Source organism: Mucilaginibacter sp. SMC90 (assembly GCF_022811725.1).
GTDB lineage: Bacteria > Bacteroidota > Bacteroidia > Sphingobacteriales > Sphingobacteriaceae > Mucilaginibacter.
Map to the genome: position 1 here is coordinate 6743590 of NZ_CP094527.1, position 57671 is coordinate 6801260.

Consider the following 57671-nt stretch of genomic DNA (forward strand, 5'->3'; position numbering starts at 1 on the left):
TTCGCGCAAATAACTTTCGGCTTTTTCGCTGCTCCAGCCGGCCAGGCTGCCTACGTTATAATATGAGTTACCATTTTTATCATACGGGCCAGGACCGCTCATAGAAGCACCTGCAACGCCGGCCATATACCCCGGCTCTTTACGAATGATCAACGGCTTTGACGGATCAAGCGTTAACAGGTCTTTAGTTTTAACAAAGGCGTTAAGCTTAGGGATGATCTGCTCAATTGACGATTGAAAATCTTCCGGCTTAACATGCTTTGTTGATAGGGTATCTATCAGCCGGCTTATCATTTGCAAACTATCAGCGGGAGCGGCCTGTTTTCCAAAATATTTTGGCCAAAGCTGCTTGCTGATCTTACTCATTTCGCGGTGGATATATTTTTTACGTTCAACCGCAGCGTTATAAATTTTTTCGGCAGTATTGGTGGCTACTATTTCGTATTTAAATTTATCTTCATACAAATCCTTACCAAGCCTGAAACTTCTTGGATGATCGTTTTTAAGCGCCTTAAGCCAATCGGCATAGGCTTTAATGGCCACAACACTTTGGGCAGCCCTGTCGGTCATTAATTTTTGTTCGGCTTTGGGGATATTAGTTTTCTTGAGTGAATCGGCAAAGTCTTTTGCTATAACATCAAGACCACCAAGGTTTTGTTCAATAGCTAAACTGGTAAGTTCAACTACCGGGTTTTTGATCTGCTTTTGAGCATCTTTATAATACTGCGGAATAAACGACATACGCTGGTAAAAGTGGCGTAAGCGCTTAGGCAGCGGCTCATAATGCTCATTCAGGATATAAGCGAAGGTACCTATAACGTTATATGATGATGGGTCCCACTCATATTGTTTTAACTGGCGCACCTGCCATTGCAGGTATTCAAGCTGGTTTTGAAGAATTTTATAGTCTATTTTATTAGCCTCAGAAAGGGTATTTACCTCAAACCGGCTCAATGAATCAACCTGGTATTTGGCAAAAGTTACCAGTTTATCGCGGCTTTGCTCATTAGGGATCACCATCAGGCTATCATATTTGTGGTACCCCACAGATGTTGCCCAATCGGGGTTCAGTTTCCAGAAATTATCCAGAAACGTATTTTCATATTTAATAAAAGCCTCATCATCTTTACCCAATAACGGCCCCGTGCCGCTGCCCCCATCTTTTTTACAGCCAGTAAAGGCAACTATACATAAAACAACGATGAGTGCTAATTTTAAGAATATGTTTCTGATCACAACTGATGGATTTTTACAATGAACCATAAACTTAAAACATTTAAGCCAAATAAATCAAACCGGCGACGAATTTGTTACTTTAACAAACATTTGATTTACCTATGAATAACGAACACAAAGTTTTAATTAACGAGATCACACACCTGCTTCAAGGCGGTAATGCCCACGCCGATTTAAAAAAAGCGCTTGATGGCTTGCCGCCAAAGCTTCGCGGGGTTAAAGTTGATAAACTTCCCTACACCATATGGCAATTGGTTGAGCATATTCGTATTGCACAATGGGATATGCTTGAGTTTAGTAAAGACGGTAGCCATGAATCACCAAACTGGCCCGATGATTACTGGCCTAAAGAACTTGCTCCAAAAGATGACGAAGCCTGGAATGAGTGCATTAAACAGATTGATGATGATCTGAAAGCGTTGATTGAGCTGGTAAAAAGTGAGGATATTTATGAAAAAATTCCACATGGCGATGGCCAAACTATCCTTCGTGAAGCATTACAGGCGGCAGACCATAATGCTTATCATATAGCCGAGATCATCGTGATCAGGAGGTTATTGGGGGCGTGGTAGGATAAAACGGACACCTCCATCCGTCATTGCGAGGTACGAAGCAATCGCGAACTATACAGGGCGCACCTGCAAGTCGGGGATTGCTTCATACCTCGCAATGACGGGATTTTATAAGCATAAAAAGCAATTTACTTCGTTGTCTTCAGCACAAAATTAGTTATGGCTGTAACAAACTCCGGTTTAAGCGGCAAATCGGGTTCATTGTAAGTGGCTTTATTCTTTTCCTTATCTGCCGGGGCTTCTTTCAGCACATGGTTCATATTAGGAATAATATCAAGTATGGCATCTGATTTTGCTTTTTTAAGCTTTTCGGCATCACCAACGGTTACCTGCAAATCGGTTGTTCCCTGAATGATCAATATTGGTGCTTTTACCTTTCTGATCTCGCGCTGCGGGTTATACCTGAACCATGACATCAAGTATTTCTGAATACTTGGCCTGGCAATAAAGTAAAGCGCTGGGTCGATATTATCAGTTGTTTTACCCCGCTTCAAGCTATCCAGCATGCGGTTAAAGCCATCTGATATAAACGCGGGCTGCGATTTCATTTGTTCCGTCAGTATCTTATCTGCCGAATCACCTGCACCAGCTACTGATATAAAGCCTTTTATAGGTTCATCAAATGCAGCCATCATCCCTACTAATGAGCCTTCGCTGTGCCCAAGAATAATCACCTTCGAGAAACGCTCATCGGCAGTAAACGTGTTAAGCAAAGCAGCGGCATCTTCAACATAATCTTCAAACCTGATCTCGTTTTCTTTGATGGATGTAGTGCTTTGGCCAACCAAACGTTTATCATAACGTAAGGATGCGATACCTTTTTTGCCCAGCTCATTAGCTATCATCTTGTAAATATTGGCATGAAGGCCCAATTTAGGACTGTTGCCATCCCTATCCGTAGGACCCGAACCCGCAATGATCATAACCAACGGCACTTTTCCGCTTGCATCCTTAGGCATAGCCAACGTTCCTGATATTGAACCAAGCAAGGTTTTAACAGTTACAGGCGACTCTACCAAAGATGGATCGGTAGCTATGCTGGTACTTGCTGCCGGGCCTGCCGTAGTAGCAGGTGCTGTGTATGGAGTTAATGAAAGACCTGTAAATTTGTTATCGGCATTTAGCGACAGATTTAATAAAAAAACACTTTTTTGAAACGTAGCTTTATAATGTGCTATCGGGGTTTCATAACTTTCAAAATCAGCTTGTATTAACGAGCCCAACTGTGTTTTTAGCTGTACTGTGGTATTCTTGAAATCGGTTTTTGAAAGCGCTTTCATCATTTCCGGCCCAAACATGCTGTACACACTGTCCGGTTGGTTATTATTATATAACTGTTTAAATTTATTTAAAGCCGCGGCATAATTAGCCGGGGGCATTTGTGCAAACAATTTCCCTGCAAAACAGGTAATTAATATTAACAGGTAAAATCTTTTCATGTTATAATGGTCAATATACAGTGCGATGATGTGCTGGGCCGAAAATAAAGAAAAAATCAGGTTGTTTTGTTTATTTATACTATTACCTGCTTTTTGTAAACAATAATTAATTGCAGTGGTGCAAAACTTTTTATTAGTTACAACCATACTGATGTTGCAACATTGTTTTATATTATATCGTTAAAATATAAATACAATACATATAGTTTTATATATATTGTATTATATTGCGGTGCCTTTTTATATTTTTTTTTAAACTATAGCAAACTTCTACATTTACTAATTAATGAGGGTTTTAACAGCAGCCTTATTTTTTTCATTCCTGACAGGAATGTATTGTATTTCGTTTGCCCAAACAAAATCATCAATAATACAGGGTAAAGTTTTAACAGAAAATAATCAGCCGGCAGATGCGGCTACTGTTGTTCTGCTTTCGGCCCCCGACTCCGCTGTATTAAAATCAAACCTTGTAAATAAAAATGGTCAGTTTGAATTTATTGGGTTGCAGCCCAATAGCTATTTAGTGCTTATTAGTAAGGTAGGATACCTTAAAGTTTATGCAGGGCCCTATAAAGTAAGTGCCGGCCAAAAAATAATTACCAATGATATTGTTTTAAAACTATCAGATAACCAGCTGCAGGAAGTTAAAGTTGTAGCCCGGAAGCCCTATATAGAGGTTAAACCTGGTAAAATTGTATTAAGTATACAAAACAGCATCCTGGCCGAAGGCAATTCGGCATTTGATATCTTAAGACAATCGCCGGGGGTAAGGGTTAACAGTAACGAAACTTTAAGCATTAATGGCCGGCAAGCTGCGTTAATAACTATCGACGGCAAACCAACCAATCTTACCGGCGATGACCTTACCAGTTTGCTCCGCAGCATGCAAAGCAGCACAATTGACCAGGTTGAAATGATTAGCAGTCCATCGGCCAAATATGATGCATCAGGCGGCGGTATTATCAATATCATTCTAAAAAAAGGTAAAAACCTCGGAACCAACGGTACAATTACCGCCATGGCCGGTTATGGCAAATATTATAAAAGCACAGCAGGCATTGTTTTCAACAACCGCACCAGCAAGCTTAATGTTTTTGGTAATTACACCTATGATAATAATAAAGGCACACGCACCATCACAACTAACCGGAATATTATTTATAATGATATCCTGAGTAACTACGATGTTGATTATAACAACATCCAAAAAACGATCAATCACAATTTCAAGATCGGGGCCGATTATACGATCACTCCCAACCAAACAATAGGCTTTTTGGTAAGCGGCATTATCAGGGAAGATGATTTCGCAAAAAACAACGACCTGTACATCAGCAATCAAAACAAACTCGACTCAATAATCAGGGCCCGCTCAAACCTTGACAGGGGCAGTAGTTATTTAAGTTACAACATTAATTATAATGCGGTACTGGATAAAAAGGGAAGAAGCATTTCGGTAGATGGCAATTACTCTTCCTACAACCGTCATTCAAATGAGTTTATTACCAATAGCTTTTTTATTCCTTCGGGAGCAGCCTACCGCGACGACCTTGATTTAGAAAACCTTTCGCCATCAAACATTCATATCTGGACCTCAAAAGTCGACTTCGTAAATCCCCTGAGCAAAACTTCGCGATTAGAGGCTGGCATTAAGTATAATAACGCCAGCAGTAACAACAACCTCATTTTCGGGCCGAAAGTTAACAATTTATACCAGGCTGATGAAGATTTCAGCAACAGGTTCCTTTATACCGAAGCAGTAAGTGCAGGCTATATCAACTACGTTAATAAAATTGGCAAGTGGGACATTACTGCAGGTATCAGGGCCGAAAATACTCATGCAACCGGAAAATCATGGGGATTAAATGATGACATCCCGAGCGTAAACATAAATAACTATTTCAACCTTTTTCCGCAGGCACAAATAAGTTATGAAGCCGATAAAAAAAACATCATCGGCATTAGTTATAACCGGGGCATCCACAGGCCTCTTTATGAGGATATCAATCCATTTTTGTATTATACCGATCTGTACGATTACCGGGCAGGTAACCCGCAGCTAAGACCTGAATACACCAATACCATACAGGTGTCCAATACGTACGATCAAACTTTTTCTACAGAGTTATACTATACTGTAACCAATGATGCTTACGACTTTCCTATTTATTATCAAAATGATTCGAGTAAGGTTAATGTAACCTATCGCAAAAACTTTGGGCAGATCTTTGTTTACGGGGCTTCATTTTATGCACCTGTCCAATTCACCAAATGGTGGTCGGGCAGTTTTAACCTCGACGCTATTTACGTACGATACAAGGCTTATGCACAAAATGGCAACTTTAACAAAGGCAAACAGGATATCATTTTTGGCAGCACACAAAATTTCACCATAACAAGTACATTACTCGGCGAAATATCAGGCAGATATGAAACACCAACCATCTATGGTATCAATGAATTAAAGGCCAGCTATTCGGTAAATGCAGGCATGAGCAAACAAATATTAGATAAACGCGCTACCGTTAAATTAACACTCAACGATATATTTAATACAGACAGGGGGCGCAACCACGCCAGCTATCAAAACATCGATCTATCGGAGGTAAATAAGCGTGATACGCGCATTGTGAGGCTTAACTTTAGTTATCGATTTGGTAAAAGCACCATTAAATCGGCCAATAAACGCAATACGGGAAATGACGATGAACGCCGCAGGACAGGAAATTAATGATGTGCGAACCTAACTTTTAGCTCGGGGTATTTACCTTTTATCCGGGTAACAAAGAAATGCCCCAGCGAATCAGAGTTAATAAATTTTTTATAAGTAGACGACGGAAAACCAAAGTACTGCCACACACCGCCGTTTTCCCTAAATTCAAGTTCAAGGATTCGCGCGTCTGCATCGTAGCCAACGCTGCTTAAAGCCGCTGATTGTACTGTACGTCGTTGCATTTATTATATATACTATATTAAATGCAAAAAGGTTTTCAAAAATATTATCCTGCGTGCCCGCTTATCATACTCGCCAAAATAATAAGCAATACAAGTACCGTAATTGCTGTATACAGAAAATCCTTTTCCATAATAAAGCCAATAGCCGAAAACAGCACCCTGATAACCGGGGTGGCTATCAGTAAAATTACCCCGGCCTGTATAATTGCCCGGCCGCGTAAATTAAAAATGCCATGTATAATACCGCCAGGATTACTCACAAAATCGGGCACACCTACAAACTTACTGTAATCAACATGTGTTTGCCCATGCCGGTAGAGGTAAATAACGCCACCAATAAAAATAACACTCATTGATACCAGTACCCCTGCACGTAGTATCCAGCCTATAACGGCCTGCATATCGGTATCTTTAAATTTTTCAGTCATTCTCTTCAGTCATTAAGTCATTGAGTCATTTTTTATCGGATCGAACAGCCATTTCGTTAACGTCATACATCATACAAAATGACTTAATGACGCAATGACCTAATGACCAACTATAATGACTATATATTACCGGTAATTCCTTTATATATCATTTGCGAGGCCAAAAACGTAACCACTACGGCAAAAACCACACGCAGCCATCCCGAGGATGAGGTATGTACCAATATTTTTGATCCGCTTAAAGCACCTAACAATACACCAATAGCAACCGGCATACACAAACCGGGATCAATATACCCGCGTTGCAGATAAACCACTGCGCTGGCAGCTGCGGTAACCCCTATCATGAAATTACTTGTAGTGGTGGAAACCTTAAAAGGGATGCGCATAATGCCATCCATGGCCAAAACCTTTAGCGCCCCCGATCCTATGCCCAGTAAACCCGATATTACGCCGGCAAAAAGCATCATAAAAAAACCTCCGCCCACATTCCTTACCGAGTATGCAACGTCGCCGGCTGGGGTCGGAAAGCTGCCATTGAGCTTCAGTTTTTCGGCCAGCACACTTTTTTGCTGATGGATATGTTCAGCTTTTTTTCGTAACGACATTACCGCCGAAAGGATCAGTATAACACCGAATAACACCGCTATAAAATTTGTGGGAATGTAAACCGCTATCAGCGCGCCCACCATGGCACCGGCCGTGGTTGCTATCTCCAGAAACATGCCCAGCCTGATATTGGTTATCCCCTCTTTAACATAAGCGGCAGCCGAACCCGATGAAGTGGCAATAACAGAGATCAGCGATGCTCCAATGGCATACTGAATATCAACTCCAAGTAAAATTGTTAACAACGGAATAATGACAACTCCTCCGCCCAAACCCGTTAATGAACCCAATAAACCCGCCAAATACGACCCAACAAGTATAATAAGCGTAAGTATAGTAACCGACATACGGGGAATTAATATTGATGCGAAAGTACGTATTTTATCATTAGATCATTGAGGCATTAAGTCATTGCTTATGTTAATTGGCGATTACTATTTGTTATACTTATTTAGTAATCTGCTAATGATAATGAAATTAATGCCGCAATAAAAAAAACGCTAATTTCGCCCTTATGGGTTACTCAAGTTTACAAGCCTGCATTACCGATCTTGAAAAAAATGGCCATCTTGTTCGTATCAAAGAACAAGTTGATCCGCACCTGCAAATGGCGGCCATACATTTACGGGTATTTGAAAACGAAGGTCCTGCTATATTATTCGAAAATGTAAAAGGCAGTAAATTTCCGGCAGTATCAAACCTGTTTGGCACACTAAACAGGTCGAAATTTATTTTCAGAGACACGCTCGAAAAGATCAAGGTTTTGGTTGATATTAAAAACGACCCTATAAAGGCCATAAAAAATCCTTTTAAATATGCAGGTGTCGGCTTAACCGCCCTTTCGGCATTGCCTATGAAAAGCGGTGCCGCTGCTCCGGTTAAATTTGGCAAATGCAACATCAGCGATATTCCACAAATTGTAAACTGGCCTATGGATGGCGGCCCTTTTATCACCATGCCGCAGGTTTATACTGAAGACATTGATCAGCCGGGCATCATGAACGCCAACCTGGGCATGTACCGCATACAGCTGGCCGGTAATGATTATATACAAAACCAGGAAATAGGTTTACATTACCAGATCCACCGGGGTATTGGTGTGCACCAAACCAAAGCTAACGCCAAAGGGCAGCCGTTAAAAGTAAGCATCTTTGTAGGTGGTCCACCGGCGCATCCTGTGGCTGCAGTAATGCCCCTGCCCGAAGGTTTATCTGAAATGACCTTTGCAGGTGCATTGGGCAATCGCCGCTTTCGCTATTTTTATGACGCCGAAGGTTTCTGCATTTCGGCTGATGCTGATTTTGTGATCACCGGCACCGTTATGCCGCATGAAAATAAGCCCGAGGGCCCTTTTGGCGACCATTTGGGTTACTATAGCCTGGTGCATCCCTTTCCATTGATGAAGGTACATAATGTTTACCACCGCAAGGATGCCGTATGGTCATTTACCGTGGTTGGTCGCCCGCCGCAAGAGGATACCAGTTTTGGGGCGCTGATCCACGAAATTACCGGGTCGGCCATTCCTAAAGAAATTCCTGGCCTGCATGCCGTTAATGCGGTTGACGCTGCGGGTGTACACCCACTCCTTTTTGCTATTGGCAGCGAGCGCTACACCCCTTATCTTAAAGAACGTAAGCCACAAGAGATAGTTACCATCGCCAATCATATATTGGGTAAAGGCCAGTTAAGCCTTGCCAAATACCTGTTCATTGCAGCACGGGAGGATGATCCTAAACTTAATGTAAATGATATCGGCGGGTTCCTGAAACATATCCTGCAAAGGATTGACCTCACCCGCGACCTTCATTTTCACACCAACACCACCATTGATACACTCGATTATAGTGGCGAAGGCCTAAACTCGGGCAGTAAAGTAGCCATCACGGTTGCCGGTGAGATCAAACGCGAACTTTGGACAGAACTGCCGGACTGGTTTAACCTCCCCCGCCCTATCACAGGCTATAAAATGGCTATGCCCGGCGTATTAATGGTTGAAATACCCAAACATGTAAATCATAAGGATATCGATAACATCATCAGCATTATCGAATATCATTTGCAGGACGAAGACCTAAATGGTTTGCCGCTGGTAGTACTCTGCGACGATGCCGGTTTCGCCGCACAAACTATCAATAATTTTGTATGGGTAACTTTTACCCGCAGTAATCCTTCGCACGATATTTATGGCGTGGGCAGCTTTACCGAGCATAAACACTGGGGTTGTAAAGGTCCGCTGATCATTGACGCCCGGATAAAACCACATCACGCGCCAGTGCTTGAACGGGTACCGGAGGTTGAAAAAACGGTGGATAAGCTGGGGGAAAAGGGAGGATCGTTGTTTGGGGTGATTTGATAATATCTCCACCGTGTCATTGCGAGACACGAAGCAATCCCAAACTAAACAGAGCGGACCTGCTCATCGGGGATTGCTTCGTGCCTCGCAATGACGGATGAGTTAAAATGCAATTTTCCACCCAAAATCTAACTTTAAACTCAACCAAGGCACTTTTTCAAAAAATAAACCTCTAACAAACCGCTAATCTCCAATCACTAATCACTATATTAGCATCCTTTTAATTTTACTCATGAATATATTTTACGGAACAGGGGTAGCTATGGTAACCCCTTTTCATGCGGATGGTCAAATTGACTACGACGGGTTGAAAAACCTGATTGAACATTTGATTGATGGCGGGGTGGAATACCTGGTATCGTTAGGTACAACCGGCGAAAGCGCCACATTGAGCGAGGCTGAACGAAAGCAAGTTTGGGCCTTCACTGCCGAAGTGGTAAATAAGCGCGTTGGCCTGGTAGCCGGTATAGGCGGCAATAATACTCATGAAGTTGTTGAGCAAATAAAATCGTTTAATATTGATGGTTATGATGCTATACTTTCAGCGAGTCCGCATTATAACAAACCTACCCAGGAGGGCATTTATCAGCATTATAAGGCAATAGCGCAAAACAGCAAGTTACCAATAATTCTATATAACGTACCAAGCCGCACAGGCAGTACAGTTAGTGCAGAAACAACCGTGCGCCTGGCAAAAGAGTTTAAAAACATCATCGGCATTAAAGAAGCATCAGGTAATTTCGATCTGTTTAATCAATTGATGCGTGATAAACCTGAAGACTTTTTATTTATATCGGGCGATGATCCGGTTACTTTACCAATGATGGCTTTGGGCGGCGTTGGTGCAATATCGGTTATCGGTAATGCTCTGCCCCGCCAGTTATCTGATATGGTAAGGCTATTACTCAACGGCGATTACAAAGCAGCACACGCGGCACATTTTGATCTGATTGAGTTTACCCGTTTGATGTTTACTGAAGGCAGCCCTGCGGGTGTTAAAACCGCATTAAAGCAATTGGGCATCTGCGGCGATACAGTAAGATTACCACTGGTACAGGTAAGCGAAAAAACAGCCGATGCAATTGCTGGCGAGCTTAAAAAACTGGCTCCGGTAGCAGTAAAAGCGTAAAAAGATAAAAAGGCAGAAGAGTATTCATTGCTTCGTTTCAACCCATGTCAAACTCAAAACTTTTGTCATGGGTAGGAACGAAGCATCTTCTCCGCTCTGTATAGCCACTCTGCTTATCGAAGAAGATTCTTCGCTATCGCTCAGAATGACAAAATCTTTTCAAGATTAACATAAAATAAAAAACCCGGTCCATGGACCGGGTTTTTTATTGGAATAAGATGATAAAAAATCTTACTAAGCTTCTTTATTCTTAGCTTCCTGAACTTCAAGGCGAATTGCCTGTGCCAGGTTTTTTAGATCCTGCATGCCTTTACGTACACGTGTACCGGCAGCGCTGTTTCCTTTGTTGTAGAATTTGTCGGCATCAGCCTCTAAAGCAGCTACAAGCTCTTTTACTTCAGTAAATTTTTTCATTTAATTACTCCTTTTAAATTTTGAGGTTTATTGTTTTAATTAAAGCTAAGCTAAAATGTTTTTTGTTAATTAAAAACTTTTGAAGCCAAAAAATACGGCCTTAACAGTGGTTTTTTTCCACATTTTTAGGGATTTCCATTTATTAGGCCCTGCTTATTTTTTATTAAAAAGTTTAAATCAAACTTATATTTCAAAATAAGTTTGATTAATAATTAAAATACAAATTATAACAAAGTATAAATAATATCTATAGCTATTTATACAACTATAAGACAGTATTTAAAATACTTTAAAGTATTAATATATTTAGCAGGTTTAAAAAGTCTGCTGTAATATATCGGGATAATGTTCGTGTACTTTTAGTATCAATTCGCCAAATAAAGTGTTAGCCCAGGCAAACCATTTACGGGTAAAGTCCTTAGCATCGTCTTTATTGAATGATTCGTGCATGAAACCAGTGCCCGCGTGTGTGCTCTTCAGCCATTTGATACACTGTACAATCTCTGCTTTATCAGTTGAAGTGATGCCACGCATAATGATTGCCATTGGCCAGATATACCCAATACCAACGTGCGGACCGCCAATACCTTCGGCAGCGGTACCTTTAAAGTAGTAAGGGTTGCTATCACTTAAAACAAACTTACGGGTGCTCTGATACAACGGATCGTCAACTTTTACCGAATCAAGATATGGCAAGGCCAACAAGCTTGGTACGTTTGAATCGTCCATGAACAGTTGGTTGCCATAGCCATCAACTTCAAACGGAATCACCTGGCCAAATTGTGGATGACTGCCAACTGCATATTGCTTAAGTGCTGCCTGTACTTCTGTTGCCAAAGCCTTGCAGGCATCGGCAGTAGCATTATCATGACCAATAGTGCTGTACATCTCGGCCATCTGGTTTAAGCTTGCTACCGCGAAGTAATTCGACGGGATCAGGAAAGGGTAAATAGTAGCATCATCAGACGGACGGAAGATAGAGCAGATCAAACCAACTGGTTTAATTGGGTTGCCATACCCCCTGTTAGGTGCGGTATCGCTTTGTGTTTCGGTTTTACGCTGAAAAAAGTACGGGCCCTTACCATCCTTACGTTGCTGCTCCTTAAATGTAGCCAGGATGATCTTACCGGCTTTTTGCCAGTTTTCATCGAAGAAACTGCTATCGCCGCTGATTTTCCAATAGTTGTAGGCCAGCCTTACAGGATAGCAAAGTGAATCGATTTCCCATTTACGCTCATGTAGCTCGGGTTTCATGGTGGTGCGGTCGCTATCCCATTCGCTGCCGGTTGGGCCTTCGTTAAAGGCATTGGCATAAGGGTCAATGATAACGCATTTAGCCTGACGGCTCAGCACACCCTGGATCAGTTTTTTAAGCGCCGGATCATTTTTAATGAGCGGCAGGTACGGCCAAACCTGTGCCGATGAATCGCGCATCCACATAGCGTTAATATCGCCGGTAATTACGAACGTATCGGGCTTGCCATCTTTTTCAGAATAGTTTACCGTGGTATCTAAAGTGTTTGGATAGCAGTTTTCAAAAAGCCAGGCAACTTCAGGATCTTTAATATCGGCCTTAACCTTTTTAATGATAGCTTCAACAGCCTTGCTGGTAAATTTACGGTCGGCCAGTTTCGGGCGCTGGCTTTCGAAGGCAGGAGCCACAGCCGAAGCAAATACCGGGGTTACACCTAAACCGATACCGGCAGCTGCAACGCTGTTAATTTTTATAAAATGTCGTCTGGTTAATTTCATGGTTTTGATATGGTAGGCGTAAAAATAGAAAAGGGTTTTAGTTAAACAAAAAAGCTTGCTAAAATAATTTAGAAAACGTTTTATCAGGGTTTTTAAATGTAGAGACGCATAATTGCGTCTCCCACAGGACAAGCCAATCTGCAACCGTAAATTGCACGCGAGAGACGCAATTATGCGTCTCTACAACAAAATTACAGGCACAAAAAAAGCCCCGGATCATCTCCGGAGCTGTCTATATTATTTACCAGATCTGCTATTAAGCTATCTCCAGTTTATTTTCTTTGTAATAACCGGCTTTCAACTTTTCGCCGATAGCACTGTAAGCGTCGAGCGTACGTTGTACATCTTCTAAGCTATGCGATGCTGTTGGGATTAACCTTAGTACGATCAATCCTTTAGGGATTACAGGGTAAACCACTATTGAACAGAAAACACCATAGTTTTCACGAAGGTCGCGGGTTAATGCTGTGGCTTCAAAAAGATCACCTTTTAAAAATACCGGAGTAACCATGGTGTTTGAAGCGCCCAGGTCAAAGCCGCGTTCTTTTAAACCAGCTTGTAAAGTATTGGCGATCAACCATAATTTCTCGCGAAGTTCAGGCTGGGTCTTCAACATTTCGAAACGCTTTTTCAAACCTAATACCATTGGCATTGGTAAAGCCTTGGCAAAGGTTTGCGAACGCATATTATAGCGCAGGTAATGAATGATATCCTGATCAGCAGCTACAAAAGCACCTATGCCAGCCATTGATTTGGCGAAGGTTGCAAAGTATACATCCACCTCATCCATACAATCCTGCTCTTCGTGCGTGCCGGCCCCGGTTTTACCCATGGTACCAAAACCGTGCGCGTCATCAACCAGTAAACGGAAGTTATATTTCTTTTTAAGTTCAGCAACCTGTTTAAGCTTGCCCTGTGCGCCCGACATACCGAAAACACCTTCTGTGATCAGCAATATACCGCCGCCTGTTTGTTCGGTTAAACGGGTTGCGCGCTCCAGTTGCTTTTCACAGCTTTCGATATCGTTGTGCTGGTAAACAAAGCGTTTACCCATATGTAAACGTACACCGTCTATAATACAAGCATGTGATTCAGCATCGTAAACAATAACATCGTTCCTATCTACCAAAGCATCAATGATAGACACCATACCCTGGTAACCGTAATTAAGCAAAAAGGCCGATTGTTTGCCGACAAATTTTGCCAGGCCATCTTCCAGTTCTTCGTGATGAATTGAGTTTCCCGACATCATCCTTGCGCCCATAGGGTAAGCCATACCGTAGTCGGCAGCGGCTTGTGCATCGGCCTGTCTTACTTCGGGATGGTTAGCCAAACCCAGGTAATTGTTGAGGCTCCAAACCAAATGCTCTTTTCCCTTAAACTGCATATGGGGACCGATCTCGCCTTCCAGCTTAGGAAAAGAAAAATAACCATGCGACCACTTCTGGTGCTGACCTATCGGCCCACCCAAGCTTTTTGTTATTTTATCAAATAAATCCAAAATGAATTGTTTTTATAAAGTTAAATGCAAATATAGCCGTTAAAACACCTTTAAACAATAGCTATAACTTTTTAGAATAGGTTATAACCTCTGGGAAAGACTCAAGAATTCAAGAGTCAAGACAGTAGGATCCAAGAATCATGAAAGAAGGGACCAACTGCCTAACCAAAACACGATTGTCATTTCGATACGAGGAACGAGTGAGAAATCCTATACATCCTGCTAACCCAATATGCTTATCAAACTTGTGTGGCGTACAAGATTTCTCTTTCGCCCCAATGCTCTCTGTCCCGCCCTGCTCTATCGAAATGACATCTTTTTTAACAAGAGTAACATAAAAAAGGGAGATCAACTTTCAGATTTAATTCTTTTGTTGATCTCCCATTCATTATTGTGGTTTTTCTATTTTCTTGTCTCTTGAATCTTCGCGTCTTGCTTCTCTACTTAATCAGCGTTTCCGTGCAGGTACGAATTATTGTTCCTGATTTCTACGTTACCTTCGCTATCCTGCATCAGGGAAAAACGCGAGATCTGGCTTTCGTCAGATGCCGGGGTATCCTGCAATGCTATTTCTTTGCGTTTATAAGCCGGTACATTCTCCAGTTCCTGGATATTACCGGTACGCAGTTTCATGCTCAGGTCTTTCAGCCTCATGATGCGCTCACGCGATTTTTTCAATTGCTCTTCAATAGATTCGTTGGTTTTGTTGTCATCAGCACCAACAACAGGAGTTGGTTCCGGCTCTGGTTCAGGCATGCGTGGTTGTTCCTTTACAGGCGGCTCATAACTAACAGGCTCGCTCATTTTAAAGGTAAAGCCAGCAGTATCCGGTTCATTGTCAGCTTCAGGCTCTTCCTCATGCATCAAACTGTGCCTTACCACAGCAGGCTCTTCCTGCCTGCTACCCGCAAACATATCAAATAAACCAGCCTGCTTTGCATCCTCTTTAGGGGCTTTAGCATAAGGCTCGGCAGGAGCATCAACCTTAACAGGTTTAATAAACTCATTAACCGGCCGGGCTTGCTGAGGCTCTTCAGGTACCAGCATAGAAACAATCTTCTTGTTGCTGTGCTCCTTTTCGCGCTCATCCTTAGTTTGGAAACCGGTAGCAATAATAGTTACCGATAATTGCTCGCCCAGGTTTTCGTCAATACAGTTACCCCAGATCAGGTCGGCAGCTAAACCGGCTTCTTCCTGTATGTAATCAGTAATTACGCTGATCTCATCCATGGTAACCTCTTTAAGGCCCGAGCTGATATTCAGCAATATATACCTTGCACCTTCAATTTCGTTATCCTTTAACAATGGCGATGCCAGTGCACCTTCCACAGCTTTTAAGGCACGATTTTCACCATCAGCAGTAAAACTGCCCATGATAGATACACCGCTATCCTTCATCACCGTGCGCACATCCTTAAAATCGACGTTTATATAACCCGGCAGGGTAATGATCTCCGCGATACCTTTAGCAGCGGTGGTCAATATATTATCAGCCTGTGCAAATGCCGAACTCATGGTAAGGTTACCAAAGATCTGGCGAAGCCTGTCGTTTGAGATCACCAGGAATGAATCCACGTATTTACGTAGTTCCTCTAAACCGGCATCAGCCTGCATTTTACGGCGTTTGCCCTCAAAAGAGAAAGGCGTGGTTATGATACCTACCGTTAATATATCCATTTCGCGCGCGGCCTTGGCAATGATAGGGCTTGCGCCTGTACCCGTGCCACCGCCCATACCTGCCGTAATGAACAGCATTTTGGTATTAACGCCCAACATCTGTTTAATATCGTCGATATTTTCAATAGCCGAATTTTTGCCTACTTCGGGTATCGAGCCTGCACCCATGCCCTCAGTTAAACTGGCACCCAACTGCACCTTGTTAGGTATAGGGCTCAGCTCCAATGCCTGGGCATCAGTGTTGCAGATTATAAAATCAACACCGGTAATTCCTTGCCTGTACATATGGTTTACCGCGTTACCACCACCACCGCCAACACCAATTACCTTGATGATAGACGACTTTTCTTTTAACATTTCAAAATGCATAATCTTCGTTTTCAGCTATATGTAAATCAACCAACATTAGATTTTACCATTGTAATAATAATACTTTTTCAACAAGGTTTATCCACAATTGTGAGCAATGTGAATAAGTTTAGCCCTTGTGAATAATTATTATTTCAGAAAGTCCTCATCCTTAATGTCATCCTTAATAAATGTGATGCTTTTTTTCAGCAGCCTGTCTAACAGGCCCCCTTCTTTACTTTTAGCATCGTATTTTGGTTTAACTTTTACTTCGGCAGGGATTGCTTCATTCATGTATTCCATTTTCTGGATACCTTTAATTAGCAAACCAATACCTGTGGCAAAAGTTGGGCTTTGTAATTCTTCGTATGTTCCTTTTGGCAATACTTCGTTTTTAGCCAAATGCTCGGTAGGGTAACCCACACGGCAATCCAAACCGGTAACAAATTCAACCAGCTGACGTAAGTGTTTCAGCTGCGCGCCACCGCCAGTTATTACAATACCTGCTATCAGCTTTTTCTCGTAGCCTGATGATTTGATCTCGTAGTAAACATGCTCTACGATCTCTTCCATACGGGCCTGGATCACATAAGCCAGGTTTTTTACCGAAATTTCCTTTGGCTCACGGCCACGTAAACCCGGCACACACACAATCTCATTTTCCTTGTTCTCGTCGGCCAGGGCTGATCCAAACCTTACTTTCAGTTGCTCGGCTATGTTGCGCATTACCGAACAGCCTTCGCGGATATCCTCGGTTACGCTGTTACCACCGAAAGGGATAACCGCTGTATGGCGAATGATACCTTCATGAAAGATAGCTACGTCGGTAGTACCACCACCGATATCAACCAAAACCACACCGGCTTCTTTTTCTTCTTCGCTCAAAACAGACTCTGAAGATGCCAGCGGTTCAAGGATCAGTTCCTGGCTTTCCAGGCTGGCCTTGTTAACACATTTTACAATGTTTTTGATAGCGGTTACCTGGCCAGATATAATATGGAAATTGGCTTCAAGCCTAACACCAGCCATACCAATAGGATCCTTGATGCCCGGCTCGTTATCCACAGTAAACTCCTGTGGCAATACGTGGATGATCTCCTCGCCCGGAGGCATCACCAGGTTGTACATATCCTCTATCAGTTTATCAATATCCTTACGGCCGATCTCTGATTGCAGATCGCGGCGGGTTATCAGCCCACGGTGCTGTAAACTTTTAATATGCTGACCTGCAATACCCACGTTCACTACCCTGATCTCCACATTTGATTGCGAGCCTGCCACATCCACCGCCTGGTGAATGCCCTGTACCGTTTTATCTATATTTGAAACCACACCGCGTGTAACGCCGGCAGATTCGGCCTTGCCAATTCCTAAAACCTCAATCTTCCCGTTCTTGCTCCTGCGCCCAACAATGGCACATATCTTGGTAGTCCCTATATCCAATCCTACTACAATTGGCGAACTTTTTTCCTGAGTCGAGCTTTTGTCCATATTACAATTTAATTTGAGATGAATCCCTTTTCGTTTTAAGCGAATCCAGCTTGGCAGCCTTAGCCGCTTTTACCGAATCAGCTTTTATATTTTCGTTTTTTATACCAATAACCTGGTTGGTATATTTTACATTGATCACTTTATAGGTATCCCAGCCTACCTTCGGCAACACCTGCTTGTAAAAGGCCTGCAGATTGTTCAGCTTCACATTAAGCGAATCGGCATTACCTATCAATATCCTTTGGTTTCCCACCCTGGGAATCAGTTCAATCTCGCGCTCGTTATTCACATACATCTGTGCTATCTGCGCATCCCAAAGCGAATCCTTACGGATATAATCGGCCGTTTTAAACAAATCCTTAGCCAAACGTGTATGTAACGAGTCAACGCGATTGGTAAATAACTCGTCAATAAAACCATTGGCAACCAATACCCTTGCGGTAAAGTTTGGCGACAGCGGAATTTTTAAGCCATGCTGATCTACGTAAAAATCCATATCATAATGGTTCATGATGCGCAGTATCGGCTGGCGCTGGCTCACTTCAACCCTTAATACCCCATCCATTTCGGTATAAACTTTGGCAAACTCAATAAAAGGGTTAGCCTTAAGCTTATCCTCCAACTCCTGGATATTAATATTTTCGATAGGCCTGCCTACCAATGAGTGACTGGTAACTTCGATAATGTGATCAACCTCCTGCTTGTCAATAAAATATTGACCTCCCGGGATGCTTACATTTACCGCTGTACACTTTACCCCCGCTTTTTTTGTTTCAATAAAACTCATGAGCACCACAAGGCCACCCAGGCATATTACCCAGGCACAACCTATCAGCAGGCGCTTCCAAATGAGTTTTTTATTCATTGCTCAATACTTGTTTTAATGGTTGCACAAGTGTATCAATATCACCGGCACCTACCGTTAATAATAGTTCGGGCTTTTCGGCAGCTACTGCAGCCACCGCGGCCTCTTTACTCAAAATCCTTTTATTTTGAAGTTGCATGCGGTTAAGCAACATCTGCGAGTTAACACCTTCAATAGGCAGTTCGCGCGCCGGGTAAATTTCCAGCAATATCAGTTCATCAACCATGTCCAGCACTTCGGCAAAGCCATCTGCAAAGTCGCGGGTGCGGGTAAATAAATGCGGCTGAAAAATAGCCGTTAACTTTTTAGCCGGGTATAGCCTTTTAATTGATGAAATACAAGCCCTCAGTTCTTCAGGGTGATGTGCATAGTCATCAATATAAATATGCTCAGGTGTTTTAACAATGTATTCAAACCTGCGTTTAACCCCTTTAAATGACGCCAGTGCTTCCTTGATATCAGCCGGGGCTATATCCAGTTTCAATACTGCTTCAATGGCGGCTACAGCATTTTCAACGTTGTGGGTGCCTGCTATGCCCATTTTTATATCAGTAATATTTACAGCAGCGCTGTTATAATCAAAGTAAAAATCTCCTTCTATGATGCGAACGTTAGATGCGTGCGCATCGGCTGTTTCGTCTTCAAAGGCGTAAGTATAACCACCATCTAAAGGCAAACCATTTTTATGCACCAGTGTACCGCCGGGTTTTATCTGCGAAGCAAATAACCTGAACGACTCGGTCAGGTGAGCATGATCACCGTAGATATCCAGGTGATCGGCATCCATCGAAGTGATGATAGCCACATCCGGATACAGCGTCAGAAATGAGCGGTCATATTCATCGGCCTCAACCACCATTACATTGTTTTTGCCGTAAAGTACGTTGGTTTGGTAGTTTGACGAAATACCGCCCAAAAATGCCGAGCAATCATTACCCGATGCTTTAAGTAAATGTGCCACCATGGTTGAGGTGGTGGTTTTACCGTGCGTACCGGCCACAGCAATGGTAAAAGAGCTTTTGCTGATCAACCCCAAAACCTGCGAGCGTTTGAACAGCTCAAAACCGTGATTTTTAAAATAGTTAACGATGTGCGAATCTTTTGGTACTGCAGGCGTATAAATAATCAATGTATCGCTGCAGGGTTTCTGAAAACTCATGGGGATATAATCCGCGTGATCTTCAAAAACAACCTGGATCCCTTCGTTGTGCAACTGGTTTGTTAAATCAGTTGATGTTTTATCATATCCGCAAACAATGCAACCCAAATGATGGAAATAGCGTGCAAGGCCGCTCATACCGATGCCGCCTATGCCTATGAGATAAACTCTTTTAATGTCGTGCAGTTCCATTTTCAATTTGTTCTAAAAAAGGCCCTCCTCCCTTTGGAAGAGGAGGACCATCATTTAATTGTTACTTATTATTTGGATAAGTTCCTTTGCTATAACTTCATCGGCATTTGGCATAGCCATTTTACCAATGTTATTGCTCAATTTTTTTTGCAGGTCGCGGTCTTCCAATAGTTCAAGCGCCCTGTCAACCAGTTTTTCTTCGGCATCCCTGTCGGCCACAAAAACGGCAGCGTTTTCATGCACCAGCGCCAAAGCATTTTTTGTTTGATGATCTTCGGCCACATTTGGCGAAGGCACCAGGATCACCGGCTTTTTAATGGCGCACAGCTCGGCAATGGTGCCGGCCCCGGCCCTTGATATAATAATATCGGCCGCGGCATAAGCCAGGTCCATCCGGGTTAAAAACTCCCTGATCTGCAGATCGGGATGGTAATTTTCGCCCAGCTTTTCGATGATGGTTTTATAATAAAACTTGCCGGTTTGCCATATTACCTGTACATCTGCAGCCAGCAGCTTATCAATACCATTCATGATACTGTTGTTCAGGGTACGCGCACCAAGGCTGCCGCCTGTTATCAGTATCGTTTTTTTAAAGTGCGAAAGATTATACAACTCCAACGCCTGCATGTGTTTGCCGGCAATATTCACCGCATCCTTACGGATAGGGTTACCGGTTTTGATGATCTTATCGGCAGGAAAAAACTTCTCCATGCCATCAAAAGCCACACAGATCTTTTTAGCGTGTTTACCCAGCCATTTATTAGTAATACCTGCATACGAGTTTTGCTCCTGTATGAGGTATGGAATATTTTTTAACGATGCCGCATACAACAATGGGCCCGAAGCATAACCACCTACACCTACAGCAGCATCGGGCTTAAAATCTTTAATAATTTTAATGGCCCTGCGCACACTGTTGGCAAGCTTAATAGGGAACATCAGGTTTTTAACAATAGAACCACGCTGAATTCCCTGGATATCCAACCCGATGATCTTATAACCAGCCGCCGGAACTTTTTCCATTTCCATACGACCGTTAGCCCCCACAAAAAGGATCTCGGTATTAGGGTCAATATTTTTTAAAGCATTGGCAATAGAGATAGCCGGGAAGATATGTCCTCCTGTTCCGCCACCGCTTATGATTATCCTTTTTGACATGCTTTTAATATTTAACTTAAATCCTGTTCCTAACCTCTTTTATAACTAATCTCTTACCTCCAACCACTAATCACTGGCTTACGCCGTTCTGATCTCTCCTACTATAATTTTATTCGGGCCTGTATTATCTTCTTTTATAGTTTTATCTTTTTTCGGTTCTTCAATATCCTTACTTACCGATAGTATAATACCGAAGGCAATGCTGGTAAACAATATCGACGTCCCCCCCATACTTACCAGCGGTAGCGGCACACCGGTTACCGGGCCCAAACCAACAGCTACAGCCATGTTGGCAAAAGCCTGTATAGTTAAGCTGAAACTTAAGCCGCAGGCCAGCAAGGCACCAAATGCTTTTGGGGCCTTCGTTATGATCTTGATACATCGATACAGCAGGAACACATAAATCCCCACCACAATTATGCCTCCAACCAGGCCATACTCTTCAACTATGATGGCATAAATTTCATCAGAGTATGATTCGGGCAGATAATTTCTTTCGGTACTGTTGCCGGGGCCTTTTCCAAATAAACCGCCTGTGGCTATAGCAATCTTGGCATGGTCACTCTGGAAAGACTTATCGGCCTTTGCCAGCTCGGGGTGCATAAACACCTTCATACGCGATACGTATGTATGCCTCCTCGGACCAAGGAATATTACGCCCAGTAACAATATAAAACCAGCAGCACAGGTAATGGCAATTTGCCTGATACTGATACGGCCAATGATCAGCAGTAATATGCTAACCCCAAACAGCATCAAAGCTGTTGAAAGGTTGGCCAGTGCAATCAGAATAAACACCACACATACCGAACCCATGATAGGCAAAAAGGATTCTTTAACATCCTTAATATTTTCCTGCTTGCGCGATAACGTACGGGCCAGGTAAGTGATCAATGCCAGTTTAGCCAAATCCGATGTCTGGAAGCTTAATCCGGTTCCGGGGATGGCTATCCAGCGGCTCGCATTGTTAATATGGCTACCAAAAACCAGCGTATACAACAACAGCGGTATAGTAACAATCATCATCACCTTCGAGATTCCGGCATAGTAACGGTAATCGAGCTTGTGCGAAAAATACATCAGCGCAATACCACCCACTATCATGAACACGTGCTTCATGAGGATGATCTCAACCCCTTTACCTTGCTTGAACGCCAACGTACCTACCGAACTGTATACTGCCAACAAGGATATAACAGAAAGCAATATGACTATGAGCCATATCCAGCGATCTCCTTTTGTATTTTCTAATATCCTATGCATTCTGAACCTTGATTTTTAGGATTTTGGGATTAACCTGATCCTATGTTTTGTGTTACTTACTCATTTGCAATCTGCACATCTGAAATCTGCACATCTATAATTCCTTCACTGCCGCTTTAAACTGGTTGCCGCGATCTTCGTAATTCTTAAACAGATCAAAGCTGGCACAAGCCGGTGACAATAATACAGTATCACCTTTGGTTGCCAGGTGATAAGCCACCGTTGCAGCTTCCTGCGCTGATGATGTATTTACTATAATTTCAACCATATCCTCAAATGCATCATGAATACGCTTGTTATCCTTGCCTAAACACACAATTGCTTTTACCTTTTGCTTAATCAGGTCATTCAGCATACTGTAATCATTTCCCTTGTCAACACCACCCAAAATGAGTACAACATCATTGGTCATACTTTCTAAAGCGTACCAGGTTGAGTTAACGTTGGTGGCCTTTGAATCATTAATAAAGCGGATGCCCGATATATTGGCAACAAACTCCAGGCGGTGCTCAATGCTTTTAAAGTTGCCCATGCTCTCCCTCATCGTTTCGTTGCGCAGCTCCAACACCTTTGCTACAATACCCGATGCCATGGAGTTGTAAATGTTGTGTTTGCCTTGCAGGGCCAGTTCTTGAATTGACATTGTAAAATGTTCTTGTTTGGTGTTTATGACAATATTGTCGTTACTATCCAGGTATGCGCCCGGTTCAAATTTCTGCTGTATAGAAAATGGCAGCAGCTGCGCCCCAAACGTTCGTTCTTTCATTCCATTTATTGTTTCCGGATCATCGGCACAATAAATAAAATAATCAGTCGCCGTTTGGTTCTGCGTTATCCTGAATTTAGATGCCGCATAATTTTCCAGTTTATAATCGTACCTGTCCAAATGGTCGGGCGTAATATTCAGTAATACAGCTATGTCAACTTTAAATTTGAACATATCGTCGAGCATAAAGCTGCTCAGCTCCAACACGTACCAGTCAAACTTTTCGGTAGCCACCTGGTAAGCAAAGCTTTTACCTATGTTACCGGCCAACCCAACATTTAAGCCTGCATTGTGCAGGATGTGGTAGGTTAAACTGGTGGTAGTTGTTTTACCGTTTGATCCTGTGATCCCGATGATCTTTGCATCAGTATACCTCCCGGCAAACTCAATTTCAGATATTACAGGCGTTCCCTTTTCGTGCAGCTTTTTAATGATCGGGGCCTTATCCGGAATACCGGGGCTTTTGATCACTTCTGCAGCGTTCAGGATCAGTTCTTCAGTATGTTGCTTCTCTTCAAAAGGGATTTTCCAATCTTCGAGTTGCTTTTTATAGTTATCAGCAATGCCGCCAAAATCCGACACAAAAACATCAAAGCCCTGCTGTTGCGCAAGGTATGCCGCCCCAACACCGCTTTCGCCGGCACCGAGGATGACAAGGCGTACCGCCCCCCCCGCCCCCTGAAGGGGGTGCTTTTGATTTGCGTCTTTGTTATCGTTATGGTTCATTTCTATTTTCTTTTGGGATTTCACCGATTGTTTGATGATTTCACCGATTCTCTTTTCTTTCTTGTCTCTTGACGCTTGATTTCCTGACTCTCGATCTTTTGTCCTCTAATCTCCAATTACTAACCTCTAACGAAGTTTCAACGTTATCACCGTCACTATTGCCAGCAGGATACAAATGATCCAGAAGCGGGTAACGATCTTAGCCTCGTGGAAACCTTTTTTCTGATAGTGGTGGTGCAGCGGGGCCATTAAAAACACCCTTCTGCCTTCGCCAAATTTCTTTTTGGTATACTTAAACCATGATACCTGGATGATCACCGAAAAATTCTCTACCAGGAAAACACCGCATAGTAATGGCAGCATCAATTCCTTACGGATCATAATGGCAAACACCGCAATGATGCCACCTATGGCCAAACTGCCGGTATCGCCCATGAACACCTGTGCCGGATATGAGTTATACCATAAAAAGCCAACACATGCCCCCACAAATGCACCGGCGAAAATTACCAGCTCGCCCGAGTTAGGGATATACATAATATTCAGGTAATCGGCAATAACCGTGTTACCCGATACATAAGCCAGTATAGCCAGCGTAATTCCTATAATGGCCGAGGTACCCGTAGCCAGGCCATCAATACCATCGGTTATATTTGCCCCGTTAGAGATAAACGTGATAATAAGGATCACGAAAAACAGGAACACCACCAATGCATATTGCTCGTAACCTTTGCCCAAAAACTTAAGCACTTTGGCATAATCAAACTCATTGTTTTTATAAAAAGGCATGGTGGTTTTGGTCGAACGTACATCCTGGGTATAAACCGGGGCATTACGTTTCATATGAAACTCAACCGGGGCATCGTCCTTTACCGGCAACACCACTTCCTGCCGGATGATGATATTGCTGTTGAAATACATTGTCCAACCAACAATAAGCGATAAACCTACCTGGCCAATGATCTTGAACCTGCCCGCCAAACCCTCTTTATTCTTTTTAAATACTTTAATATAATCGTCCAAAAAACCAATAGCACCCAGCCAAACGGTGGTGATGATCATCAGGATCACGTATACATTTTCCAGCTTGGCAAACAGTAGCGTCGGTATCAAAATACCCAGCAAAATGATAATACCGCCCATAGTTGGCGTACCTGATTTTTGCATCTGCCCTTCTAAACCTAAATTCCTTACGGTTTCGCCCACCTGTTTAAACCGCAAATAATCTATCAGCCGCCTGCCGTAAACCGTAGTGATCAGCAATGATGTGATTACAGCCATCGCCATCCGGAAAGTGATGTATTGAAATACACCTACCCCGGGGATACTGTAATTTTTGCTTAAGTAGCTAAACAGGTAATACAACATTGCTTTTATCTTTTACTATATAGTATCTTCTTATATCAAATCTTTAAACTGATCCTCCAGCTCTTCCATATCATCGAAGTGGTTTTTCACTCCGTTTATTTCCTGATATTTTTCGTGCCCTTTACCTGCTACCAGGATAATATCACCTGGATTAGCCAGCATACAAGCTGTTTTAATAGCCTCATGCCTGTCGATGATGCTTACTGTATGCCTTTTAAATGCCGGATCGACACCTTCTTCCATTTCTTTGATGATCTGCGCCGGATCTTCGGTACGCGGATTATCAGATGTAAGGATCACTTTATCGCTCCACTCACAGGCAGTTTTAGCCATAATAGGGCGCTTGGTTTTATCCCTGTCGCCGCCGCAGCCAATTACTGTGATCACTTTTTCGTTACCCTTACGGATATCGTGAATAGTGCTCAGTACATTCTGCACAGCATCCGGCGTATGGGCATAATCAACTATACCTACTACCTTGTTAGGTGCTGTTATGTATTCAAATCTACCTTCGGCACCGGTTAGTTTGCTTAGGCTGGTGAGTACTTTCGCTTTATCCTGTTCAAGTAACATCGCGGTAGCGTAAACACCTAACAAGTTGTAAGCATTGAATGTGCCCACCATTTTAAACCATACTTCCTCACCATCAATTTGTAGCAACAAGCCACTGAATTGATTTTCGAGGATGCGGGCTTTATAGTCGGCCATGGTTTTAAGGCCATAGCTTTTTTTATGCGCCGCTGTATTTTGCAGCATTACATTACCATTTTTATCATCGCTATTGGTAAGTGCAAAAGCATCTTTAGGCAAACCATCAAAAAACTCTTTCTTGGCGTTTAAATACCTCAAAAAGGTTTTATGATAATCTAAATGATCATGTGTTAAGTTGGTAAATACGCCACCGGCAAAAACTAAACTTTCAATCCGTTTTTGTGAAATAGCGTGCGAACTCACCTCCATAAAGCAATAATCACAACCACTATCCACCATTTCGGCAAGCAAACTGTTCAGCTCAACCGGATCAGGCGTGGTATGCGTTGACGGGATCACTTTACCGTTGATCTGATTTTCAACAGTTGAAAGCAAGCCGCATTTATAGCCCAGATCGCGAAACAACTGGTAAAGCAGCGTGGCGATAGTTGTTTTACCATTAGTACCTGTTACCCCAACCAGTTTCAATTTGGCCGATGGGTTATCATAAAAGTTAGCAGCTACAATGCCTAAGGCTACTGCCGAATCGGCTACCATCAGAAAATCAACCTCGCCGGTGGTGTGAGCAGGCAAATCTTCGCAAATAACTGCCACGGCACCTTTTTTAATAGCCTGGTCAATATAGTCATGCCCATCAACTACGGTTCCCTTTACAGCAACAAACATCGCCCCCGGGATTACAGCCCTCGAATCAAAAGCAATCGCCGTTATTTCCACATCGGCGCTTCCCTGCAATTCAGTGAAGGCCAGTCCATCAATTACATCGCTTAAATACCTCATTGCAGTTCTAATAAAATTCGTGATCCCTTTGGTATAGCACTTCCACCGGTAACTGATTGATTGGCAACCACACCGCTTCCGCGTACAGTTACCTTATAACCAGCATTACCCATTACGTATAACGCATCACTAAGCCCCATGCCTGTTACCGATGGCACGGTACCGTTTTTATATTTCACCTCTTCAAACGGGATACCGTTGCTTGTATCAACCGTACTGTTGGCTGATGCATACAAAGGCTTAACACCCAGTTTTGAATAAACCTTTTTAAGGGCTTTCATATTACCTTGCTTTACCTGCGGCATTACAGTATTGCCAACATAATGGCTTTGTGAACTTTGGTTAATATCCAGGTCATTGGCGTAAACCCTGTCGGCCACTTCCCTAAACACCGGGCCGGCTACCTTAGCTGCCAGGTAATCGCCCTGGGTTGGGTTATTGATCACCACGATCATCGAATACTTAGGACGATCGGCCGGGAAGTAACCACAAAACGATGCCTGGTATTTTTTATCCTTATAACCTTTGGTTCCGTTAGCCACCTGCGCTGTACCGGTTTTACCCGCCACGCTGTAAAGCTTGTTTTTAATAACGTTTTTACCAGTGCCATTCATCACAACACCTTCAAGCATCCCCCTCACTTTACCTAAAGTTGCTTCAGAACACACCTGCTCGGTAATTACCCTTGCCTGAAACTGCTCTATAGGATTGCCTAACCTCCTGATCTCACGAACCAGCAACGGGGCAATCATTTTGCCATTATTAGCTACCGAATTATAATAAGCCAGCATTTGCAGCGGCGTAATATTCATTTCATAACCATAAGCCATTTCGGGCAAGCTGTAATTTTTGTTCCAGCTGCGGTTTGATGGATTCTTGATCACCGGTTTGCCCTCACCCTGAATTTGCAGTCCGAGTTTCTCGTTTAAATGATAGCTATACAGTTTATTGATGTACTGCCATGGATTATTATGATAAAACTTATCAACCAATTTAGCTGCTGCCACGTTTGATGATTCTTCAAAAGCCCGCTTAACCGACATTTCATAGTTATCATGCTCGGTATCGGTAATAGTTGGCCCTTTAACAAATTTATACCTGCCGCCTTCAGCATTAATTATGGTACTGGTATCAATTTTATGCTGATCGAGCAGGGTCATGTATGATGCCAGTTTAAAGGTTGATCCCGGATCGATTGCGTTACTGATAGCATAGTTCATTTGCTCTCTGTAGTCACCATCCTTAGTGCGCGTGTAATTTGCAATTGCCCTGATCTCGCCGGTTGATACCTCCATCAGCACAACACAGCCATGATCGGCAGCACTTTTAACCAGTTGTTTTTTTAACGCATCCTGCGCCACATCCTGAAAGTTCACGTTAATGGTTGAAATAATATCAGCACCATCTTTAGGTGCTATTTCATCTTCATCATCAACCGGCATCCAGATACCGCCCGGAATACGCTGCATTAAACGCCTGCCGCTTTCACCATTAATATATGATGAATAAGCTCCTTCCAACCCAACCGGGTTCTTTACGTTTTCGTTTTTGTAACCGATAGTACGTGCCGCCAGCGACTGGAATGGCAGGATCCTCTTATTTTTTTGAATAACGATAAGCCCCCCTTTGTACCTACCCATGTTAAATACCGGAAACTGGCGGATCTTTTTCAGATCCTGGTACGATACCTTACGCCTGATCAGCAGATAACGTGAGCTATCCCTGCGGGCTTCACGCAATACGCGCGAATAATCCCTTGCCGACCTGTCACCAAACATACCCGATAGCTTTGCAGCCAGCAGGTCGATATTATTATTAAATGCCGTATCCGAGGCAATACCACCGGCCAGCATATCCATGTGCAACTCATACTCAGGTACCGAAGTAGCCAGCAAACTTCCGTCAACAGAAAAAATATTACCCCTTGCTGCTTCAACAGTTTGATATTGAGCAGAAAGATCGGCAGCCATCGCCTTCCATTTATCGCCCTGAACGTATTGCAGGCGACAAAGCTGAACTACAACCGCAATAGCCAAAAGCAAAACAAGCCCGAAGGCTAAATAAACCCTGGCCAGTATGTTAGTTCTAATTCCCATCTGTATCCTCCTTCACTGTTATTTTTCCCGGCGGATCAACCGACTGGCTCAAGCCCAAAGTATCGGCACGCTTAGCAACTTCAGTAAGCGTACTTTTAAATGCCATATCGGCCTTGGTCGATTTATAATCCCAGCCCAGTTCTTTAACTTCTTTGGTAAGCGCATCAATTTCACGTACCGATTTTTCGGCATAGTGCATGTTACCAATGTACACCATACCTAATAACGCCAAAAACAAAACAAAGGGCAAAGCATTTGTGGCCTTCTCGGTTGTTAGAAAGCCTTTGGTAAAAAGTTGCGTAAAAAAGTTATCAGGCAGCTCCCTTGCAGGCCGCCTTTCTTCAACAACTTCTTCTACTTCCTCTTCTTCCTGAATTTCTGTACGTAAACGATTGGTCATTTTTTTACAGCTATTCTTAATTTAGCGCTCCGTGCCCTGTTATTATTGGTTATCTCCTCTGCCGATGCCGTTATAGCCCCGCGGCTTACAGCATCAAGCGGTTTATTATCGTTGCCATAAAGGTCTTTTTCAACCTCGCCACTGAACTTGCCTTTGGCGATGAAGTTTTTTACCAGCCTGTCTTCCAGCGAGTGATATGACATCACCACCAGCCTGCCGCCAACACCTAAAACCTCTGCCGACTGCATTAAAAAATCCTTCAATGCTTCCAGCTCCTGGTTAACCTCTATCCTCAATGCCTGGAACACTTGCGCTAGGTATTTATTTTCTTTCCCTTTTGGAATGCGGTTACTGATCACATTTTTCAGATCAGCAATAGTCACTACCGGTGTATTTAACCTTGCTGTCGCAATGGTTTCAGCCAGTGATTTAGCATTCTGGATTTCTCCGTAAATGCCAAAGATCCGGTGCAGATCGGCAACCGCGTAGTTATTTACCACATCCTTAGCAGTCAGCTCGCCCAACTGGTTCATGCGCATATCCAACTCGGCATCAAACCGGATGGAAAATCCGCGGTCGGCCTCATCAAACTGGTGCGATGACACGCCCAAATCGGCCAGGATCCCATTTACAGGGATAGCCCCGTGTAAACGGCAAAAGTTTTTGAGATACCTGAAATTCTGATCTACAAAAACAAAACGTTCATCATCAATTATATTCCGTTGCGCATCGGTATCCTGGTCAAAAGCGATCAGCCTGCCCTTAGGCCCCAAATGCTTCAATATCTCCCGCGAATGCCCGCCGCCGCCAAAGGTCACATCCACATAAGTACCATCCGGATCAATATTCAGCCCATCAATACACTCCTTCAGCATTACCGGCACATGGTACTCACTCATTCCTGCTCCTTACTTTTATTACCCATTACCTTTTTTGCCAATGCGCCAAAGCTTTTCGGTTCATCGTCCATCAGCTTACGGTGCGCTTCGGCATCCCAAACCTCAATTTTATTCAACTGGCAAGCCAGCACAACATCGCCCTTTATACCTGCATACTCCAACAAAAACTTCGGCAATAAAACCCTGCCAGCGGCGTCAGGCATAAGCTCGGTAGCGCCACGGGTAAAATATCTTATAAAGGCTATATTATCCTCTTCGTATTCATTAAGTTTGCTTAGTTCTTCAAGTCGTTTATCCCATTCTTTTTTAGTGTATATGACAAGGTATTTTTCAAACCCGCGATTGATCACCAGACCTTCAGATTCCAATTCAGGAAGCTTTTTTTTAAGGCCAGCCGGTATCATCATCCTAAATTTAGGATCAAGCTTACACTCAAATTCACCGGTTAAAAACGACATTGTATGACTTGGGCAATTTTGTAACGTAAAAGTAAATACTTTTACCACTTTCTACCACTTTCTACCACTAAAAGTTTTCAACAATTTTTAGCCGGGTCTGTTTTATATTTTTTGAAGTTTTTCCCCGGTTTCACCACTAATAAAAACCACTAATAAACAAGCAGTTACAACAAGCCACAGCTATAAATTATGAGCGGTTAAAGAGTGGGAGAAAAAACCATTTACAGCGAAACTATCGCTTCGGTAAACCGTAAATACCTAACCAATTACGCGCTACTAATATTTTGTATATTAAGCCGTTGAACTTAACAAATTACATGTACGCCTATAAATACAAAGACATAGCCCTGGCTTTATACGAAGCCCTCATTCCCGACCCTTTTTACATAGAATTGTTACGGGGCAACCCTAACAACGAGTACACCAGGCAGGAAAGATTAATGAAATACATGGATTACTCCATGACAGAGGGCGAAAAGTATGGCCGCTTAACTATTGCAGGAAATCCCGCTTACGGCGCAGCCATCTGGAGTAAACCTTTAGACCAAGCTACCGACAACGAAAAGAGCCTGCTAAAGAAAGATTTTATAAAAACGCACATGGGTGAAACGGCACTTGATGCCTATTCAACCATTGTTTCGTTCATGAGCGAACAGATTGACGCCGTACCGCCTGATGCATGGTACCTGTCAATTGCCGGAATCAAACCAGCTTACCAGGGTAAAGGCCTCGGTGCCGACCTATTAAATGCAATACTTGACGAAACTGATAAAAACGGAACACCAACCTATCTTGAAACCTTCACTCCGCGTAACATCAGGTTTTATGAACGGATTGGATATAAAATAGCAAAAGAAGTATTTGAACCGGTTACAAGTTGTAATTATTGGATTATGGTTAGGGGATAAATAAAATACTAACCTCCTGATTACACCATTCTGAGTATTTAAATCCCCCTGGGGTCTGAAGGCTCAGCATGCCCCCACATTTAATTATGTAATGAATAGCGAAGCATCTTGCTCATCAAAGGTAGCGGACATCTAAAAGCGAAAAGATGCTCTTGTCATCTACCTCCTTAATGATGAAAATTCCAAAACTGCAATAAGGGCATTTTTATATTGTTGCAACAGGTTGAATTGCCACTGCTTCCCTGCGGCGAACAGGCTTTTTCTTCTTTTTCTTATTGGTACGGTTAAACCACATCATTACGCCGGTTACCGGGAAGATCAGCGATACCAGGGTGATCATAAAAGCTAAAACCTGGGTTGGCCAGCCATAAATAGAACCTGTGTGGATTGGTTTGATAACCCCTCTGATACGCTGGCCAAGGCTTTTATCAGCATACAAAGCAAAACCGGCAAGTTTGCCGCTGTATTGATCTATATAATAAGTATCGGTAGCCAGTTCAATCGAACCTTTTTTAAGCACATTAAAAGTATAAACCGCAGCAGTATCGCGCGGATAGCGGATAGTGTAGTTTTCGGCCTCTGTCACTTTATCACCTAACGCGTTTATAGCGGCTTCAGGAGAAATAGCAGCAACGCCCGGCTGATAAGCCGATAAGGGAGCCCTGACATCCTCTTTGGCGATATACTTTGAACCAGTAAGAAAAAACAAAGTACTATTGGCCCACTTAAAGGTCATGATCAAACCCGAGGAAGAAATAATTATCAGGAATATGGATGTGTAGAAACCGGTAACAATATGCAGGTCATGCGTAAGCCGCTTACCGCTGCCGCCCCATTTTATTTTGACACGTTGTTTCATAATGGCCTTTGTTTTAGGCCACCACAGTATCACGCCGGTTATCAATATCACCAGGAAAAATAAGGTTGAAATACTGATCACCCAATCGCCCACGCTGTTTTTTCCACCTAACAAATAGCGGTGAAACATTTCAACCGAATACAGGAAAGTTTGCCTGCGGTTAAACAGATCAACTACCTGACCAGTATATGGGTTTACATAAGCTGTAAGATTTGAACGCTCGGCATCTTTTGATTTAGCATCCTTTTTTATATGGGCCCCGGCATGTTTTTCTGCTTTTGGCTCGGCAGCCTGTTTCTTTTCCTTTTTTTCGGGCACAATAACTGCAACTTCTACCGTGCGTTCCGGGTCATCATAAACAGTTACCGTTGCCAGCTTTGATTTAGGAATTTGTTTTAAGACGCCCGCGGTTAAAGCAGATACAGGCAACCTTTTACCCTGGGGTTTTATAAAATAACGCTGATGATTAAGTGTCTGTTGAATTTCCTTTTCAAAAACCAGCATAGTGCCGGTTAAACATGAGCAAAAAATGATCACTCCTGCCGCAAGGCTTAAGTAGAGGTGAATAGTGCGGAAAAATACTTTCATCGGCGGCTCGCGAGCGTTATTTAAAATCAGTCTAATTAAATGCAAAAATATATAAAGCAAACCTATCCGCAAGTTTAAATTTATAATTAGCTGTAAAAGCTTTTACAATGTCGCTATATCCATACTAAGTTGAGTTTGGAATAATAAACCATAATGGCATTTCGAACAAACCAGAGGTGGTTTAGGCAGCGGGGTAAGAAGAAATCTTTTACTCCCTGCTTTTCGCCCGGCATAGTGTAAAAGATTTTTCTTTCGCGCCAATACTCAGCCAGCCCTCCTTTTCATTATTGGCAATGACTCTCTTATTCGGATTCACGTTATATTAATAAAGAGCTATTTTATCTGGCCCCGATAATTTAGCTATATGACAATTACATCCTCCGGAAATTTTAAACGAAGCGGTTTTGGTGATATTAGTTGTGGCATCGGTGGCGGTAAGTTCCACATCATCCCCCTCGGTTGAAAATTCGCTTTTATTGTTATCAGTGGCAATAACATATAAACCCGGGCCTATAGATGGCACAATGAGCCCTCCGTTACCTTTGGCAATTATAGTTTCATGGGTCCGCAAATTTATAACTGTTATATTTTTGCCGGGCGTAGGGAACCCGTCCTTGTTAACAAAATTTACAGTTAGCGAAGCAAAATCGGCAGTACAGGCTTTACTGGGGCAACCTGTTTGCTGGTTATGTTTTTTACAGCCCAAAAAGGTTATAGCTAAAAGGCAAATGATAAAATATTTAAGCATGGTTATAGGTTTTAATTAATAACCTTTACGACGTTGTTATATAAAACGCAACAGCCCCATGTAAATACATGAGGCTGTTATATATCTATGCAAACTTACAATGACTATTTCCGCTTATCTTCTAAATACTCCTCAGAAAATGCGCCGGCTATCAGTTCATCTTTATCATTATAAATAGCCCAATCCTCCACATCTTTCATATTAACCGAAACGCTGTCACCATTATGGACATTTTTAACATCTATTGCGGAATCGATGAACATCCCATTAAACTTATTGGATTTACATTCGAGAATTTGTGACCACATATGTTCATGCGTTGCGCCATCTTTAAAATCTGATTTTATAACAAACCTAAAATCTTTGGTTTTTTTTGCCAACGCCTCAATAAATTGAGGCATGTATTTTTGAGCAGTATCTTTTAAAGCCAAAAAAGTTGGATCATCCTTTTGCAACATAACACCAGGTTCACTTTTCCCTTTTCCATCTTTGCAACCAGCATTAGTTGCTATCAATAACACGAATACATAAACCAAACGCTTCATATTGCTTTACTCAATAACCCTTACCTTCAAATAGCTCGGGTTTGTTTTTGATGTGTAAACTTTATGTGTTGCTTTCTTAAAATCGGTATCCTTAGCCTTCATGATATCCTGAAATTGCTGTGTATTCCTGTCAATAAGCGGAAACCAGGTGCTTTGTACCTGTACCATTATGCGGTGACCTTTTTTGAAGGTGTGCAATACATCCTGTAATTCAAAATTTACGGGGCTTACCTTACCAGGCACAAAAGGCTCGGGTTTATCAAAACCATTACGAAACTTGCCGCGCATGGCCTCGCTGCGCACCATTTGCTGGTAGCCGCTCAGGTATACGTCTTTACCAGCCCATTTATTATTTTGGGTAGAATCCGGATAAACATCTATCACCTTAACTACCCAGTCGGCATCAGTACCGGTTGTTGATACCTTAAGGTTAGCCCAGATATTACCGGCAATGGTTACATCATTATCTAAAACATCCGTTTTATAGGTAAGCACATCAGGGCGCTGCGCGGCAAACCGCTGGTCGGCAGTCATGTACTCGCGTTTCATATCCATATCAATGCTGTTGATGAAAGGCACCGGTTTATTAGGATCGGAGATGAATTCATCAAAAGTATTGGCAGCCACAGCAGGTGCCGCGAAAGACAACTTTCCGCCCGGTAGGAGGTACAGATTTTTTTCTGTAGATTCTTTTGGAGGCCAGGTATTATAAGTTTTCCATTGATTAATACCGGTTTCAAAGGTTGATACAGGTTTAAGGTCAAGATCAGTACCCTTTAAATAGTGGCTAAAAAAAGCGAACTCAATTTTTTCGCGATAAAACGGACCTGTAGGGCCGCCGAAACCAACATCACCTAAATGATCGCCCTCGCCTCGTGCCCAGCCGCCGTGTACCCACGGGCCCATAGCAAAATATACAGGAGTTTTAGGGTTTTCCTTTACCAACGTTTTATAGGTATTGATAGCTCCATAAAGGTCTTCGGCATCATACCAGCCACCGGTTACCAACACCGCTGTTTTTATATCATGAAGATGATAAAGCACATTACGGTCTTTCCAGTGCTGATCATAATTAGGGTGGTCAAGCATTTCATTCCAGAGGCGGATAGTATCTTTATAATACTTAACATTTGAGTTCCTCATAGAGCCCATTTTCAGAAAAAAGTCATAACCATCTTCGGTACCGGGATCAAAGCCTTTGCCCCGGCGCTGGGTTGGTTTATCATCCTGCCTGTTGGTAAAGCCGGGGTAAAAACCAAAGTTGGCAACCAGCATAAAGGCTCCGTTATGAAAAGCGTCGTCACGGTACAGATCGGCAATCGGGGCCTGCGGTGATGCGGCTACCAAAGCCGGGTGGCGGCTTAATAAAGCAGTAGTAGTATAAAAACCCGGATATGAAATGCCCCATACTCCAACCTTGCCATTGTTGTTTGGAATATTTTTTAACAACCAGTCAATTGTATCATAGGTGTCGGTACCTTCATCAACATCTTTATTGGTTTTATGATCTTCTTTTTCGGGGGTCATTTCCTCATAAATGCCCTCGCTCATCCAGCGCCCGCGAACATCCTGATAAACAAAAATATAACCATCATGCGCAAATAACGATGACGGGCCAAGGCTGCCTTTATACAGTTCGGTGCCATATGGCGCAACACTATATGGCGTCCTATCCATCATGAAAGGATATTTTTTTGATTGATCCTTGGGCACATAAACTGAAGTAAACAGCTTTTTGCCATCCCGCATCGGGATCTGGTATTCATATTTCTGGTAATTGGCTTTAATATAATCCGCATCAGGCGCTTTGGGCTGTGCGTAAAGGCCTGATGCGGAAAGCAAGAGGCAAAAAATGAAAAGTAAATTTTTCTTCATAAAAATTTTGTCAGTCAGTCAAATGTAACCGAATAAAACAAATTGAACAACTGCTGATACTGCAATTTAACAGCAGCTTTTTTTAACGGAACAAAAGCCTTCTGTTACAATTAAAACCAACTGCAATAAATGTTTTAATTTATCACTTAACGCAAAAAAGGCCCGGCTTTATAAGCCGAACCTTTTTAAGAATTTGATAATATTACTATTATTCGTTTATTGCTTTTACACCAGGCAGTTCCTTGCCTTCCATGTACTCAAGCAAAGCACCACCACCGGTTGATACATAGCTTACCTCATCGGTCATGCCAAATTTGGCTACTGCCGCAGCAGAGTCACCACCGCCAATTAATGAAAAAGCACCATTTTCAGTAGCTTTAGCTACTGCTTCGGCTATAGCTTTGGTACCGCCTAAAAATTTCTCCATTTCAAAAACTCCCATTGGGCCATTCCATAAAATGGTTTTTGATTCTTCAACTACCTTGCTGAATAAAGCAACTGTTTCAGGACCGATATCTAAGCCCATCCAGTTGTCTTTTATTTCGCCTGTTTTGGCAATATCAGTGTTAGCATCATTTGAAAATGCATCGGCAATAATGTTATCTAAAGGCAATAACAGGTTTACACCTTTTTCTTTAGCTTTTTGCCTTAAGCTTAATGCAAGGTCAAGTTTATCCATCTCAACCAGTGAAGTACCAATATTACCACCATCTGCTTTAGCGAAAGTATAAGCCATACCACCGCCAATGATCAGGTTATCAACTTTTTCAAGTAATTTTTCAATAAGCTCTATTTTATCCGAAACCTTTGAACCACCCATAATAGCAGTAAAAGGCTTAGGTGCGTTGTTCAGGATCTTTTCGGCATTATTCAATTCGGCAGCCATCAGGTAGCCGAAATATTTAGCGTCGGGGAAAAACTGTGCAATAATAGCGGTAGAAGCGTGAGCACGGTGAGCTGTGCCGAATGCATCATTTACATAGATATCACCTAATTTTGATAATTTCTCGGCAAAAGCAACATCACCTTTTTCTTCCTCTTTGTAAAAACGAAGGTTCTCTAATAATAAAACCTCGCCATTACCAAGTGCTTTTGCTTTTTCAACCGCCTGCTCGCCAATACAATCATCAGCAAACTGAACCTGCTGACCAAGCAGATCAGACAAATGAGATACGATATGCTTTAAAGAATATTTATCAGTAGGACCATCTTTTGGTCTGCCAAGGTGCGACATCAGGATAACTTTACCACCATCTTTTAATATTTTTTTAATGGTTGGCAAAGCTGCCGTCATACGGTTATCATCAGTAATATTGTAATTCTCGTCAAGAGGCACGTTAAAATCAACCCTGATTAGGGCTTTTTTGCCGGCAAAACTAATTTGATCTATTGTTTTCATATCTATTAAAGGGTCATTTGTTATGAACGGGCGCAAATTGAGCATTTTAATTCAAAATACTTAACGAAAAAGGAAAAAAGCTGTTTGAACCCGCCAAAACTTCATCTTATTTTAACATACATTACATGATGAGGACCTATGCCGGGAACCTCAAATTCAGGCGACACGATCTCGAAGCCCAGGCTACTGTAAAAGCGAATGGCTTTTTTACGGGCATTGCACCACAGGTAACCTGCCCCCTGACCACGCAGATACACCAAAGCAAAATTAACCAACAGGTTACCGAAACCTTGCCCACGGTATTTTTCGGTTGTTGCCATGCCCCGAAGCTGGTACCCGGTACCGCTAAATTCACCATAACTTTGCGGGTGAAACGAAGCAATGCAAGCTAAGTTGTCATCAACAAAGTAACCAAGATGAAAATTTCCCTCCACATTATCTGACGGGAAACGGCATTCATCAAGGGTGAGCCTCCCTTCGCGCAATACCTCATTGCGCACGTGCAGCAATTCATCAACTGTTATAAACCTGATCATGCCTGCAAAATTGGAAAAATTCCCGGAATGGGGAATTTTAATCCCAATCAAATAATAACTCAAGGTTAATGTTTCGTCAAGCCGCCACCCATTTACAACCATCAATTAAAAAGTTTTGCTTATTACTTAGTGTTAAACAAATCAGGAGTAAGGCACAGTTGTTGCAAAAAGTGAAGAAAAACACTGAGTATAAAATGAAAAAATATTTAACCTGCCTTATTCTCGCAACCGTACTTTTTAGCTGCAAAAAAACAGATATTGTTTCTGAAGTAATTAAAGGATCAACCGGCACAAACACCGGTACTAATACCGGTACCAACACGGATACAAACATAGGTACATCACCGGCTTCAATAAACCTTGACATTGCCGACCAGATTGTAAATACCAAAGTAAGCAATGACACGCTCTATTTAAATTATACCGAAACCGCTAATTTGATATTGAATACTGATGATTATCAAAAATCATCGGCAGTACACTTTAAAGAGGATTTTTCCAAATCGGGACTGGCTAAATTTGACTTTACTACTATTAATAAGGAGCACCAGGTAGCAACAAATTATCTTGACGATAACCTTAACAACGTAGTCATTAAATCGGCCTCAACATTAACTTTAAATGGCAAACAGTTTACCAAACTTGTACTGGAAAGGGTTATTGTATTTTCAAAAGCGTATAAACAGCATGATCTTGCCGTAGAAGCCCAAAACAATGTTCTAAGCTTAACCAAGGATGTAATTGGCTTTTCTTCATATTATTACACAGGCGGCAAAAACTCAGATACCATATCGGTTACTGCTGCCGTACAATACAAAAAATAATTTTATACAGCCGGCTTAGGCCGGCTGCTTTTTAAGTTCAGCAATCTGAACAACCAAATCGGCAAGGCGGCTGCTATAGCCCATTTCATTGTCATACCATCCAACAACTTTTACAAGCCCGCCCACTATTGATGTTAGCTGCCCATCAAAAATGCAACTATGCGGATTATCCAATATATCGGTTGATACAATAGGGTCTTCGGTATATTCCAAAACATTTTTCATTGGCCCGTTAGCAGCTTGCTTAAAAGCCTCGTTAATTTGAGCTATAGTTGGCAGCTTTTTCAGGCTGCAGGTAAAATCAGTTAATGAACCATTAAGCACCGGTACACGGATCCCGGCTCCCCCCAGGCGGCCTTCCAAATGTGGAAATATAGACGTGATAGCTTTAGCAGCACCCGTTGTAGTTGGTATGATGGAAGCAGATGCGGCCCTCGCCCTTCTAAGGTCCTTGTGAGGAGCATCATGCAGGTTCTGATCGCCGGTCATAGAGTGTACTGTGGTAATGTAGCCATCAATAATGCCCCAGTTTTCATCAAGTATCTTTACCATAGCGGCAACATTATTAGTTGTACACGAAGCATTTGACAGCACCGGCGATTGCAGATCTACCTGACCATCGTTTACGGCAAGTACTACGGTTGGTACAGTTTTATCGGTTGATGGTGCCGATATGATCACCTGTCGCGCCCCGGCAGTTAAATGAGCTTCAGCACCTTCCTTCGAGGTAAACTTTCCGGTAGATTCAATGGTGATGTCAATATCCAGTGCTTTCCAGGGCAGTTTAAGCGGGTCGCGCTCGGCAAATACCTGAATGCGGTTACCGTTTATAATAAGGCCGTTATCATCAAAACTAACTGAGCCCTTAAAGCCCCTGTGAACAGAATCGTACTTGAATAAATGAGCAAGAGTTTGCGTGTCGGTAAGGTCATTTATGGCTACCACCTGTATTTCGGGGTGCGATAAAATGTTCCTCAAAAATATACGGCCAATGCGGCCAAAACCGTTTATTGCTATCTTCATTGCATGCTGAAATAAAGCATCAAAGTTAATGAAGATGGGTGGTTATTTTGTTTATTTATGGTATTACTACCTGCGGGTTACAATTGCTTATTAATCGCCAAAATTCCTGAACATCAGGAACCCACGCTTCTTTGAACGGATAAAATAAGTTATTGCACCATTAAATGATATTGATAGTAAAAATATCAATACGATAAGTAAAGAATTATTTAAACCATTTAAGGTTAGTACCATTACTATGGATATTAAGTTTAAACACGCCAAAACAAGCGTAGTTTGCAAATGTGTTAATCCAATTTTTAATATACGATGGTGAATATGGTTCCGATCAGCATCAAAAGGAGATTTTCCGTTTAAGATACGGATGGTAAAAACCCTTAGCGTATCAAAAACAGGGCCTATAAGTATAGCTACAATTAAGGCAGGAGCCGTGTATATAAAAGGCATTTTAACTGTTGAAACCTTACTTAGCTCAATAAATTTAATGGCCATTACGGCAGTTACCAGGCCAATGAGCAATGCACCGGTATCGCCCATAAATATTTTGGCAGGCGTTATATTAAAACGTAAAAAGCCAACTACAGCCCCAACCATAGCAAGCGAAATTGCCGCAAGTTCATACTGCTGCATATAAATAAAAAGTGCAGCGAAACTACTGTTGGCAATGATCCCTGTAGTTGCAGCCAGGCCATCAATACCGTCAATAAGGTTAAATGAGTTGATAATAAGCATAATGACCAGTATAGATAGCATTACACTGGGTATATATGGCAGGGCCGAAATATTAAAAACCCCATACATGCTGCTGATCCTGATATCCCCGGGAATAACGAGTATAGCGGCAACCACAAACTGGATCATAAACTTAGTGCTGGAATTAACTCCCGAAAGATCATCCTTTAACCCCATAGCAAACAGAATGATACACGCTGTAAGCAGGTAACTGATTGGCAGCGACTTATCAATAATACTAAATAACAGCACAGTGATAGTAAAGCTTACAAAAATTGCCACACCTCCTAAACGCGGAATGCCATGATCGTGCTGTTTCCTGAAATGGCCAACATCATCATACAAATGACGTGCACGCGCAACGTGTAAAATTGAGGGGATACATAATAATGTTACCAGGGTTGAAAATACAACTATCAGCACATTATAAACAAAATGATAAGAGCGTAGAAATTCAAGCATATGCTATAAATGTGTTAGTGACCGGCTTATTCATTTATAAGCATTTATACGGCTGACAATACAAAAGGTTAACTAAAAATTAAAGAAATTGAAAAATCTTCCTAATGGGTTTCAGGACAACCGCTAAAACGGGTAAAAACACATCATTTTCGCGCATCGCTTTCAAATCAAACGTCCATGCTTTAACCCGGTTTATCAAATTAGCATTACTAACCCCGCCCACCTGCATTTTAACCATAATCATGTTAAGGTAAAAGCTGCTTACCTGCCACTTATGCACGAATCTTGCCATTAATTCGTAATCGGCAGCAGAACCATATTCAAGGCTATAAAAACCGTATTTTTCAAACAATGCGCGCTTGCAGTAAAAGGTAGGGTGCGGGGGCATAAAACCACGGTTAAAGGAATTTTTTCCACAGTTGTGACTTTTCCATCTGCGGATAATTTTTCCAGCCGAATTTATATAGTCAAGATTTCCGTAAACAACCCCGGCATTGCTGCTTAAAAAAGCCGACGCAACGGCCGACATAACATGCTGATCAGCAAAAAAATCGTCGGCATTGAGCATGCCTGCTATTTCGCCTGTAGCCAGCCTGATCCCCTTATTCATGGCATCATAAATACCCCGGTCCGGCTCAGATACTAAAACTTTAATATGTGATTTATATTGGTTGATTATTTGCAGGGACCCATCTGTTGAGCCGCCATCAATTATGATATATTCAATATTATCGTAATCCTGGCCTATTACAGATTCGATACATCTTTTAATTGTATCCTTGGCATTATAAACGATGGTAATAACCGAGATCTTCAACCTTGCAACTTTGGGAAAAATACAACGTATTAATAGCCGAAAATATGTAATTTTGACTTTGGAGCCTAATTATATTAAATATACCGTGGAACTTTATAGCTAAACATGCGGAATTATACACCTACCTGCCTGATTATCGGGATACTTTTTTTACTAACCTCCTGCTCAAACAAACAATATCAATATCTTTTTGAGCAAAAGTATAATATTACCGATACGGCGTCAAAAGGAAGCGATGTTGCAGGCCCATACCGCATCAAAGCACAGGATGTACTGCAGATCAGGAACCTGCAAAGTACAAAGTATATTGTTGACGATGCTCCTTCTGCCAATGCAGGCGGCAGCGGTGGCGGCTCGTCTACGGGGCAGTCATTTCAGGTTGAAGATGATGGCACGGTTGCTCTTCCGGTTATTGGCCATGTAAAAGTTGCCGGCCTTACCAGGCCGGAGGCAGCAAAACAAATTGAGGAACTTTACCGTAAAAACCTTTTGAAAGATCCGATAATTGAGCTAAAGATCGTTAACCTTAAGATAACTATACTTGGCGAAATTAAAGGGCAGGGAAACTATCCGTTAACAAAAGACAGGACCACTTTGGTTGAAATGATTGGTGAAGCAGGAGGCCTGACAGATAGGGCAAATGAATCAAATGTAAAAATAATAAGGGGCGATCAAAAAAATCCGCAGGTAACGGAAATCAATCTCCGGGATATCCAGTCAATAAATGATCCCCGTGCCGTACTTCAAAGCGGTGATGTTATTTACATAGCACAAAACAAACGTGCCGTACGCAATGATAAACTGCAAAACCTTTCTGTAATAACGCAGCCTGTGTTACTGCTGCTCAATACTGCCTTAATTATTTTTACGCTTTCTCATCGGTAAATGGAAGAGTTAGAAAAAGTACAAAGAAAGCTGCCCAACCAGGAAATTGATTATTTTAAGATCGGTAAAATACTATTCAGCCGCTGGTATTGGATATTAGCATCAGTTATTATAACTTCTGCCATCTCCTACACATATCTGTGGTATACTCCTAAAACATACGCCACAGGTGGTACGCTTAAAGTAGAAGAGAAAAAATCAGAGATCTCTGATATTATCAGTGTAATGACCACCCCCGAGCGCGGGCCTTCAAAAATCCAAAGTATCACATCGGTGTTAACAAGCCGTACCCTTATACTTTCGGCAATTAAAGATCTTGACTATCGCATCAGCTTTTATATTTCGGGCAGGGTACGCACTTCTGAAACCTATCCACAAAAGCCTCTTGATGTTACCCTGGTTAAATTTGACAGCCTTAACTTTTTCCACAGTCTGTTAACTTTCAAGCCCATTAACCAACAAACTTTCAACCTTTCCTATACTATAAATGGCAAGGAGATTCAAAACAACTACAATTACGGAAACATTGTAACCGTAGGGAACACGAGTTTCAGAATCAAATACCCCGGCATAATTCCGTCCAAAACAATTTATTTGTTTAAGTTCAATATCCCTGAAAATTTTATCGGCCGTATTCAAGGTAATTTATATGCCGGAGAAACAGCAAAAAATTCAAATATAATTGCCATTCAGCAAACAGACTCAAATCCACAGTTTGCCGCTGATGCACTCAATGCAATCATGAACGAGTATGTGATTTTTGACCGCAATCAAAAAGCGCAGTCGGCTTCACAAATGATCGATTTTATTGACAGCCAGCTGGCTTATCTGTCATCAGAAGTAAAAGGCTCCGAAAGTTCGATAGAAAAATACAAGAAGAAATCTAAGATCCTGGATGTTGCATCGGCCTCAACCACTTCGGCAACAAAAGCAGCCGAGCTTGAATCAAATAAATCATTATTAAAAATACAATTAATAGCGCTCGATCAGCTTAGCGACCAAATAAACAAGGAAAAAAACAATGTAACCTTAAACTTCAACGTAGGTGCTGCTAATCTTCCCTCGTTAGAAGCCCTTGTTGGTCGTTTGGATAACCTGATCACCGAGCGGGCAGGTTTATTGACCACTTATAATACCGATTCGCCACCCGTTCAAAACATCAACCATAGTATCATTCAAATTAAAACCACTGCTTTAAACAATATAAAACAGATCCGCTCGGGCATTGAAAAGAACATCCAGTACCTTGATACCCAGCTCGGACAGGTTAATGCTACTATACAGGCTTTACCTGCTGCCCAGCGCGAAATGATAAGTTTAAACCGCGACTTTGATATTAATGACAAGGTATACTCTTTCCTGTCCGAAAAAAAACTGGAAGCCCAGATCAGCCGCGCCGGGATCCTGCCCGGTGCCACTATCATTGAGCAGGCGCAGCCAAACTTTAACCCTGTTTCGCCCAATGAACACAGTATCCATCGTACGGCAACTATTTTAGGGCTGGCCATAGGCCTGGGCCTCATAATCCTGATCAGGATCTTAAACCCCTATATTTATGATAAGGAAACCATTGAAAGCCTAACCAGCATACCTATCCTTGGCGTAATCCGGAAGTTTCCTTACGCTCTTGACGAAAGCAGTGAACAGATCCTGGCCATCAGCAAGCCCAAATCAATCTTTGCCGAATCTGTCCGTTCGGTACGTACCAACCTCAGTTTCCTTTCATCAGAAAAAGCAAGTAAGGTTATTTGTATAACTTCGGAGGTAGCCGGCGAGGGCAAATCATTCGTGGCAGTAAACCTGTCAAGCACGCTTTCGCTGATTGATAAGAAAGTGATATTGATAGGTGCCGATTTACGGCGCTCAAGGCTACATAAAACCTTCCATGTGGCTAATGATATCGGTTTATCCAATTACCTGGCCCATCAAACAGAAGTTGACAGTATCATCCATCATTCGGAACAGGAAAACCTTGATTTTATAGTTTCGGGCCCTGTTCCCCCCAATCCGTCGGAGCTATTGCACAGTAAAAGAATGGGTGTTTTGATTGAAACTCTTAAAACAAGATATGATGTAGTGATGATTGATACCGCCCCTATTGGCCTGGTATCAGACGCCATACCGCTTATCAGAGTAAGTGACATCAACGTTTTCGTGATCCGGTCGGGCAAGTCTAAATATTACGCCGCAACAGTGCCGCAACGTATAGCGCAGGAATATCACCTGGATAACACAGTGATTGTATTAAACGCCTTTGAAGAGGACTTGCTGCATTCAAGGTACTACACCACTAAGTTTACAGGGGAAAATGCCGGTTCACGCTACTATTATTATTCGGATTACAGCGGATATGAGGGCTCCGGTTATTATCTTGACGATGAAAAGAAAAAATGGTGGAATTTAAAACGATGGTTTAAATAAGCTTGTTTATTTAAAAAAATTGTTACTAAAATTAATATGGCAGTAAACAAATGGTACCCGGTTTACACCAACCCCCGAGCCGAAAAAAAGGCATATGAAGCATTAATGAGCAAAGGAATTAATGTTTACCTGCCCCTGCACCGCCAGTTAAAACAATGGAGCGACCGCAGGAAATGGGTTGAGGAACCGTTTTTAAAATCATACCTGTTTGTAAATATTGCCGAACAAGAACAAGCCGAGGTATTGATGACCAAAGGCATTTCGAGGTTCCTATACTTTTCGGGCAAACCTGCTGTTATGCCCGATAAACAAATCCATGAACTTAAATTGCTCATGGCAAGCCCATACGAACTGGAAGTAACGGAAGAAGACCTGCAGCCGGGTGAAAAGATCATCATTAAAGCTGGTGCGCTGAAGGGCATGATGGGTGAAGTTGTGTCACGCAGATCGCAAAAGCAACTGATTTTGCGCCTGGAAAGTATTGGCTGCTCCATTATTGTTAATGTTGCGGCATCGCTCATTGAGCGGTTTTAACATGAAGAAATCTTTTGGACAACAGGTAATGTTTTATTACTTGCGCCCAAAAGCTCAATAAATATCAGGTTTATGCCCTGTATATAAACCATTAACAATTAATAAGTTACAATAAATCAATGTAACTTACGGGGCGAAGCTGTGAAATTTAACGAACGATGTGCCGTATAGCAGGGATCATTTCTGAAAAGCTATCTCAAAACGAGATCAGGGACAAAGTAAAACTGATGTGCCGGGCCTTACAGCATGGCGGGCCGGACGACGAGGGGATATTTGAAGATGCAAATGCCCACCTTGCCTTTGGCCACCGACGGTTATCAATTATTGATCTTAGCAGTAACGGGCATCAGCCAATGGCAGATGCCGGCAAAAACGTGTGGATCACCTTTAACGGCGAAATTTACAATTACCCTGAGCTTAAAACTGAGCTGTTACGGTTGGGGGTGCAATTTAAATCGGCCACTGATACCGAAGTTATACTACAAGCCTACTTAAATTGGGGTACAGCAGCATTTACAAGGCTAAGGGGAATGTTTGCTTTTGCACTGTATGATACTGGTAAGGCCCTTACGTACCTGGTACGTGATACTGCAGGCATCAAACCGCTGTATTATTCAGTTAACGGTGCCGAACTGGGTTTTGCATCTGAAGTGCGGGCATTTAAAGAATCAGGACTGGTTACCGAAAAAGCCCCCGACTGGCAAATCAGGTTACTGGCATTTGGTCATATCCCTGAACCGTATACCACCCTAAAAAATGTTTTCAGCTTACCAAAGGGGCATTTTTTGTGTTGGAACCACCAAAGTGCAGGTTATACGTTAAACCGCTACCACGCTGATAATTTGCAAAATACCGTAACAAGTGCTGCTGAAGCCCGGCGGCTGATCCATGATATGCTTAACCAAAGTGTAAACAGGCAATTGATTGCCGATGCACCCATAGGCGTATTTTTAAGCGGAGGTATAGATTCAAGCCTGATTACCCTGCTGGCCGATCAGCAAAAAAAAGAACAGCTTAAAACCATCTCTATATTTTTTGATGAAAAAAATTACGACGAGCGCAGTTATCAAAACATCGTCAACAATAAAATAAACGGCCAAAATTTTTCACACCTCGTAAAGCAATCAGATTTCGATACCTTTTTTCCACAGATAGTTAATGCCATGGACATGCCTACCACCGATGGAATTAACAGCTGGTTTATAAGCAAGTATGCCCATGACAGCGGATTGAAAGCTGTATTATCCGGAGTTGGTGCCGATGAACTTTTTGGGGGCTATCCATCATTTAACCGTATCAAATACCTGGGCTATTTGCGCAAGCTGCCTTCATGGTTATTAAAAATGTCCGTCAATTTTTTTCCCAGCAATTATAAACGGTTAACATCCATGGCTACTGATCACCCTGCCGCCGACTACATGGCCTTGCGGGGCTTTTTTTCGGTGGCCGATATATCCAATTTACTCGATACAGGTATTGATCATATCAATAAAGTGCTATTTGGCACTGTACCCGCCCGGCCCCCGCACAGTTATGATTATGAACACGCAAGCTGGTTTGAAACGCATTTTTATATGCAGAACCAATTGCTTCGGGATACTGATGTGATGAGCATGAGCCACGGCCTCGAAGTTAGGGTACCCTTTTTGGATGAAGATTTCAACCAAACAGCGCAAAGCGTTGTGCCAGAAATCAGATTTAACAAAATTCAGCCAAAAAAAATCCTTATTGATAGTTTCAACAGCCTTATTCCTTCTGAAATTTGGAACAGGCCAAAAATGGGTTTCACATTCCCTTTACAAAAATGGATGAATGAGCATCAGCAGATAAGCAATACTGATAATTATAAAGGTAAAGCGGCCCAAAATATTATAAAGCAGTTTAAAAATAAAAGGATCCATTGGTCAAAGGCTTTCGCTTTATACCTTGTTCAAAATAATGGCTAAAAATATAACTCTTTTTACCTTACAAACTTTCAGTGCTACAGGCGGCATTCAAAAAATGACACGCACACTTGGGCATTCGTTATATAGTGCCGCAACAAAAAATAATTGGGATTTTGAACTTTGGTCGGCTTATGACAAGCAAAACGACCTGATGGAGCAATATTTACCTGCTGCAAATTTTAAAAGCTTTGGCATAAACCGGATTGGATTTGTGCTAAAAACTGCAGGCAATACCGTAAAGCCCGATGTTGCTATATTAAGCCATATCAACCTGGCCATAATTGGCCTTATTATAAAAACCATAAACCCCAAATGCCGGGTATGGCTTGTAGCCCATGGCATAGAAGTTTGGCGGCCACTTTCATTTTTTAAGCGCCTGATGCTTAAACGCTGCGACAATGTGATCTGTGTAAGCAATTATACCAAACAGCAAATGGTAAGCAGGCACAATGTAAATGCCGATAAATGTATGGTACTGAACAACGCTATCGATCCTTTTATGCGGTTACCCAATACCTTCGCAAAACCTAACAACCTGCTCAGTCGCTATGGCTTACAGGATGATGATTTTATCCTTTTTTCGTTAACACGACTGGCATCTACCGAGCAATATAAAGGATATGACCAGGTTATCAGTGTACTTGGGAGCTTAAAATCAAAATTTCCACAAATTAAATATGTACTATCCGGCAAATATGACAAACAGGAATACATCCGCATAAAAAAGCTGATTGAAAAACACGGTGTAAGTAAGCATGTGATTTTAACCGGCTTTATTGATGAAGCTGAACTTACTGAGCACTTCCTGCTTGCCGATGTGTTTGTTTTGCCAAGCAAAAAAGAAGGTTTCGGCATTGTATTTATCGAAGCCCTGGCCTGCGGTTTACCCGTTATTTGCGGTAACGCAGACGGCAGCATTGATGCCATACGCAACGGAGAACTGGGTGAAGCCATCGATCCCGACAATCTCAATGAACTTAATGAAGCCATCATCAGGCACATGAACAAACACATAACTGCCGATAGCCGCAAAAATTTACAGGAAAAATGCGTAAGCCATTTTAACGAACATGATTATATGACCAAACTTGAGCAGTTAATACATGAGTGATCTACACCCGGAAAAGTGGGACATTGAAATAAATGCCAAAAGCAGCCTGTTCGACCTCAAGTTTAAAGATATATGGCATTATCGCGACCTGCTTGTATTATTGGTTAGGCGCGATTTTATTTCATTTTATAAACAGACTATTTTAGGGCCGGTTTGGTTCTTTGTTCAGCCGGTTATTACCATCCTGTTTTATACCCTGATATTTGGTAACCTGGCTGGTATCCCCGTTGATGGTTTGCCCAAGCCATTGTTTTATCTGGCCGGCACTATCATCTGGAATTATTTTGCTGATTGCCTCAACAAAACCTCAACTGTTTTTAAAGACAATGCCGGCATATTGGGCAAGGTATATTTTCCGAGGCTTATTATGCCGCTGAGTATCGTGCTCTCAAACCTGATCCGTTTTGCGGTTCAGTTCCTGCTTTTCATTATCCTGTACATTATATTTGTTTTAAAGGGGGAACATATTGTGCCCAATGCAGCAGCCCTGCTTTTGCCACTGCTTATTGTCATGATTGCATCTTTGGGCCTGGGGCTGGGCATGATCATATCGGCAGTTACTACCAAATACCGGGATATAGCTTTTGTAGTAGCTTTTGGCGTACCGCTTTTAATGTACGCTACAACCGTAATATACCCACTGTCGGTAGCGCAAACCAAATACCCGAAATACAGCTGGCTTATTAAATTTAACCCTATTACCGCCGTAATTGAAACATTTAGGTACGGCTTATTGGGCAAAGGCAGCTTTAGCTGGGAATTACTTACTTACAGCGTCATAAGCACTATTTTAATACTCCTGGTTGGTATAGTGATATTTAATAAGGTTGAAAAAACTTTTGTTGATACCGTATAAATGAGCAAGGCAATAAAAGTTGAAAATCTGTCAAAGGCCTACCAGTTAGGCGATTTTGGCACAGGCACCATCTCACGCGACCTGGAACGTTTTTGGGCGCGTATGCGTGGCAAGGAAGATCCTTTTTTAAAAATAGGCGAAATAAATGACCGTACCACAAAAGGCGAAAGCGATGTGGTATGGAGCCTGAATGATATTAATTTTGAAGTTGAACAGGGCGACGCCGTTGGCATTATAGGCCGCAATGGCGCTGGCAAGAGTACCCTGCTCAAAGTATTAAGTCGCGTTACCTCCCCTACTACTGGTTCAGTAAAACTACGGGGCAGGATAGCCAGCTTACTTGAAGTAGGCACAGGTTTTCATCCTGAGTTAAGCGGCCGGGAAAACATTTACCTCAATGGCGCTATCCTCGGGATGCGCAAGGCCGAGATCAAGCGGAAGTTTGATGAAATTGTGAGTTTTTCAGGTGTCGAAAGATATATTGATACACCTGTTAAACGGTACTCGTCAGGAATGTATGTGCGCCTCGCCTTTGCAGTGGCCGCCCACCTTGAAAGCGAAATACTGATAGTTGATGAGGTTTTGGCCGTTGGCGATGCCGAGTTTCAGAAAAAATGCCTCGGTAAAATGGGGCAGGTAAGCCGTAACGAAGGGCGTACGGTGTTATTTGTAAGCCACAATATGGCTGCTGTTAAAACATTGTGTACACGCGGCATTGTACTTGCAAACGGGCAGCTGATATATGAAAACAAACAGCTTGAAGCGGTCAGCTTTTATCAAACCAATAATAATACCCGCTCAACTTTTGAACATCATGATGATTTAAGCTCCGCCCCCGGTAACGAAAACATCAGGGTGCTTAAGTTTATTATCCAGCCACTTACAGGCGAAAGTATTTCCATGTCGACAGGTGTTTGCTTTGAGATGGTGTTTTTTAATCAAAAGGCAGGCATTAATCTCGATGCTACATTTGAACTAAGAAACAGCGATGAAATTCCTGTGTTTCATAATGGTGTGCTTATCTCAACAAACAACAATTCAAAAACCGGGTTTTATACTATTAAGTGTACTATTCCGCCTAACCTGTTAAACGCCGGCAATTATTCATTCAAGCTGATTTTTGGCGAAAATCAGCGTTACCTGTTATTTGGAGCCGATGATTTTATTGGGTTTGAAGTGGAAAATGAGAGCAAGGGCAGTAACAGTTCTTTAGCTCCGGGTGTAATTCATCCTAACCTCGATTTTACTGTTAGTTACCAGGCATAATTATATATGGAAGGCCCGCACATCATACAATTACCCAAGTTTTTAGACGACCGCGGAAACCTTTCCTTCATCGAAGAAAACAATCATATTCCGTTTAAAATTGAACGTACCTACTGGATCTATGATGTACCCGGCGGCGAACGGCGCGGCGGTCACGCCTATTTAAACCTTCAGGAATTTATTGTGGCCATAAGCGGCAGCTTTGATGTGATACTGCACGACGGCGAAAAGGAAATGCGGTTTAGTCTTAACCGTTCATATTACGGGCTATATGTACCCAAAATGATGTGGCGCGAAATTGAGAACTTCTCTACCAATTCGCTGGCCCTGATTTTGGCCGATGATAAGTATGATGAAAAAGAATACATCAGGGACTTTGATCAATTTATAATCAGCAAGCATGGAAGGTAAATCGTCGACCGTTTTTGATTGCAGTATCATTCATTTGCGCCGCATCCATAACCGTGCAGGTAATATCACCCCTGTCGAAAACAATATCCATATTCCGTTTGCGGTTAAAAGGGTATACTATTTATACGATATTCCGGGCGGCGAATCGCGCGCGGCGCATGGGCATAAACAACTTGAGCAGTTTATTGTAGCGGCCAGCGGCAGCTTTGACATTACTATTGACGATGGAATTAATAAAAAAACAGTACAGCTAAACCGTCCGTACATGGGGCTGCATATTAAGCCCGGTATTTGGCGCGATATTTCAAATTTTTCGTCGGGGGCCATTTGCCTTGTACTGGCTTCCATGTTGTACACAGAAGAAGACTATTTAAGAGAATACAATCAATTCAAAGAATACAAATCATTATAAATGCAGTTCCCGTTTCATAAATTTGGCTTAATATTTAGATTGGTTGAGGAAGGCGATGCCGAATTTATATTAAGCCTGCGAACCGATAAAGCCCACGCCAGGCACCTGTCGCCAACTGACAATGATTTGCAAAAACAAACTGAGTGGATCAGGGAATACAAAAAGCGGGAAGAAAAACAACAGGAATTTTACTTTTTATTTGCCAATGAGGATAATGAGCCGGTTGGGGTTGTAAGGGTGTATGATATAAAAGATGACACCTATACCAACGGCAGCTGGATCGTAAAACCCGGATGCGATGAATTTATCAGCATCAAATCAGATCTGTTTCTTTCAGAATTTGCGGCAAGTCATTTGAAAAATAAAAGGTGTTTATTTGATGTACGGAAGAACAATAAAAAAGCGCTGCGGTTCCATAAAATGTTTGCACAGATAATTGGCGAAGATGAACTCAACTATTATTTTACTATAGATGAAGAGGCCGCCAAACGAAAAAATGAATTTTTAACGAGTATAATATAACCTAACACACAAGCTATGAATATTGAAAAATTTGTAAGTGAATTTGCTGATCAGTTTGACGATTTAGATACAAGTGCTTTTACCCCCGAAACTTTATTTAAAGAAAATGACGAATGGAGCTCGATGACAGCCCTTTCGGTTATTGCAATGGTTGATGATAGCTACGCAGTGAGGTTAACCGGCGATGATATCAGAAACTCTAAAACAATACAACAGATCTATGATATTGTATCGGCAAAATCAAACTAAATGGCATTTTTAAGCATAAAAAATGTTGCTATAAAAGGCATATCGGCGTGTGTACCCGCATACGTTGAAGAAAACCTTGAAATTGCCGATGTCCCGAGTATGGATATCGATAAATTAATCAAAACAACCGGTGTTGAACGCCGGCATGTGGCAACACCGGGTATCTGCACATCTGATATGTGTTTTGCAGCAGCCGAAAAACTGCTGGAAGAATTAAACTGGAACAAAGAGGAAATTGAAGGGCTGATCATTGTAACCCAATCGCCCGATTATCTTGTACCCGCAACCTCGCCGTCATTACAGCACAGGTTAGGCCTATCGCAAAATTGTTTTACAATTGATATCTCCCTGGGCTGCTCCGGCTATATTTATGGCTTAAGCACATTGGCCAGTTATATGCAAAGCGGCATGATAAAAAAAGCCCTGCTTTGCGTTGGCGATGTATCCTCTGTTTCCTGTTCAAAACAGGATAAAAGCACATACCCGTTGTTTGGTGACGCAGGTACGGTAACTGCGCTGGAATACTGTGAAGGCGATGAAGGAATGAAGTTTCATCTTTCAAGTGACGGAAGCGGTTATAAAGCAATTATGATACCCGATGGAGGGCACCGTAACCGCTTTTCAGAATCATCGTTACAGGAACACGTGATTGACCAGGGCATTAGCCGTAACAATATCGAGTTGTGGTTAGATGGTATGGACGTATTCTCCTTTGGTATTTCAAAAGCTCCGGAAACGGTAAATCTGCTGTTAAACAAATTCGCGATAGATAAAGATTCTGTTGATCATTTTTATTTTCACCAGGCAAACCTGATGATGAATGAACGTATCAGGAAAAAATTACAACTGCCCGAAAATAAAGTACCCTATTCATTAAAAAACTTTGGCAACACCAGCAGTGCCAGTATCCCCCTAACCATGGTTACCGAAAGTGCCGGTGAGTTAAAAAATGGGCAAAACAGCATAATAGCCTGCGGCTTTGGAGTGGGCTTGTCATGGGCAACAATGCAGTGTACTACTACTAACCTGGTAATCCCCGATCTGATATATTATGGAAAATCCGTTTTCTTTAAAAGGTAAAAAAATCTTAGTTACAGGTGCCTCATCTGGTATAGGAAGGCAAATTGCTATAAGCGCTTCAGGAATGGGGGCAGAAACCTATATCACAGGCAGAAATGAACAAAGGCTATCAGAAACTTTTGATCTCCTTGAAGTGCCTGGACAAAAATATGTTGCCGATTTGGCGGTAGAAGAAGAGCTGGAAAACCTGGCTCAGTTAATGCCAAATTTAGATGGCATAGTACTATCTGCAGGTATCATAAAGGCATTACCGTTCAAGTTTATAAACAGGCCCGACTTTGATGCAATTTTTCAAACAAACTTTTTCTCAGCTACCTTTTTAATTACCAAGCTGTTAAAAGCTAAAAAGTTAAATAAAAAAGGATCAATAATATTCATTTCATCCATAGCAGGTAACTACATAGGTGCGCCGGGCAATGCTATGTACAGCGCTTCAAAAGGTGCCATAAATGGCGTTCAAAAAGTATTAGCCGCCGAGCTCTCTCCTCAAAAAATCAGGGTTAATAATATCTCGCCGGGCATGATCAGGACAGAGCTTATTAACGACCCCTCGTTTACGGAAGAGCAGATGAAAAAAGACGAAGAAAAATATCCTTTAGGATACGGTGAACCTATAGACGTTGCCAATGCAGCGCTTTATTTATTATCTGATGCCAGCAAGTGGGTAACCGGAAGTACGCTGGTAGTTGATGGTGGATTTATAATACGATAAATGCAGGCCTTTATTAAAGCTGTTTCGTACTACTTGCCGCAAACTAAACTAACCAATGCCGAACTATCGGCCCTGTTTCCAGAATGGGGGGTTGAAAAAATAGCTAACAAAATAGGCATCGATACGCGGCATATAGCCGCCGGTGATGAATTTGCGTCAGATATGGCGATAGCTGCCGCTCAGCAGCTTTTTGAAGAGCATAACATCAATCCGGCAGAAATTAATTTTATACTATATTGTACCCAAAGCCCCGATTATTTTTTACCTACAACGGCCTGTATTATCCAGGATAAACTGGGTATCCCGGTTAAAGCAGGTGCACTTGATTTTAACCTGGGATGTTCTGGTTATGTTTACGGACTTGCATTAGCCAAAGGCTTGATTGCTGCCGGCATAGCCACCAATATCCTGCTGCTTACGTCCGAAACGTATTCAAAATTCATACATCCTAAAGATAAGGGAAACCGCACCATCTTTGGCGATGCTGCGGCGGCTACCCTTGTTAGTACCGAAGGCTTTGCAGCCATAGGTAACTTTGAACTGGGTACCGATGGCAAAGGTGCCGGGAACCTGATGGTAAAGCAGGGTGCCATTCGCCATCCGGAAAAAACCACCGATACCGTAGATGACGGTTACGGCAACAAGCAATCGCCCGGCAACCTGCATATGGATGGCCCTGAGATTTTTGCCTTTACCTCGAAAGAAATTCCGGGCTTAATAACAGATGCCCTTAAAAAAAACGGTGTAGGCAAAGCTGATATCGGGCAGTTTATATTGCACCAGGCAAACCAGTATATGCTGGAACATCTTCGCAAAAAGATGGACATAGCCTCCGAAAACTTTTATATCTATATGGCCAATGTAGGTAATACCGTATCATCATCGGTGCCTATTGCATTATATGAGGCCATGAAAGAAAAACCGGTACAACCACAGTCAAAATGGCTGCTGGCCGGTTTTGGCGTTGGTTACTCATGGGCCGGTACGGTCATAACATTTGTATAGAATAAAAGCTCAAAGCAAAATGCCAAAAGCTTAAAGCCGAATTAATGAACATCCCCTTTTTATCTTTTACCGGCCAGAATAATTTAGTTGAGGAAGAAATCCGTGCGGCATTCGAACGCGTTTTCCAAAATAAATGGTACATACTTGGCAAGGAAGTCAGCGATTTTGAAAAAGCTTATGCTGTATATAATAAGGTTCAACACTGCATTGGTGTAGGTAATGGCCTTGATGCATTGCATTTAGCCCTGAAGGCACTTGATATAGGCGAAGGTGATGAAGTTATTGTACCCTCAAATACATTTATAGCTACCTGGCTGGCCATATCGCAGGTAAAGGCAACCATAGTACCGGTTGAACCGGATAGGTTTACTTATAATTTAGATCCACATTTGATCGAAGCGGCCATTACCCCTAAAACAAAAGCGATAATGCCGGTGCATTTGTATGGCCAGGCCTGCCAAATGGATGCCATTATGCAAATTGCAGGCAAACACAATCTTTTTGTTATTGAAGATAATGCCCAGGCACAGGGCTGCACTTATAACGAACAACTCACCGGCAGTTTTGGCCACATCAATGCCACCAGCTTTTATCCAACAAAAAACCTGGGTGCCTATGGCGATGCAGGGGCTTTAACCACCAGTGATGCCAGCCTGGCACATAAAGTAAATCTGCTGCGCAATTATGGCTCCGAAAAAAAATACTACAACGAGGTTATCGGCCTAAACTCAAGGCTTGATGAGTTACAGGCCGCTTTTCTTTCGGTGAAATTGAAATATCTGAACGGATGGATCGATGAAAGAAGAAAAATAGCCGAAGGCTACTATGAGCAGCTTGCAGGCATCAACGAGCTTACATTGCCCGCCATCGCATCGGGAGCAGAGCATGTTTACCATTTATACGTTGTACGCACCAGCAAACGCGATGCATTGGAAAAACATTTAAATAACCACGGGATAGGCACCGGGATCCACTACCCAGTTCCAGCCCATTTACAAAAAGCATATAGCCACCTCGGTTATCAAAAAGGCGATTTCCCGATAGCGGAAGAGCTTGCAGAAACCTGCCTGAGCTTGCCGCTGAACCCCGGAATGAGCGACGAGGAAATTGAATACGTATGTAAAACCATCAAAAAGTTTTATGCGTAAAATTTTAATTGTAAATGGACAGCTGGTTCTTGGCGGCGCAGAAAAGCTGATGTATGAGCTGGCCACGTTTGCACAAAAAAACAACATTGAACCTACTATATTAATTTTGGAGAACTACCAAAAGGAATATTACGACGATATCTTTAAGCAAAAAAAAATTAAAGTTGTGAGGACCAGGCTTACAGGGATCAAAAATTTCCGGTCGCCTTTAAGGATGTGCAGGTCATTATACTGGTCGTTCAAATTGAAATTCTTTGCCAGCTTTATATATGAAAGCATTCATGTTATAGGCTTATACAATATTTATCGGGCAAAGGATACAATCCCCCACAATCACCGCTTTTTTTGGCACATTACCAACGCTATTCAGGGAGCCTATAATTTTCCTGAAAGCTATTTTGATAATGCCAATGATACTATAGTATACATCAATCCGTACCAGGAAGCAGAATTCAGCAATTACGAAAAAAGCGTCCCGGTAAAATGCAAAAAGGTACTATTTAAGCTTTTTTTAAATGATTAACTTAAATGTGGTATCACGTATTGCGGAAGATAAAAACTCGTTCCCCAGCCTTATTGAAGTGCTCCACACACTAAAAAGCGAAGGAATAACCGACGTAAATATTCTTTTTATTGGGGCAATTTATAGCCAGCAGGTATATCAAAATATACTTAACCTGGCCAATAAATTGGGGGTTTCTTCAAACGTCACCTTTACCAAAACATCAATCCCCTTGCATGATTTAGATGAAACCGTTAGAAACGGATATTTTATAAATTTTACCATTGGCCAATTTACAGGGTTCTCGGGACTGGAAGGTATCAGGCATGGACTCAAAACCATCCTTTACAACGTTGACAGCACATGGGAAAATGAGCTTTCGAACTCAATTGCTTATTGCCGGACCACCGCCGAACTTACCGCTTTGATAAAGGCCATCAGGGCAAATCAAACTAAACTCGACGAGGAAATTAAATCATCCAACCACGAATTGATAAACAAATTCACCCTCGATCCTTCGTCGTCAAAAAAGTTATTGGATATAATGCTC

At 42.2% G+C, this 57671-nt stretch carries 53 protein-coding genes (2 of these 53 only partly in view); 23 read left to right on the top strand and 30 right to left on the bottom strand.

Annotation, left to right across the window (positions count from 1 at the left end):
* On the bottom strand, positions 1 to 1236 hold the 5' portion of the coding sequence (locus MTO98_RS28010; protein ID WP_243482271.1) for a DUF885 domain-containing protein. Its footprint begins 546 nt before the window's first position; only the first 1236 of its 1782 coding nucleotides appear in the window; the start codon lies at positions 1234 to 1236; its stop codon lies beyond the left edge, outside the window.
* A 101-nt stretch (positions 1237 to 1337) separates the two neighbouring features.
* On the opposite strand from MTO98_RS28010, the gene MTO98_RS28015 reads away from it, so the two are divergent.
* Positions 1338 to 1808, top strand: a complete 471-nt coding sequence (locus MTO98_RS28015; protein WP_243482272.1) for a DinB family protein — start codon at positions 1338 to 1340, stop codon at positions 1806 to 1808.
* A 128-nt stretch (positions 1809 to 1936) separates the two neighbouring features.
* Here the strand turns inward: MTO98_RS28015 and MTO98_RS28020 are convergent, their stop codons facing one another.
* Positions 1937 to 3247 (bottom strand): alpha/beta fold hydrolase, encoded by a 1311-nt coding sequence (locus MTO98_RS28020; protein ID WP_243482273.1) that lies wholly within the window; start codon positions 3245 to 3247, stop codon positions 1937 to 1939.
* A 286-nt stretch (positions 3248 to 3533) separates the two neighbouring features.
* On the opposite strand from MTO98_RS28020, the gene MTO98_RS28025 reads away from it, so the two are divergent.
* Positions 3534 to 5978 carry an outer membrane beta-barrel protein gene (locus MTO98_RS28025; RefSeq protein ID WP_243482274.1) on the top strand — a complete coding sequence of 815 codons (2445 nt, stop codon included), beginning with the start codon at positions 3534 to 3536 and terminating at the stop codon, positions 5976 to 5978.
* Here the strand turns inward: MTO98_RS28025 and MTO98_RS28030 are convergent.
* The 3 genes from MTO98_RS28030 to MTO98_RS28040 form a co-directional block, all read right to left on the bottom strand.
* The gene (locus tag MTO98_RS28030) at positions 5975 to 6202 is read right to left on the bottom strand and encodes a KTSC domain-containing protein (protein ID WP_243482275.1); all 228 of its coding nucleotides are present in this window, start codon (positions 6200 to 6202) and stop codon (positions 5975 to 5977) included. The genes MTO98_RS28025 and MTO98_RS28030 overlap by 4 nt on opposite strands.
* A 44-nt stretch (positions 6203 to 6246) precedes the next feature.
* Entirely contained in the window at positions 6247 to 6630 is a 384-nt protein-coding gene (locus MTO98_RS28035; protein ID WP_243482276.1) for a DUF1634 domain-containing protein, read from the bottom strand.
* Between the two features lie 119 nt (positions 6631 to 6749).
* Complete coding sequence (locus MTO98_RS28040; protein WP_243482277.1) at positions 6750 to 7586, bottom strand: sulfite exporter TauE/SafE family protein; 837 nt, start codon at positions 7584 to 7586, stop codon at positions 6750 to 6752.
* A gap of 167 nt (positions 7587 to 7753) precedes the next feature.
* On the opposite strand from MTO98_RS28040, the gene MTO98_RS28045 reads away from it, so the two are divergent.
* The gene (locus MTO98_RS28045; RefSeq protein WP_243482278.1) at positions 7754 to 9592 is read left to right on the top strand and encodes a UbiD family decarboxylase; all 1839 of its coding nucleotides are present in this window, start codon (positions 7754 to 7756) and stop codon (positions 9590 to 9592) included.
* A 232-nt stretch (positions 9593 to 9824) separates the two neighbouring features.
* On the top strand, positions 9825 to 10721 hold the full coding sequence (dapA, locus tag MTO98_RS28050; protein WP_243482279.1) for a 4-hydroxy-tetrahydrodipicolinate synthase: 897 nt from the start codon (positions 9825 to 9827) through the stop codon (positions 10719 to 10721).
* 234 nt (positions 10722 to 10955) lie between these two features.
* Here the strand turns inward: dapA and MTO98_RS28055 are convergent, their stop codons facing one another.
* The 16 genes from MTO98_RS28055 to MTO98_RS28130 all read right to left on the bottom strand — a co-directional run bounded on the left by MTO98_RS28055 (position 10956) and on the right by MTO98_RS28130 (position 30745).
* Positions 10956 to 11135 (bottom strand): histone H1, encoded by a 180-nt coding sequence (locus MTO98_RS28055; RefSeq protein ID WP_090529881.1) that lies wholly within the window; start codon positions 11133 to 11135, stop codon positions 10956 to 10958.
* Between the two features lie 315 nt (positions 11136 to 11450).
* A complete protein-coding gene (locus MTO98_RS28060) occupies positions 11451 to 12887 on the bottom strand; it encodes a glycoside hydrolase family 125 protein (RefSeq protein WP_243482280.1) in 1437 nt (478 codons plus the stop codon).
* Positions 12888 to 13143: 256 nt separating this feature from the next.
* The gene (locus MTO98_RS28065; protein ID WP_243482281.1) at positions 13144 to 14388 is read right to left on the bottom strand and encodes an aminotransferase class I/II-fold pyridoxal phosphate-dependent enzyme; all 1245 of its coding nucleotides are present in this window, start codon (positions 14386 to 14388) and stop codon (positions 13144 to 13146) included.
* A gap of 444 nt (positions 14389 to 14832) precedes the next feature.
* Positions 14833 to 16434, bottom strand: a complete 1602-nt coding sequence (gene ftsZ / locus MTO98_RS28070) for a cell division protein FtsZ (protein ID WP_243482282.1) — start codon at positions 16432 to 16434, stop codon at positions 14833 to 14835.
* Positions 16435 to 16563: 129 nt separating this feature from the next.
* Positions 16564 to 17904, bottom strand: coding sequence for a cell division protein FtsA (ftsA, locus tag MTO98_RS28075; protein WP_243482283.1), 1341 nt, complete (start codon positions 17902 to 17904; stop codon positions 16564 to 16566).
* A gap of 1 nt (position 17905) precedes the next feature.
* Positions 17906 to 18769, bottom strand: a complete 864-nt coding sequence (locus MTO98_RS28080) for a cell division protein FtsQ/DivIB (RefSeq protein ID WP_243482284.1) — start codon at positions 18767 to 18769, stop codon at positions 17906 to 17908.
* Positions 18762 to 20120 carry a UDP-N-acetylmuramate--L-alanine ligase gene (gene murC, locus MTO98_RS28085; RefSeq protein ID WP_243482285.1) on the bottom strand — a complete coding sequence of 453 codons (1359 nt, stop codon included), beginning with the start codon at positions 20118 to 20120 and terminating at the stop codon, positions 18762 to 18764. Before murC ends, MTO98_RS28080 begins: the two co-directional genes overlap by 8 nt.
* A 54-nt stretch (positions 20121 to 20174) precedes the next feature.
* A complete protein-coding gene (murG, locus tag MTO98_RS28090; protein ID WP_243482286.1) occupies positions 20175 to 21278 on the bottom strand; it encodes an undecaprenyldiphospho-muramoylpentapeptide beta-N-acetylglucosaminyltransferase in 1104 nt (367 codons plus the stop codon).
* 78 nt (positions 21279 to 21356) lie between these two features.
* A complete protein-coding gene (locus MTO98_RS28095) occupies positions 21357 to 22541 on the bottom strand; it encodes an FtsW/RodA/SpoVE family cell cycle protein (protein WP_243482287.1) in 1185 nt (394 codons plus the stop codon).
* A gap of 94 nt (positions 22542 to 22635) precedes the next feature.
* Positions 22636 to 24033, bottom strand: coding sequence for a UDP-N-acetylmuramoyl-L-alanine--D-glutamate ligase (murD, locus tag MTO98_RS28100; protein ID WP_243482288.1), 1398 nt, complete (start codon positions 24031 to 24033; stop codon positions 22636 to 22638).
* Positions 24034 to 24159: 126 nt separating this feature from the next.
* Positions 24160 to 25401 (bottom strand): phospho-N-acetylmuramoyl-pentapeptide-transferase, encoded by a 1242-nt coding sequence (gene mraY / locus MTO98_RS28105; RefSeq protein WP_243482289.1) that lies wholly within the window; start codon positions 25399 to 25401, stop codon positions 24160 to 24162.
* A 30-nt stretch (positions 25402 to 25431) separates the two neighbouring features.
* Positions 25432 to 26892, bottom strand: coding sequence for a UDP-N-acetylmuramoyl-L-alanyl-D-glutamate--2,6-diaminopimelate ligase (locus tag MTO98_RS28110; protein WP_243482290.1), 1461 nt, complete (start codon positions 26890 to 26892; stop codon positions 25432 to 25434).
* Positions 26889 to 28988 carry a penicillin-binding protein gene (locus MTO98_RS28115; RefSeq protein ID WP_243482291.1) on the bottom strand — a complete coding sequence of 700 codons (2100 nt, stop codon included), beginning with the start codon at positions 28986 to 28988 and terminating at the stop codon, positions 26889 to 26891. The genes MTO98_RS28110 and MTO98_RS28115 overlap by 4 nt, the downstream gene beginning before the upstream one ends.
* Positions 28978 to 29388 (bottom strand): FtsL-like putative cell division protein, encoded by a 411-nt coding sequence (locus MTO98_RS28120; RefSeq protein WP_243482292.1) that lies wholly within the window; start codon positions 29386 to 29388, stop codon positions 28978 to 28980. The genes MTO98_RS28115 and MTO98_RS28120 overlap by 11 nt, the downstream gene beginning before the upstream one ends.
* A complete protein-coding gene (rsmH, locus tag MTO98_RS28125; RefSeq protein WP_243482293.1) occupies positions 29385 to 30287 on the bottom strand; it encodes a 16S rRNA (cytosine(1402)-N(4))-methyltransferase RsmH in 903 nt (300 codons plus the stop codon). Before rsmH ends, MTO98_RS28120 begins: the two co-directional genes overlap by 4 nt.
* A complete protein-coding gene (locus MTO98_RS28130; protein WP_090529909.1) occupies positions 30284 to 30745 on the bottom strand; it encodes a division/cell wall cluster transcriptional repressor MraZ in 462 nt (153 codons plus the stop codon). Before MTO98_RS28130 ends, rsmH begins: the two co-directional genes overlap by 4 nt.
* Before the next feature lie 317 nt (positions 30746 to 31062).
* Between MTO98_RS28130 and MTO98_RS28135 the strand changes: the two genes are divergently transcribed.
* Entirely contained in the window at positions 31063 to 31653 is a 591-nt protein-coding gene (locus tag MTO98_RS28135) for an N-acetyltransferase (protein WP_243482294.1), read from the top strand.
* A 205-nt stretch (positions 31654 to 31858) separates the two neighbouring features.
* Here the strand turns inward: MTO98_RS28135 and MTO98_RS28140 are convergent, their stop codons facing one another.
* The 6 genes from MTO98_RS28140 to MTO98_RS28165 form a co-directional block, all read right to left on the bottom strand.
* Positions 31859 to 33100 carry a PepSY domain-containing protein gene (locus tag MTO98_RS28140; protein ID WP_243482295.1) on the bottom strand — a complete coding sequence of 414 codons (1242 nt, stop codon included), beginning with the start codon at positions 33098 to 33100 and terminating at the stop codon, positions 31859 to 31861.
* A gap of 322 nt (positions 33101 to 33422) precedes the next feature.
* The gene (locus tag MTO98_RS28145) at positions 33423 to 33848 is read right to left on the bottom strand and encodes a hypothetical protein (protein ID WP_243482296.1); all 426 of its coding nucleotides are present in this window, start codon (positions 33846 to 33848) and stop codon (positions 33423 to 33425) included.
* Between the two features lie 104 nt (positions 33849 to 33952).
* Positions 33953 to 34393, bottom strand: a complete 441-nt coding sequence (locus MTO98_RS28150; RefSeq protein ID WP_243482297.1) for a DUF2314 domain-containing protein — start codon at positions 34391 to 34393, stop codon at positions 33953 to 33955.
* 6 nt (positions 34394 to 34399) lie between these two features.
* On the bottom strand, positions 34400 to 36268 hold the full coding sequence (locus tag MTO98_RS28155; protein ID WP_243482298.1) for a CocE/NonD family hydrolase: 1869 nt from the start codon (positions 36266 to 36268) through the stop codon (positions 34400 to 34402).
* Positions 36269 to 36476: 208 nt separating this feature from the next.
* A complete protein-coding gene (gene pgk / locus MTO98_RS28160) occupies positions 36477 to 37667 on the bottom strand; it encodes a phosphoglycerate kinase (RefSeq protein ID WP_305852736.1) in 1191 nt (396 codons plus the stop codon).
* A 101-nt stretch (positions 37668 to 37768) separates the two neighbouring features.
* On the bottom strand, positions 37769 to 38203 hold the full coding sequence (locus tag MTO98_RS28165; RefSeq protein WP_243482299.1) for a GNAT family N-acetyltransferase: 435 nt from the start codon (positions 38201 to 38203) through the stop codon (positions 37769 to 37771).
* A 194-nt stretch (positions 38204 to 38397) separates the two neighbouring features.
* Between MTO98_RS28165 and MTO98_RS28170 the strand changes: the two genes are divergently transcribed.
* Positions 38398 to 39027: a hypothetical protein gene (locus MTO98_RS28170; RefSeq protein WP_243482300.1), complete on the top strand. Its 630-nt coding sequence runs from the start codon at positions 38398 to 38400 to the stop codon at positions 39025 to 39027.
* A 15-nt stretch (positions 39028 to 39042) separates the two neighbouring features.
* Here MTO98_RS28170 and gap read toward each other — a convergent pair whose 3' ends face one another.
* From gap to MTO98_RS28185, 3 genes are all read right to left on the bottom strand, one after another.
* Positions 39043 to 40050, bottom strand: coding sequence for a type I glyceraldehyde-3-phosphate dehydrogenase (gap, locus tag MTO98_RS28175; protein ID WP_243482301.1), 1008 nt, complete (start codon positions 40048 to 40050; stop codon positions 39043 to 39045).
* 90 nt (positions 40051 to 40140) lie between these two features.
* On the bottom strand, positions 40141 to 41244 hold the full coding sequence (locus MTO98_RS28180) for an MraY family glycosyltransferase (protein ID WP_243482302.1): 1104 nt from the start codon (positions 41242 to 41244) through the stop codon (positions 40141 to 40143).
* A gap of 79 nt (positions 41245 to 41323) precedes the next feature.
* A complete protein-coding gene (locus MTO98_RS28185) occupies positions 41324 to 42061 on the bottom strand; it encodes a glycosyltransferase family 2 protein (protein WP_243482303.1) in 738 nt (245 codons plus the stop codon).
* A 105-nt stretch (positions 42062 to 42166) separates the two neighbouring features.
* Here MTO98_RS28185 and MTO98_RS28190 point away from each other — a divergent pair, with 105 nt between their 5' ends.
* The 17 genes from MTO98_RS28190 to MTO98_RS28270 all read left to right on the top strand — a co-directional run.
* Positions 42167 to 42946 carry a polysaccharide biosynthesis/export family protein gene (locus MTO98_RS28190; RefSeq protein ID WP_243482304.1) on the top strand — a complete coding sequence of 260 codons (780 nt, stop codon included), beginning with the start codon at positions 42167 to 42169 and terminating at the stop codon, positions 42944 to 42946.
* A complete protein-coding gene (locus MTO98_RS28195; RefSeq protein WP_243482305.1) occupies positions 42947 to 45367 on the top strand; it encodes a tyrosine-protein kinase family protein in 2421 nt (806 codons plus the stop codon). It begins immediately after the preceding gene.
* Between the two features lie 36 nt (positions 45368 to 45403).
* The gene (locus tag MTO98_RS28200) at positions 45404 to 45901 is read left to right on the top strand and encodes a UpxY family transcription antiterminator (RefSeq protein WP_243482306.1); all 498 of its coding nucleotides are present in this window, start codon (positions 45404 to 45406) and stop codon (positions 45899 to 45901) included.
* A gap of 158 nt (positions 45902 to 46059) precedes the next feature.
* Positions 46060 to 47847, top strand: a complete 1788-nt coding sequence (asnB, locus tag MTO98_RS28205) for an asparagine synthase (glutamine-hydrolyzing) (protein ID WP_243482307.1) — start codon at positions 46060 to 46062, stop codon at positions 47845 to 47847.
* On the top strand, positions 47840 to 48958 hold the full coding sequence (locus tag MTO98_RS28210; protein WP_243482308.1) for a glycosyltransferase family 4 protein: 1119 nt from the start codon (positions 47840 to 47842) through the stop codon (positions 48956 to 48958). The genes asnB and MTO98_RS28210 overlap by 8 nt, the downstream gene beginning before the upstream one ends.
* Positions 48951 to 49814: an ABC transporter permease gene (locus tag MTO98_RS28215; protein ID WP_243482309.1), complete on the top strand. Its 864-nt coding sequence runs from the start codon at positions 48951 to 48953 to the stop codon at positions 49812 to 49814. The genes MTO98_RS28210 and MTO98_RS28215 overlap by 8 nt, the downstream gene beginning before the upstream one ends.
* Entirely contained in the window at positions 49815 to 51080 is a 1266-nt protein-coding gene (locus MTO98_RS28220) for an ABC transporter ATP-binding protein (protein WP_243482310.1), read from the top strand.
* Positions 51081 to 51086: 6 nt separating this feature from the next.
* Positions 51087 to 51491: an FdtA/QdtA family cupin domain-containing protein gene (locus tag MTO98_RS28225; RefSeq protein ID WP_243482311.1), complete on the top strand. Its 405-nt coding sequence runs from the start codon at positions 51087 to 51089 to the stop codon at positions 51489 to 51491.
* Positions 51481 to 51903, top strand: coding sequence for an FdtA/QdtA family cupin domain-containing protein (locus MTO98_RS28230; protein ID WP_243482312.1), 423 nt, complete (start codon positions 51481 to 51483; stop codon positions 51901 to 51903). The genes MTO98_RS28225 and MTO98_RS28230 overlap by 11 nt, the downstream gene beginning before the upstream one ends.
* Positions 51904 to 52425 carry a GNAT family N-acetyltransferase gene (locus tag MTO98_RS28235; protein ID WP_243482313.1) on the top strand — a complete coding sequence of 174 codons (522 nt, stop codon included), beginning with the start codon at positions 51904 to 51906 and terminating at the stop codon, positions 52423 to 52425.
* Between the two features lie 15 nt (positions 52426 to 52440).
* A complete protein-coding gene (locus tag MTO98_RS28240) occupies positions 52441 to 52674 on the top strand; it encodes an acyl carrier protein (RefSeq protein WP_243482314.1) in 234 nt (77 codons plus the stop codon).
* Positions 52675 to 53754, top strand: coding sequence for a 3-oxoacyl-ACP synthase III family protein (locus MTO98_RS28245; protein ID WP_243482315.1), 1080 nt, complete (start codon positions 52675 to 52677; stop codon positions 53752 to 53754).
* Positions 53726 to 54466, top strand: a complete 741-nt coding sequence (locus tag MTO98_RS28250; protein ID WP_243482316.1) for an SDR family NAD(P)-dependent oxidoreductase — start codon at positions 53726 to 53728, stop codon at positions 54464 to 54466. Before MTO98_RS28245 ends, MTO98_RS28250 begins: the two co-directional genes overlap by 29 nt.
* A complete protein-coding gene (locus MTO98_RS28255; RefSeq protein WP_243482317.1) occupies positions 54467 to 55471 on the top strand; it encodes a ketoacyl-ACP synthase III in 1005 nt (334 codons plus the stop codon).
* Positions 55472 to 55515: 44 nt separating this feature from the next.
* Positions 55516 to 56619 (top strand): DegT/DnrJ/EryC1/StrS aminotransferase family protein, encoded by a 1104-nt coding sequence (locus tag MTO98_RS28260; protein ID WP_243482318.1) that lies wholly within the window; start codon positions 55516 to 55518, stop codon positions 56617 to 56619.
* The gene (locus tag MTO98_RS28265) at positions 56612 to 57142 is read left to right on the top strand and encodes a hypothetical protein (protein WP_243482319.1); all 531 of its coding nucleotides are present in this window, start codon (positions 56612 to 56614) and stop codon (positions 57140 to 57142) included. The genes MTO98_RS28260 and MTO98_RS28265 overlap by 8 nt, the downstream gene beginning before the upstream one ends.
* Positions 57135 to 57671 carry the 5' portion of a hypothetical protein gene (locus MTO98_RS28270; protein ID WP_243482320.1) on the top strand. The gene runs 21 nt beyond the window's last position, so 537 of the gene's 558 nt are visible here — the first part of the coding sequence; it begins with the start codon at positions 57135 to 57137; its stop codon lies off the right edge, out of view. The genes MTO98_RS28265 and MTO98_RS28270 overlap by 8 nt, the downstream gene beginning before the upstream one ends.

What these genes read in the sequence shown, in the direction of transcription:
- murC (WP_243482285.1), bottom strand. Translation starts at nt 20,120, where the DNA reads ATGGAACTGCACGACATTAAAAGAGTTTATCTCATAGGCATAGGCGGC.
- MTO98_RS28145 (WP_243482296.1), bottom strand. Translation starts at nt 33,848, where the DNA reads ATGCTTAAATATTTTATCATTTGCCTTTTAGCTATAACCTTTTTGGGC.
- MTO98_RS28170 (WP_243482300.1), top strand. Translation starts at nt 38,398, where the DNA reads ATGAAAAAATATTTAACCTGCCTTATTCTCGCAACCGTACTTTTTAGC.
- ftsZ (WP_243482282.1), bottom strand. Translation starts at nt 16,434, where the DNA reads ATGCATTTTGAAATGTTAAAAGAAAAGTCGTCTATCATCAAGGTAATT.
- murG (WP_243482286.1), bottom strand. Translation starts at nt 21,278, where the DNA reads ATGTCAAAAAGGATAATCATAAGCGGTGGCGGAACAGGAGGACATATC.
- MTO98_RS28015 (WP_243482272.1), top strand. Translation starts at nt 1,338, where the DNA reads ATGAATAACGAACACAAAGTTTTAATTAACGAGATCACACACCTGCTT.
- MTO98_RS28220 (WP_243482310.1), top strand. Translation starts at nt 49,815, where the DNA reads ATGAGCAAGGCAATAAAAGTTGAAAATCTGTCAAAGGCCTACCAGTTA.
- MTO98_RS28115 (WP_243482291.1), bottom strand. Translation starts at nt 28,988, where the DNA reads ATGGGAATTAGAACTAACATACTGGCCAGGGTTTATTTAGCCTTCGGG.
- gap (WP_243482301.1), bottom strand. Translation starts at nt 40,050, where the DNA reads ATGAAGATAGCAATAAACGGTTTTGGCCGCATTGGCCGTATATTTTTG.
- mraY (WP_243482289.1), bottom strand. Translation starts at nt 25,401, where the DNA reads ATGTTGTATTACCTGTTTAGCTACTTAAGCAAAAATTACAGTATCCCC.
- MTO98_RS28230 (WP_243482312.1), top strand. Translation starts at nt 51,481, where the DNA reads ATGGAAGGTAAATCGTCGACCGTTTTTGATTGCAGTATCATTCATTTG.
- pgk (WP_305852736.1), bottom strand. Translation starts at nt 37,667, where the DNA reads ATGAAAACAATAGATCAAATTAGTTTTGCCGGCAAAAAAGCCCTAATC.
- asnB (WP_243482307.1), top strand. Translation starts at nt 46,060, where the DNA reads ATGTGCCGTATAGCAGGGATCATTTCTGAAAAGCTATCTCAAAACGAG.
- MTO98_RS28030 (WP_243482275.1), bottom strand. Translation starts at nt 6,202, where the DNA reads ATGCAACGACGTACAGTACAATCAGCGGCTTTAAGCAGCGTTGGCTAC.
- MTO98_RS28040 (WP_243482277.1), bottom strand. Translation starts at nt 7,586, where the DNA reads ATGTCGGTTACTATACTTACGCTTATTATACTTGTTGGGTCGTATTTG.
- MTO98_RS28025 (WP_243482274.1), top strand. Translation starts at nt 3,534, where the DNA reads ATGAGGGTTTTAACAGCAGCCTTATTTTTTTCATTCCTGACAGGAATG.
- MTO98_RS28120 (WP_243482292.1), bottom strand. Translation starts at nt 29,388, where the DNA reads ATGACCAATCGTTTACGTACAGAAATTCAGGAAGAAGAGGAAGTAGAA.
- MTO98_RS28195 (WP_243482305.1), top strand. Translation starts at nt 42,947, where the DNA reads ATGGAAGAGTTAGAAAAAGTACAAAGAAAGCTGCCCAACCAGGAAATT.
- MTO98_RS28060 (WP_243482280.1), bottom strand. Translation starts at nt 12,887, where the DNA reads ATGAAATTAACCAGACGACATTTTATAAAAATTAACAGCGTTGCAGCT.
- MTO98_RS28225 (WP_243482311.1), top strand. Translation starts at nt 51,087, where the DNA reads ATGGAAGGCCCGCACATCATACAATTACCCAAGTTTTTAGACGACCGC.
- MTO98_RS28045 (WP_243482278.1), top strand. Translation starts at nt 7,754, where the DNA reads ATGGGTTACTCAAGTTTACAAGCCTGCATTACCGATCTTGAAAAAAAT.
- MTO98_RS28215 (WP_243482309.1), top strand. Translation starts at nt 48,951, where the DNA reads ATGAGTGATCTACACCCGGAAAAGTGGGACATTGAAATAAATGCCAAA.
- MTO98_RS28190 (WP_243482304.1), top strand. Translation starts at nt 42,167, where the DNA reads ATGCGGAATTATACACCTACCTGCCTGATTATCGGGATACTTTTTTTA.
- MTO98_RS28055 (WP_090529881.1), bottom strand. Translation starts at nt 11,135, where the DNA reads ATGAAAAAATTTACTGAAGTAAAAGAGCTTGTAGCTGCTTTAGAGGCT.
- MTO98_RS28155 (WP_243482298.1), bottom strand. Translation starts at nt 36,268, where the DNA reads ATGAAGAAAAATTTACTTTTCATTTTTTGCCTCTTGCTTTCCGCATCA.
- MTO98_RS28095 (WP_243482287.1), bottom strand. Translation starts at nt 22,541, where the DNA reads ATGCATAGGATATTAGAAAATACAAAAGGAGATCGCTGGATATGGCTC.
- dapA (WP_243482279.1), top strand. Translation starts at nt 9,825, where the DNA reads ATGAATATATTTTACGGAACAGGGGTAGCTATGGTAACCCCTTTTCAT.
- MTO98_RS28135 (WP_243482294.1), top strand. Translation starts at nt 31,063, where the DNA reads ATGTACGCCTATAAATACAAAGACATAGCCCTGGCTTTATACGAAGCC.
- MTO98_RS28245 (WP_243482315.1), top strand. Translation starts at nt 52,675, where the DNA reads ATGGCATTTTTAAGCATAAAAAATGTTGCTATAAAAGGCATATCGGCG.
- MTO98_RS28110 (WP_243482290.1), bottom strand. Translation starts at nt 26,892, where the DNA reads ATGAGGTATTTAAGCGATGTAATTGATGGACTGGCCTTCACTGAATTG.
- MTO98_RS28035 (WP_243482276.1), bottom strand. Translation starts at nt 6,630, where the DNA reads ATGACTGAAAAATTTAAAGATACCGATATGCAGGCCGTTATAGGCTGG.
- MTO98_RS28265 (WP_243482319.1), top strand. Translation starts at nt 56,612, where the DNA reads ATGCGTAAAATTTTAATTGTAAATGGACAGCTGGTTCTTGGCGGCGCA.
- MTO98_RS28140 (WP_243482295.1), bottom strand. Translation starts at nt 33,100, where the DNA reads ATGAAAGTATTTTTCCGCACTATTCACCTCTACTTAAGCCTTGCGGCA.
- MTO98_RS28250 (WP_243482316.1), top strand. Translation starts at nt 53,726, where the DNA reads ATGGAAAATCCGTTTTCTTTAAAAGGTAAAAAAATCTTAGTTACAGGT.
- MTO98_RS28240 (WP_243482314.1), top strand. Translation starts at nt 52,441, where the DNA reads ATGAATATTGAAAAATTTGTAAGTGAATTTGCTGATCAGTTTGACGAT.
- murD (WP_243482288.1), bottom strand. Translation starts at nt 24,033, where the DNA reads ATGAACCATAACGATAACAAAGACGCAAATCAAAAGCACCCCCTTCAG.
- MTO98_RS28255 (WP_243482317.1), top strand. Translation starts at nt 54,467, where the DNA reads ATGCAGGCCTTTATTAAAGCTGTTTCGTACTACTTGCCGCAAACTAAA.
- MTO98_RS28200 (WP_243482306.1), top strand. Translation starts at nt 45,404, where the DNA reads ATGGCAGTAAACAAATGGTACCCGGTTTACACCAACCCCCGAGCCGAA.
- MTO98_RS28210 (WP_243482308.1), top strand. Translation starts at nt 47,840, where the DNA reads ATGGCTAAAAATATAACTCTTTTTACCTTACAAACTTTCAGTGCTACA.
- MTO98_RS28165 (WP_243482299.1), bottom strand. Translation starts at nt 38,203, where the DNA reads ATGATCAGGTTTATAACAGTTGATGAATTGCTGCACGTGCGCAATGAG.
- MTO98_RS28020 (WP_243482273.1), bottom strand. Translation starts at nt 3,247, where the DNA reads ATGAAAAGATTTTACCTGTTAATATTAATTACCTGTTTTGCAGGGAAA.
- MTO98_RS28080 (WP_243482284.1), bottom strand. Translation starts at nt 18,769, where the DNA reads ATGAATAAAAAACTCATTTGGAAGCGCCTGCTGATAGGTTGTGCCTGG.
- MTO98_RS28150 (WP_243482297.1), bottom strand. Translation starts at nt 34,393, where the DNA reads ATGAAGCGTTTGGTTTATGTATTCGTGTTATTGATAGCAACTAATGCT.
- MTO98_RS28180 (WP_243482302.1), bottom strand. Translation starts at nt 41,244, where the DNA reads ATGCTTGAATTTCTACGCTCTTATCATTTTGTTTATAATGTGCTGATA.
- MTO98_RS28130 (WP_090529909.1), bottom strand. Translation starts at nt 30,745, where the DNA reads ATGTCGTTTTTAACCGGTGAATTTGAGTGTAAGCTTGATCCTAAATTT.
- MTO98_RS28235 (WP_243482313.1), top strand. Translation starts at nt 51,904, where the DNA reads ATGCAGTTCCCGTTTCATAAATTTGGCTTAATATTTAGATTGGTTGAG.
- MTO98_RS28260 (WP_243482318.1), top strand. Translation starts at nt 55,516, where the DNA reads ATGAACATCCCCTTTTTATCTTTTACCGGCCAGAATAATTTAGTTGAG.
- rsmH (WP_243482293.1), bottom strand. Translation starts at nt 30,287, where the DNA reads ATGAGTGAGTACCATGTGCCGGTAATGCTGAAGGAGTGTATTGATGGG.
- ftsA (WP_243482283.1), bottom strand. Translation starts at nt 17,904, where the DNA reads ATGGACAAAAGCTCGACTCAGGAAAAAAGTTCGCCAATTGTAGTAGGA.